At 65.3% G+C, this 57,671-nt stretch carries 47 protein-coding genes and 1 riboswitch (2 of these 48 running past the window's edge); of the genes, 17 read left to right on the plus strand and 30 right to left on the minus strand.

What is annotated here, in order from left to right; translation table 11 throughout:
• The 4 genes from KQ910_RS04665 to thiC all read right to left on the minus strand — a co-directional run.
• Positions 1-326, minus strand: the 5' end (the start) of a protein-coding gene (locus KQ910_RS04665) for an efflux RND transporter permease subunit (protein ID WP_216957308.1). The gene continues 2,977 nt to the left of window position 1, outside the view; the window shows 326 of its 3,303 coding nt (coding positions 1-326); it begins with the start codon at positions 324-326; its stop codon lies beyond the left edge, outside the window.
• Entirely contained in the window at positions 323-3,487 is a 3,165-nt protein-coding gene (locus KQ910_RS04670; RefSeq protein WP_216957309.1) for an MdtB/MuxB family multidrug efflux RND transporter permease subunit, read from the minus strand. The genes KQ910_RS04665 and KQ910_RS04670 overlap by 4 nt, the downstream gene beginning before the upstream one ends.
• A 12-nt stretch (positions 3,488-3,499) precedes the next feature.
• Complete coding sequence (locus KQ910_RS04675; RefSeq protein WP_216957310.1) at positions 3,500-4,813, minus strand: efflux RND transporter periplasmic adaptor subunit; 1,314 nt, start codon at positions 4,811-4,813, stop codon at positions 3,500-3,502.
• Positions 4,814-4,971: 158 nt separating this feature from the next.
• Positions 4,972-6,789 carry a phosphomethylpyrimidine synthase ThiC gene (gene thiC, locus KQ910_RS04680; protein ID WP_216957311.1) on the minus strand — a complete coding sequence of 606 codons (1,818 nt, stop codon included), beginning with the start codon at positions 6,787-6,789 and terminating at the stop codon, positions 4,972-4,974.
• 49 nt (positions 6,790-6,838) lie between these two features.
• Positions 6,839-6,965: riboswitch (TPP riboswitch) on the minus strand.
• Between the two features lie 88 nt (positions 6,966-7,053).
• Between thiC and KQ910_RS04685 the strand changes: the two genes are divergently transcribed.
• Together KQ910_RS04685 and KQ910_RS04690 are read left to right on the plus strand one after the other, a co-directional pair.
• Positions 7,054-8,319: an OprD family outer membrane porin gene (locus KQ910_RS04685; RefSeq protein WP_216957312.1), complete on the plus strand. Its 1,266-nt coding sequence runs from the start codon at positions 7,054-7,056 to the stop codon at positions 8,317-8,319.
• Positions 8,320-8,425: 106 nt separating this feature from the next.
• Positions 8,426-9,103: a nitroreductase gene (locus tag KQ910_RS04690; protein ID WP_216957313.1), complete on the plus strand. Its 678-nt coding sequence runs from the start codon at positions 8,426-8,428 to the stop codon at positions 9,101-9,103.
• A gap of 22 nt (positions 9,104-9,125) precedes the next feature.
• Here KQ910_RS04690 and KQ910_RS04695 read toward each other — a convergent pair whose 3' ends face one another.
• On the minus strand, positions 9,126-10,319 hold the full coding sequence (locus KQ910_RS04695) for a CaiB/BaiF CoA transferase family protein (protein ID WP_216957314.1): 1,194 nt from the start codon (positions 10,317-10,319) through the stop codon (positions 9,126-9,128).
• Between the two features lie 7 nt (positions 10,320-10,326).
• The gene (locus KQ910_RS04700) at positions 10,327-11,253 is read right to left on the minus strand and encodes a glycine/sarcosine/betaine reductase selenoprotein B family protein (RefSeq protein ID WP_216957315.1); all 927 of its coding nucleotides are present in this window, start codon (positions 11,251-11,253) and stop codon (positions 10,327-10,329) included.
• A 207-nt stretch (positions 11,254-11,460) separates the two neighbouring features.
• On the opposite strand from KQ910_RS04700, the gene KQ910_RS04705 reads away from it, so the two are divergent.
• The 6 genes from KQ910_RS04705 to KQ910_RS04730 all read left to right on the plus strand — a co-directional run bounded on the left by KQ910_RS04705 (position 11,461) and on the right by KQ910_RS04730 (position 19,092).
• The gene (locus KQ910_RS04705; RefSeq protein ID WP_216957316.1) at positions 11,461-13,320 is read left to right on the plus strand and encodes an extracellular solute-binding protein; all 1,860 of its coding nucleotides are present in this window, start codon (positions 11,461-11,463) and stop codon (positions 13,318-13,320) included.
• 15 nt (positions 13,321-13,335) lie between these two features.
• Complete coding sequence (locus KQ910_RS04710) at positions 13,336-14,436, plus strand: microcin C ABC transporter permease YejB (protein WP_216957317.1); 1,101 nt, start codon at positions 13,336-13,338, stop codon at positions 14,434-14,436.
• Entirely contained in the window at positions 14,436-15,455 is a 1,020-nt protein-coding gene (locus KQ910_RS04715) for an ABC transporter permease (RefSeq protein ID WP_216957318.1), read from the plus strand. Before KQ910_RS04710 ends, KQ910_RS04715 begins: the two co-directional genes overlap by 1 nt.
• Positions 15,452-17,086: an ABC transporter ATP-binding protein gene (locus tag KQ910_RS04720; RefSeq protein WP_216957319.1), complete on the plus strand. Its 1,635-nt coding sequence runs from the start codon at positions 15,452-15,454 to the stop codon at positions 17,084-17,086. The genes KQ910_RS04715 and KQ910_RS04720 overlap by 4 nt, the downstream gene beginning before the upstream one ends.
• 84 nt (positions 17,087-17,170) lie before the next feature.
• Positions 17,171-18,148 carry a TAXI family TRAP transporter solute-binding subunit gene (locus tag KQ910_RS04725; RefSeq protein ID WP_216957320.1) on the plus strand — a complete coding sequence of 326 codons (978 nt, stop codon included), beginning with the start codon at positions 17,171-17,173 and terminating at the stop codon, positions 18,146-18,148.
• Positions 18,149-18,156: 8 nt separating this feature from the next.
• Positions 18,157-19,092: a 2-hydroxyacid dehydrogenase gene (locus KQ910_RS04730; protein WP_216957321.1), complete on the plus strand. Its 936-nt coding sequence runs from the start codon at positions 18,157-18,159 to the stop codon at positions 19,090-19,092.
• Positions 19,093-19,276: 184 nt separating this feature from the next.
• Here KQ910_RS04730 and KQ910_RS04735 read toward each other — a convergent pair whose 3' ends face one another.
• A complete protein-coding gene (locus KQ910_RS04735; protein ID WP_216957322.1) occupies positions 19,277-20,656 on the minus strand; it encodes a leucyl aminopeptidase family protein in 1,380 nt (459 codons plus the stop codon).
• A gap of 72 nt (positions 20,657-20,728) precedes the next feature.
• Between KQ910_RS04735 and KQ910_RS04740 the strand changes: the two genes are divergently transcribed.
• On the plus strand, positions 20,729-21,397 hold the full coding sequence (locus KQ910_RS04740; RefSeq protein WP_216957323.1) for a glutathione S-transferase family protein: 669 nt from the start codon (positions 20,729-20,731) through the stop codon (positions 21,395-21,397).
• 19 nt (positions 21,398-21,416) lie between these two features.
• Here the strand turns inward: KQ910_RS04740 and KQ910_RS04745 are convergent, their stop codons facing one another.
• The 3 genes from KQ910_RS04745 to KQ910_RS04755 are packed head-to-tail and all read right to left on the minus strand — an operon-like array spanning position 21,417 to position 25,024.
• Complete coding sequence (locus tag KQ910_RS04745) at positions 21,417-21,668, minus strand: DUF6496 domain-containing protein (protein ID WP_216957324.1); 252 nt, start codon at positions 21,666-21,668, stop codon at positions 21,417-21,419.
• A gap of 27 nt (positions 21,669-21,695) precedes the next feature.
• Positions 21,696-23,534 (minus strand): glucans biosynthesis glucosyltransferase MdoH, encoded by a 1,839-nt coding sequence (gene mdoH, locus KQ910_RS04750; RefSeq protein ID WP_216957325.1) that lies wholly within the window; start codon positions 23,532-23,534, stop codon positions 21,696-21,698.
• A 14-nt stretch (positions 23,535-23,548) separates the two neighbouring features.
• On the minus strand, positions 23,549-25,024 hold the full coding sequence (locus tag KQ910_RS04755) for an OpgD/OpgG family glucan biosynthesis protein (protein ID WP_216957326.1): 1,476 nt from the start codon (positions 25,022-25,024) through the stop codon (positions 23,549-23,551).
• Between the two features lie 227 nt (positions 25,025-25,251).
• Between KQ910_RS04755 and KQ910_RS04760 the strand changes: the two genes are divergently transcribed.
• From KQ910_RS04760 to KQ910_RS04775, 4 genes are read left to right on the plus strand one after another with little or no spacing between them, the layout of a single operon-like run.
• Positions 25,252-25,701 (plus strand): hypothetical protein, encoded by a 450-nt coding sequence (locus KQ910_RS04760; RefSeq protein WP_216957327.1) that lies wholly within the window; start codon positions 25,252-25,254, stop codon positions 25,699-25,701.
• Between the two features lie 9 nt (positions 25,702-25,710).
• On the plus strand, positions 25,711-26,115 hold the full coding sequence (locus KQ910_RS04765; RefSeq protein ID WP_216957328.1) for a phage holin family protein: 405 nt from the start codon (positions 25,711-25,713) through the stop codon (positions 26,113-26,115).
• Positions 26,112-26,987, plus strand: coding sequence for a hypothetical protein (locus tag KQ910_RS04770; RefSeq protein WP_216957329.1), 876 nt, complete (start codon positions 26,112-26,114; stop codon positions 26,985-26,987). Before KQ910_RS04765 ends, KQ910_RS04770 begins: the two co-directional genes overlap by 4 nt.
• A gap of 21 nt (positions 26,988-27,008) precedes the next feature.
• The gene (locus tag KQ910_RS04775) at positions 27,009-27,545 is read left to right on the plus strand and encodes a hemerythrin domain-containing protein (protein WP_216957330.1); all 537 of its coding nucleotides are present in this window, start codon (positions 27,009-27,011) and stop codon (positions 27,543-27,545) included.
• 90 nt (positions 27,546-27,635) lie between these two features.
• Here KQ910_RS04775 and KQ910_RS04780 read toward each other — a convergent pair whose 3' ends face one another.
• From KQ910_RS04780 to KQ910_RS04795, 4 genes are read right to left on the minus strand one after another with little or no spacing between them, the layout of a single operon-like run.
• Positions 27,636-27,815, minus strand: a complete 180-nt coding sequence (locus KQ910_RS04780) for a hypothetical protein (protein ID WP_216957331.1) — start codon at positions 27,813-27,815, stop codon at positions 27,636-27,638.
• A gap of 52 nt (positions 27,816-27,867) precedes the next feature.
• Positions 27,868-28,683 carry a universal stress protein gene (locus tag KQ910_RS27135; protein ID WP_216957332.1) on the minus strand — a complete coding sequence of 272 codons (816 nt, stop codon included), beginning with the start codon at positions 28,681-28,683 and terminating at the stop codon, positions 27,868-27,870.
• A 50-nt stretch (positions 28,684-28,733) separates the two neighbouring features.
• Positions 28,734-29,927 (minus strand): SGNH/GDSL hydrolase family protein, encoded by a 1,194-nt coding sequence (locus KQ910_RS04790; protein WP_216957333.1) that lies wholly within the window; start codon positions 29,925-29,927, stop codon positions 28,734-28,736.
• Between the two features lie 53 nt (positions 29,928-29,980).
• Positions 29,981-30,979 carry a Bug family tripartite tricarboxylate transporter substrate binding protein gene (locus KQ910_RS04795; protein ID WP_216957334.1) on the minus strand — a complete coding sequence of 333 codons (999 nt, stop codon included), beginning with the start codon at positions 30,977-30,979 and terminating at the stop codon, positions 29,981-29,983.
• A 435-nt stretch (positions 30,980-31,414) separates the two neighbouring features.
• Here KQ910_RS04795 and KQ910_RS04800 point away from each other — a divergent pair, with 435 nt between their 5' ends.
• Together KQ910_RS04800 and KQ910_RS04805 are read left to right on the plus strand one after the other, a co-directional pair.
• On the plus strand, positions 31,415-34,591 hold the full coding sequence (locus tag KQ910_RS04800) for a hypothetical protein (protein ID WP_216957335.1): 3,177 nt from the start codon (positions 31,415-31,417) through the stop codon (positions 34,589-34,591).
• Entirely contained in the window at positions 34,584-35,975 is a 1,392-nt protein-coding gene (locus KQ910_RS04805; RefSeq protein ID WP_216957336.1) for a phosphoribosyltransferase-like protein, read from the plus strand. The genes KQ910_RS04800 and KQ910_RS04805 overlap by 8 nt, the downstream gene beginning before the upstream one ends.
• A gap of 162 nt (positions 35,976-36,137) precedes the next feature.
• On the opposite strand, the gene KQ910_RS04810 is transcribed toward KQ910_RS04805, so the two are convergent.
• From KQ910_RS04810 to KQ910_RS04820, 3 genes are all read right to left on the minus strand, one after another.
• Positions 36,138-37,517 carry an adenylate/guanylate cyclase domain-containing protein gene (locus KQ910_RS04810; protein ID WP_216957337.1) on the minus strand — a complete coding sequence of 460 codons (1,380 nt, stop codon included), beginning with the start codon at positions 37,515-37,517 and terminating at the stop codon, positions 36,138-36,140.
• Between the two features lie 160 nt (positions 37,518-37,677).
• A complete protein-coding gene (locus KQ910_RS04815) occupies positions 37,678-38,685 on the minus strand; it encodes a glutathione S-transferase N-terminal domain-containing protein (RefSeq protein WP_216957338.1) in 1,008 nt (335 codons plus the stop codon).
• A gap of 14 nt (positions 38,686-38,699) precedes the next feature.
• Entirely contained in the window at positions 38,700-40,265 is a 1,566-nt protein-coding gene (locus KQ910_RS04820) for an alkaline phosphatase family protein (RefSeq protein WP_216957339.1), read from the minus strand.
• A 47-nt stretch (positions 40,266-40,312) separates the two neighbouring features.
• Here KQ910_RS04820 and KQ910_RS04825 point away from each other — a divergent pair, with 47 nt between their 5' ends.
• Complete coding sequence (locus KQ910_RS04825) at positions 40,313-40,888, plus strand: DUF924 family protein (RefSeq protein ID WP_216957340.1); 576 nt, start codon at positions 40,313-40,315, stop codon at positions 40,886-40,888.
• A gap of 155 nt (positions 40,889-41,043) precedes the next feature.
• On the opposite strand, the gene KQ910_RS04830 is transcribed toward KQ910_RS04825, so the two are convergent.
• The 13 genes from KQ910_RS04830 to KQ910_RS04890 all read right to left on the minus strand — a co-directional run bounded on the left by KQ910_RS04830 (position 41,044) and on the right by KQ910_RS04890 (position 57,336).
• Positions 41,044-41,538, minus strand: coding sequence for an O-acetyl-ADP-ribose deacetylase (locus tag KQ910_RS04830; RefSeq protein ID WP_216957341.1), 495 nt, complete (start codon positions 41,536-41,538; stop codon positions 41,044-41,046).
• 4 nt (positions 41,539-41,542) lie between these two features.
• The gene (locus KQ910_RS04835; RefSeq protein WP_216957342.1) at positions 41,543-42,289 is read right to left on the minus strand and encodes a peptidoglycan L,D-endopeptidase MepK; all 747 of its coding nucleotides are present in this window, start codon (positions 42,287-42,289) and stop codon (positions 41,543-41,545) included.
• Between the two features lie 42 nt (positions 42,290-42,331).
• Entirely contained in the window at positions 42,332-43,741 is a 1,410-nt protein-coding gene (cysG, locus tag KQ910_RS04840; RefSeq protein WP_216957343.1) for a siroheme synthase CysG, read from the minus strand.
• A complete protein-coding gene (locus KQ910_RS04845) occupies positions 43,738-46,344 on the minus strand; it encodes a nitrate reductase (protein WP_216957344.1) in 2,607 nt (868 codons plus the stop codon). The genes cysG and KQ910_RS04845 overlap by 4 nt, the downstream gene beginning before the upstream one ends.
• Positions 46,345-46,500: 156 nt before the next feature.
• Positions 46,501-48,072, minus strand: a complete 1,572-nt coding sequence (locus KQ910_RS04850) for a sulfite reductase subunit alpha (RefSeq protein WP_216957345.1) — start codon at positions 48,070-48,072, stop codon at positions 46,501-46,503.
• The gene (locus KQ910_RS04855; RefSeq protein ID WP_216957346.1) at positions 48,069-49,856 is read right to left on the minus strand and encodes a NirA family protein; all 1,788 of its coding nucleotides are present in this window, start codon (positions 49,854-49,856) and stop codon (positions 48,069-48,071) included. The genes KQ910_RS04850 and KQ910_RS04855 overlap by 4 nt, the downstream gene beginning before the upstream one ends.
• A 132-nt stretch (positions 49,857-49,988) precedes the next feature.
• Entirely contained in the window at positions 49,989-50,795 is an 807-nt protein-coding gene (locus tag KQ910_RS04860) for an ABC transporter ATP-binding protein (RefSeq protein ID WP_216957347.1), read from the minus strand.
• A gap of 12 nt (positions 50,796-50,807) precedes the next feature.
• Positions 50,808-51,710 carry a nitrate ABC transporter permease gene (gene ntrB, locus KQ910_RS04865; protein ID WP_216957348.1) on the minus strand — a complete coding sequence of 301 codons (903 nt, stop codon included), beginning with the start codon at positions 51,708-51,710 and terminating at the stop codon, positions 50,808-50,810.
• Positions 51,710-53,023, minus strand: coding sequence for a CmpA/NrtA family ABC transporter substrate-binding protein (locus KQ910_RS04870; RefSeq protein WP_216957349.1), 1,314 nt, complete (start codon positions 53,021-53,023; stop codon positions 51,710-51,712). Before KQ910_RS04870 ends, ntrB begins: the two co-directional genes overlap by 1 nt.
• Positions 53,013-54,236: a CmpA/NrtA family ABC transporter substrate-binding protein gene (locus KQ910_RS04875; RefSeq protein WP_216957350.1), complete on the minus strand. Its 1,224-nt coding sequence runs from the start codon at positions 54,234-54,236 to the stop codon at positions 53,013-53,015. The genes KQ910_RS04870 and KQ910_RS04875 overlap by 11 nt, the downstream gene beginning before the upstream one ends.
• Positions 54,237-54,540: 304 nt before the next feature.
• Entirely contained in the window at positions 54,541-55,128 is a 588-nt protein-coding gene (locus KQ910_RS27140; RefSeq protein WP_216957351.1) for an ANTAR domain-containing response regulator, read from the minus strand.
• A 65-nt stretch (positions 55,129-55,193) separates the two neighbouring features.
• A complete protein-coding gene (locus KQ910_RS04885; RefSeq protein ID WP_216957352.1) occupies positions 55,194-57,098 on the minus strand; it encodes a protein kinase domain-containing protein in 1,905 nt (634 codons plus the stop codon).
• A gap of 67 nt (positions 57,099-57,165) precedes the next feature.
• A complete protein-coding gene (locus KQ910_RS04890; RefSeq protein ID WP_216957353.1) occupies positions 57,166-57,336 on the minus strand; it encodes a hypothetical protein in 171 nt (56 codons plus the stop codon).
• A gap of 234 nt (positions 57,337-57,570) precedes the next feature.
• Here KQ910_RS04890 and KQ910_RS04895 point away from each other — a divergent pair, with 234 nt between their 5' ends.
• Positions 57,571-57,671, plus strand: partial view of an SDR family NAD(P)-dependent oxidoreductase gene (locus KQ910_RS04895; protein ID WP_439653316.1) — the start only. The gene runs 655 nt beyond the window's last position; only the first 101 of its 756 coding nucleotides appear in the window; it begins with the start codon at positions 57,571-57,573; its stop codon lies off the right edge, out of view.

A 57,671-nucleotide genomic window follows, 5' to 3' on the forward strand; every position in this document is an offset into this window, starting at 1 on the left:
TGCACGTCGCGCGCCGCGCCGTCGATGTCGCGCGACAGGTCGAACTGCAGCGTGATCCGCGAATTGCCGACCGTGCTCGACGAGGTGATCTCGGTGACGCCGGCGATGGCGCCCAGTCGCCGCTCGAGCGGCGTCGTCACGCTGGTCGCCACCGTCTCGGGCGAGGCGCCGGGCAGGTTCGCGGTGACCTGTATGGTCGGGAAATCGATCTTGGGTAGCGGCGAAACCGGCAGGCCGAAAAACGCCACCATGCCGGCGAGCGCCAGGCCGATGGTGAGCAGCGTCGTGGCGACCGGGCGCGCAATGAAGGGCGCCGAGAGGTTCACGAGGTCCTCTCACCCGCCTCGGCGCGCACAGGATGCAGCGGCGTGTCGAGCGGCATGCCGCGCAGGCGGCGGCCCAGCCGGTCGAAGGCGAGATAGATTACCGGCGTGGTGAAGAGCGTCAGCAACTGGCTGACGATCAGGCCGCCGACGATGGTGAGGCCGAGCGGCTGGCGCAGCTCGGAGCCGGTGCCGGAGCCCAGCATCAGCGGCAGGGCGCCGACCAGCGCCGCCACCGTGGTCATCAGGATCGGCCGGAAGCGCAGCAGGCAGGCCTGGTGGATGGCCTCCTGCGGTGCCTTGCCTTCGTTGCGTTCGGCGTCGAGGGCGAAGTCGATCATCATGATCGCGTTCTTCTTCACGATGCCGATCAGCAGCACGATGCCGATGATGGCTACGATGCTGAGGTCCTTGCCGGCGAGCATGAGCGCCAGCAGCGCGCCGATGCCGGCCGACGGCAGGGTCGACAGGATCGTGATCGGGTGGATGTAGCTTTCGTAGAGCACGCCCAGCACGATGTAGACGGTCACGATAGCCGCCAGGATCAGCAGGAGCTGGCTGTCGAGCGACTTCTGGAAGGCGAGCGCCGCTCCCTGGAAGTGTGTCGTGATCGAGCGCGGCATGCCGATCTCGCGCTGGGCCGCGACGATGGCGTCGACGGCCTGACCGAGCGCATAGCCCTGCGCGAGGTTGAAGGAGATGGTCGTCGCCGGGAACTGGCCGAACCGGTCCAGGCGCAGCGGCGCGGTCCGCTCCTCGAAGGTCGCGATGGCGGAAAGCGGCACCTGCTTGCCGCTCGCCGAACTGGGCAGGTACAGACTGTCGAGCGACTTCAGCGACCGCGCCATCTCAGGCTCGACCTCATAGATCACCCGGTACTGGTTCGACTGGGTATAGACGGTCGACACGATCCGCTGCCCGAACACGTCATAGAGCACGTTGTCGACGGTGGCGGCGGTGATGCCGAAGCGGGCCGCGGCGTCGCGGTCGATGCGGATGAACATCGACAGGCCCTTGTTCTGCAGGTCGCTCGTCACGTCGACCAGTTCGGGCAGCTTCTCCAGCCGGTCCATCAGGCGCGGCACCCAGGCGTCGAACTCGGCGGCGTTGGCCGTTTCCAGGACGAACTGGTACTGCGTGCGGCTCACGGTCGAATCGATCGTGAGATCCTGCGACGGCTGCATGTAGAGCGAGATCCCGGGTACCGAGGCCGTCTCCCGCTGCAGCCGCCGAATCACCTGCGCGGCCGACAACGACCGCTCGCTGCGCGGCTTGAGGTTGATCAGCATGCGCCCCGAGTTCAGCGTCGGGTTGGTGCCGTCCACGCCCACGAACGAGGTGAGACTCTCGACGGCGGGATCCTTGAGGATCGCTTCGGCGAGCACGCGCTGGCGCTCGCTCATCGACGCGAAGGAGACGCTCTGCGGCCCCTCGGTCACGGCCTGGATCAAGCCGGTGTCCTGCACCGGGAAGAAACCCTTGGGAATGACGACATAGAGCAGGACCGTGAGCACGACCGTGCCGACGGCGACCAGCAGGGTGAGCACCTGGTGCCGAAACACCACGATCAGGCAGCGATCGTAGAAGCGGATCACGCCGGCGAACCAGCCGGTTCCGATATCCTCGGCATGGGCGACGGCCGGACTCTTCTCAGGCGCGGGCGCGGGCGTCGCGGCCGTGTGCGGCCGCTGGCGCAGGAACTGCGCGCACAGCATGGGCACGAGGGTGAGCGACACCACGGCGGAGATCAGGATGGTGACCGACAGCGTCACTGCGAATTCGCTGAACAGGCGGCCGACCACGTCGCTCATGAAGAGCAGCGGGATCAGCACCGCGATCAGCGAGACGGTGAGCGACACGACCGTGAAGGCGATCTGCTTCGAGCCTTTCAGTGCCGCCTTCTTCGGATCCTCTCCGCGCTCGATGTAGCGGGCGATGTTCTCGATCATGACGATGGCGTCGTCGACCACGAAGCCGGTCGCGATGGTGAGCGCCATGATCGACAGGTTGTTGAGGCTGAAATCGGCGAGGTACATCACCGCCAGCGTGCCGACGAGCGACAGCGGCACCGACAGGCTGGGGATCAGCGTGGCACGGGCATCGCCCAGGAAGGCGAAGATCACGGCCACGACCAGGACGACGGCGAAGCCGAGTTCGATCTGCACGTCGCGCACGGAGGCCCGGATGGTCAGCGTGCGGTCGGTGAGCACGGCGATGTCGAGCGAATTGGGCAAGGTCTCGCGCAATGTCGGCAGCAGGGTCTTGATGCGGTCGACCACCTCGATGACGTTGGCGCCGGGCTGGCGCTGCACGTTCACGATCACCGCCTGGGTATTGTCCATCCAGGCGGCGATGCGGTTGTTCTCCTGCCCCTCCTCGACCGTAGCCACGTCGCGGATGCGTACCGGCGCGCCGTTGCGATAGGCGACGATGATGTCGCGGAACGTGTCGGGATCGGTGATCTGGTCGTTGGCGTTGATGGTCAGCGCACGCGCCGGCCCGTCGAAATTGCCTTTCGGCGTATTGACGTTGGCGTTTGAAATGGTGGTGCGCAGGTCGTCGATGTTGATGCCGTAGGCGGCGAGCGCCGTCGGGTTGGCACGGATGCGCACGCCGGGCTTCTGGCCTCCTTCCAGCTTCACCAGACCGACGCCGGGAATCTGGGAAATCTTCTGCGCGAGGCGAGTGTCGACGAGATCGTGGACCCTGGTGAGCGGCTCGGTCTTCGACGTGACGGCCAGCGTCAGCACCGGCGCGTCGGCCGGATTGAACTTGGCGTAGATGGGCGGCGACGGCAGGTCTCCCGGCAGGAGATTGCCCGCGGCGTTGATGGCGGCCTGGACCTGCTGCTCGGCGATGTCGAGCCCGAGCTTCAGGTCGAACTGCAGCGTGATCGACGAGGCGCCGGCCGAACTGGTCGACGTCATCTGATTGAGACCCGGCATCTGGCCGAACTGCCGCTCCAGCGGCGCCGTGATGGACGTCGTCATCACCTCCGGGCTGGCGCCCGGATAGAGGGTCAGCACGCGGATGGTCGGATAGTCGACCTGCGGCAGCGCCGACAGGGGCAGAAAGCGATACGCGATGATGCCGACCAGCATGATCGCGACCATGAAGAGCGAGGTGGCGACCGGCCGCTCGATGAAGATCCGCGACGGATTCATGTCGCAGCCGCGTTACTGGTTGGTCTGGGTCGCCGGCTGGCCGGGATTGGGCCCGCCCGTGCCGCCGCCGGCGCCATTGGCCTGCTGCCGACGACGCTGCCCCTCGGCGGGCGCGCCCTGAGGCTGGCCGTCCGGGCCTGCCTTGGGTGACGGGGCGTTGGCGACCGGCGGGCCCGCCGACGCGCGCGGCGTGGCCGTGGGGCGGCGGATCTTGGCGCCATCGCGGAGGCGGTCGACACCGTCGATCACCACCTGGTCGCCGACCTGCAGGCCCTTGAGGATCGCCACCCTCTCGCCGTCGGTTTCACCGAGCTGAACGACGCGGATCTCCACCGAATCGTCGGGCCGGGCGAGATAGACGAATGTGCCGGGCTGGCCGCGCTGGATGGCGGCAACCGGCACGACGACCGCGTCCTTCACCGTGTCGGCCAGCAGGCGGACGTTCACGAACTGGTTGGGGAACAGGGATTCATCGGCATTGTCGAAGATCGCCCGCAGCTTCACCGTGCCGGTCGTGAGGTCGATCACGTTGTCGGTCGTGTCGAGCCGGCCGACGCCGAGTTCGACCTTCTGCGACCGGTCGAGCGCGCGCACATCCATGGTCTCGCCAGTCTTCAGGCGCCTGCGCACCAGCGGCAGGGAGTCTTCCGGGATCGTGAAAAGGACCGAGATCGGCTGCACCTGGATGATCACGCAGATGCTGCTGGAGTCTCCCATGGTGACGTAGTTGCCCTTGTCGACCATGCGCAGGCCGATCTTGCCGGTCAGCGGCGCCACGATCCGCGTATAGGCGACATTGAGCTTGGCCGCATCGACCAGCGCCTGGTCGACCACCAGCGCCGCCTCGTACTGGCGGACCAGCGACACCTGCGTGTCGTACTGCTGTCGGGCGATCGAATCCTGCTGCACCAGCTTGCGATAGCGCTCAAGGTCGGCCTGGGCGTTCTTGAGCAGGGCTTCGTCGCGCTGCTGCTGGCCCAACACCTGCTGCAGGGCGACGTCGTAGGGGCGCGAATCGACCAGGGCCAGCAGGTCGCCCTGCTTCACCATCTGGCCTTCCTTGAAAAAGACGTCGACCAGCTGGCCGGTGATCTGGGTCTTCACATTCACGGTCTGGAGCGGCGTGACCGTGCCCAGCGCCCGCAGGACGATGGGAATGTCCCCTTTGGCAGCCGTGGCAAGCCCGACCGGCACGGCGGCGCCGGCGGCGAAGCGACCGGCGGAACGCGGCGGCGGCGCAGTGCTCGACTGCGTGATGTACCAGCCCGCGCCAGCGACGATCGCCAGCCCGAGACCGATCCCAAGAAGGGTTCGCAGCCGCTTCATTTTCTCGATTCACCCCAGAAATACAGCTCGTAACACATACGCACTGAAGCCGCGGAGTCTCCCCCACCGAAATGGCGGGCGCAAGGCAGGCGCTCGCCGAACCGGGGTCTCAACGTCCGAGGGGCACAAAAGACCCCTCGGACGCCCGAGAAATTGCTTCAGTCGGCGGCTTTACCCTCCACATAGAGGCTGCCCCCGCCCGCCCGGAATTTGGCGCTCATCTCGTCCATCCCCTTCTTGGCATAGTCCCGGATGTCCTGGGTGATGCGCATGGAGCAGAACTTCGGACCGCACATCGAGCAGAAGTGCGCGGTCTTGTGCGCCTCCTTGGGCATGGTCTCGTCGTGGAACTTCTCGGCCGTGGCCGGGTCGAGCGACAGGTTGAACTGGTCGCGCCAGCGGAAGTCGAAGCGCGCCCGCGACAGCGCATCGTCGCGCAGCCGGGCGGCCGGATGGCCCTTCGCCAGATCGGCGGCATGGGCCGCGATCTTGTAGGTAATGACGCCCACCTTTACATCGTCCCGATCCGGCAGGCCGAGATGTTCCTTGGGCGTAACGTAACAAAGCATCGCCGTGCCGAACCAGCCGATCATGGCGGCGCCGATGCCCGAGGTGATGTGGTCGTAGCCCGGCGCGATGTCGGTCACGAGCGGTCCCAGCGTGTAGAACGGCGCCTCGCCGCATTCGCGCAGCTGCTTGTCCATGTTGGCCTTGATCTTGTGCATCGGCACATGGCCGGGCCCCTCGATCATGACCTGGCAGCCTCTGTCCCAGGCAACCCTGGTGAGCTCGCCCAGCGTCTCCAGCTCGGCGAACTGCGCCGCGTCGTTGGCGTCGGCATTGCAGCCCGGCCGCAACCCATCCCCCAGCGAGAAGGAGACGTCGTACTTGCGCATGATGTCGCAGATGTCGCCGAAATGCTCGTAGAGGAAGCTCTCTCGATGCTCGGTGAGGCACCACTGCGCCATCATCGAGCCGCCGCGGCTCACGATACCGGTGACCCTGCTGGCCGTGAGGGGCACATGCGCCAGGCGCACGCCGGCATGGATGGTGAAGTAGTCGACGCCCTGCTCGGCCTGCTCGATCAGCGTGTCGCGGAACACTTCCCACGATAGCCTGGTCGGATCGCCGCCGACCTTCTCAAGCGCCTGGTAGATCGGCACCGTGCCGATCGGCACCGGCGCGTTGCGCACGATCCATTCGCGCGTGTCGTGGATGTTGCGGCCGGTCGACAGATCCATGACGGTGTCGGCGCCCCAGCGGATCGACCACACCATCTTCTCGACCTCTTCTTCCATAGAGGAAGAAACCGCGGAGTTGCCGATGTTGGCGTTGATCTTCACCAGGAAGTTCCGGCCGATGATCATCGGCTCCAGTTCGGTGTGATTGATGTTCGCGGGAATGATGGCGCGGCCCGCGGCGATCTCCTGGCGCACGAACTCAGGCGTGATGAACGCCGGAAGGGCGGCGCCGAAGCTCTCGCCGTCGGCCAGCCGCGCCGCGGCCTCGTCGAGCACCGTCTTGCGGCCGAGATTCTCGCGGGCCGCGACGTAGATCATCTCCCTGGTGATCACGCCGGCGCGCGCCCATTCGAACTGGGTGATCAGCTGGCCGTCGAGCCCGCGCAGCGGGCGCGACGTGTTGGGAAACGGCCGCAGCACCGATTCCTTCAGGTTTCCGTTGTCGATCGGCTGGATCGCACGGCCGGCATATTCCTCGACGCCGCCGCGTTCGAGCACCCAGGCGCGACGCGTCGGGGCAAGGCCCTTGCGCACGTCGATCGCGACCTCGCTGTCGGTGTAGGGCCCGGTCGTGTCGTAGACGCGTACCGGTGGCTCCAGCGGCGACGACAGTTCGATCTCGCGCAGGGGAACGCGCAGGTCGGGCGCGGCTTCAGGCGTCGCATAGACCTTGCGTGAGGCAGGCAGAGGCCCCGTCGTGACGGTCGGGGCAGTGGTGGTGACGATGGTGTCCATGATGGATCTCCCGTGGCTGGTTGGCGGACGGAGATCCGGTGTTGTGTCGTGCAAAGGATGTATCCAGTCCCTTCGCCGGCATGACCCGGATCAGGTTCAAAGGGTCACCGCGCCGACGCCATTTCTGGCGACCATCGGTATCTCAGCCCCTTGTCGGGACCCCCCTTGGACACACGAACACTAGGGCGCGCGGCCCTGAAGAGAAAGTGAAGATGGTGGCCGGGTCAGCAAATCGGTCATGTTGGGATGATATCGCTCCCGACAATGCTCATCCGTTCGTTGGCCTTTGCGATTCTGTTGTCGGCCTGGGCTGCCCTGCCCGCGAAGGCGCAGGCTCTGGGGGAAGCGCTCGCCCGCTTCCTGTACGACGACGCCGTCGCCACGCTGCATCTTCGCAGCTTCTACTTCGACAAGACCAATCCGCAGTGGCCCAACAATGTCGCGTGGGCGGGTGGCGGATGGGTCGGCTACGAATCGGGCTGGCTGTACGACACGCTGCAGGCCGGCGCGGTCGCCTACACCACGCAGCCTTTGTGGGCGCCAGCGGATACCAGCGGCTCGCAGATCCTGAAGACCGGGCAGTATGGCTTCTTCGTCCTCGGCCAGGCCTATGCCTCGGTGCGTGCGCAGGGCCAGACCTTCACCGTCTTCCGCCAGTTCATCGACGAGCTGGAGGTCAATCCCAACGACGATCGCATGGTCCCGATCACCTTCGAGGCCTATGCGCTGCGCGGCAGGATCGCGGCGATCGACTACTTCGCGGGCTATGTCGCGGCGATCAAGCCGAAGGACTATTGGACCTTCATCAACATGGGCGAGCGGGCCGGCGCGCCCAACCACGATGCCGGCATGGGCCTGGTGAGTCTGAAGTACGGCTCTCTGGACGATCTCCGCCTGCGCGGCTCTGTCTACTACGTGCCGGACATTCTTACGTCGAGCTATGGCGACGTCGGCAAAACGTTCGGCATCAACGCCCGTCTGAAAGCGCGCCTCGAAAGCAACGCGATGGTCCAGGGCAGCAACGGCCTGAACCTGCTGACCGGCCAGCCCTTCAGCACCTGGTCGGCGGGCCTCCGTGCGACGCTCCTGCTCGACGGCTTCACCCTCTGGGGAGCCTACACCCAGGTCGGAAGCGCCGCCGCCTATCGCACGCCCTACGGGCAATGGATCGGCTACACCAAGCAGATCACGCTGGACTTCGATCGCGCCAACGAACGCGCCTGGCAAGTCGGGCTCACCTACGACTTTGCCGGCATCGGACTTCCGGGCCTTGCGTTCCTGTTCTCGGCGACGTTCGGCAACGGCGCGATCAACAGCACGACGGGTGCGCCGCTGTCGAACAACACCGAGTACGATTTCGACCTGATGTACCGGGTGGCATCCAAAGAGGCCCCCGACTGGCTGCAGCCGCTGCAACTGCGCGGCCGCATGGGCCTCGTCGATCAGACCCTGAACGGCGTCACGACGACGATCAACGACTACCGGCTGATCCTGAACTACGAAGTGAAGTTCGGCGGTAACCGCCGCTGATGGACCGAGAGCACGTCATCGTGGTGGCGAAGCTGTCAGCCTTGCGCGCGGGCGGGGAACCGCGAAAACTCCGCCGGCTACCAAACATCCGGGGAATCCCAGAAAAATGCAGTTCGACGACGTCATCCGTGGCCGCCGCAGCATCCGCGGCTACAAACCCGATCCCGTCCCCAAGGCGCTGATCGAGGAGATCATCGGCCTGGCGATGCGCGCGCCGTCGTCGATGAACACCCAGCCGTGGAATTTCTACATTGTCACCGGCGAGCCGCTGAACCGGATCCGCGCAGGCAACACGGAGCGCATGGTGGCCGGCATCCCTCAGTCGCGCGAATTCCGTACCGGCAAGAGCTTTGAAGGTGCGCACCGCGACCGACAGGTCGGCGTCGCCAAGCAACTGTTCTCCGCCATGGGGATCGCGCGGGACGACAAGAACGGGCGCCAGGACTGGGTCCTGCGCGGCTTCCGTCAGTTTGACGCCCCGGTCTGCGTGATCGTGACCTACGATCGCGTGCTGGACGGCAGCGACGACACGCCGTTCGATTGTGGCGCCGTGGCGACGGCGCTGGTGAACGCGGCCTGGTCGCGCGGCCTGGGCGCCGTGATCAACAGCCAGGGCATCATGCAGTCGCCGGTGGTGCGCGAGCACGCGGGGATTGCCGACGATCAGGTCATCATGAAAAGCATCGCCCTGGGCTGGCCGGATGACAGCTTCCCGGCGAATGCGGTCGTGTCGGAACGAAAGTCCGTCGCCGAAGCCACCGTCTTCGTCGGTTTCGACGATTAGAGCCGCCAGTCGAGATGCGCCCTCAGACGACCTCTGCCGCGCGCATCTCGGCGATTTCAGCATCGGAATAGCCGGCTTCCTTCAGCACCTCGTCGGTGTGCTGGCCGAGCGTCGCCGGCGGGCGGTCGATCGAGCCGCCGCCGTGTTCGAGGCGGAAGCCAGAGCCCACGACCTTGATCGGCCCGTGCTCGGTCTCGACGGTCTGCAGCACCGTGCGATGCTTGAACAGGTCGAGCTGCGCGGTCTCCGGGATGCTGTGAACGCGGCCGGCCGGTACGTCGGCCTTGGCGAAGCGCTCGATCCAGGTGCCGGACTCCTCGGTCTTCATCGCGCCTTCGACGATCTCGTGCAGGGCGGTGTTGTTGGCGATGCGCGTGGCCCAGTCGACGAAGCGCGGATCGTCCAGCACCTCCTCGCGGCCCAGCACCTTCATCAGGCGTTTGAACTGCGGATCGGTCATGACGGCCAGCACGATCCAGCCGTCCTTCGTCTTGAACAGATTGCCCGTGGGCTTGCGCGTCACCGACAGGTTGGCGGCCTGGCCGTGGACGCGGCCGGTCATCAAGTGCTCGGTGAACTGCTGGGCGAGATAGCCCATCACCGAGTCGATCATGGCGACATCGACGAGCTGGCCCTTGCCGGTGTGCGTGCGCTGGTACAGCGCCGAGGCCATGCCCAGAGCGGCCGTGGCACCCGACATCACATCGGCGCCGGCAAAGCCCACGCGCGTCGGGCCGTTGTTCTCGAAGCCGGTGATCGACATCAGGCCCGACATCGCCTGGATCATGCCGTCGAAGGCCGCGGTCTTGGACTCAGGGCCGACCTGGCCGAAGCCCGACACGGCGCAGTAGATCAGCCTGGGATTGATCTTGTTCAGCGTCTCGTAGCCGATGCCAAGCTTGTCCATCACGCCCGGCCGGAAATTCTCGACGACGATGTCGGCCGTCTCGACGAGGCGCTTGACGATCTCGATCGCCTTGGGCTGCTTGAGATCGAGCGTGATCGACCGCTTGTTGCCGTTCACCGCGACCCAGGGGGCCGCCAGGCCGCGCTTTTCCCAATCGTTGGCGCGGGTGCCGAAACGCATGTCGTCGCCTTCGCGCGATTCGATCTTCACCACATCCGCGCCGAGCAGGGCGAGCTGATAGGAGCTGTAGGGCCCCGCCAGCACGCGCGTGAAATCGACGACCTTTACGCCCGTAAACGGCTTGCTCATGTCACTCCTACGCCACGCCCGCCTGCTTGCGCTGGCTGAGCGCCACCTGTTTCACCTTGTCGAATTCGGCACGCCGCTTGGCGACCTCGGCAGGGTCCATGCGCTCGAGATTGTTGTAGTCGTTCTTCCAGTCCCCATCCTCGGTCCAGCGCAACGGCGACTGGACCGTCGTGCGCGGACCGATGGCGCTTTCCAGAACCTTCAACGCGAGATCCAGCGTGAAGCGCTGGGTGTCGGGCTCATGCGGCTTGCCGCAGGAATTGCCGAGCGGGAAATCGCTGAACAGGAAGCGCGGCACGCCCGCCCATTCGACAATGTCCTTCGCCGCCCCCATCACCACGGTGGGGATCCCGTTCCGTTCGAGATATCGTGCGACCAGACTCACGGTCTGGTGACAGACGGGTCATGTAGGGACGAGCAGCGCCGCGTCGACCTGGTCCTGGCGGCAGCGCGCGAGGATTTCCGGCGCATCCGTTTCCAGCGTCACCCGCTGGCTGCGATTGGTCGGCGCGCCGTGGAACCGCGGGGCCAGCTTGAAGCGGCCTTCGCGGGCGAACTCGCGCATCAGCGGCAGCGGGAACCAGGTGTTGCTGTCCTTCGCCGTCGTGTGCTTGCGGTCGTAGCCGATGTGGGAGATGCGGGTGTCGTGGTCCTTGTCCGTATCGCCGGAATAGACCGAATAGAACTTGGCGCTGGCATTGTAGAGCGCACCGGGTCCTTGGTCGCCCTTGTCGGGCTGGTAGGGTGCCGCGGTCGAGATCAGCGCCAGCGTGCTATCCTTCAGAGGCTTCTTCAGCGGCTGGAAGGGCGCATCGACGTAGTGCGCCCAGCGATAGGGATTGTCGTAGCCCAGGGCGAGGTAATACTCGCGCGTCCGGCGCATGTAATCGAGCGGCGCGTCGAAATCCGGCGCGAAATCCATCGTATCGGTCATGACGGAAAGTTGAGCGCTGGGGCGCACGAAGTCAAACAAGCAGCTACAGGCGTTCGCATGACGATATGTCGGGCAGGATCCTTCAAGGCGCGGGCGGCGCACCGGCAGGTCGCAAAGGTGACCCCGATGTAACCCCCCGGCCATAGTGCGGCCCAACTCCACCGCGCTATATATGAAGCGAAGTCAGCAGGCTGGGGAGCGCATCGCATGGCGATCAGACGGCGCAGCGTATTGGCGGGCGGCGCGGCCCTTTGGGTCGGCGCGCCGGCGATTCTGCGGGCCCAGACCCCGGCCCCGGCCGCCGCGGGCACGATCCATGTCAGCCATGGCTTCGCCATGCACGGCGAGCCCAAGTACAAGGCCGATTCCGGCCCGCCCGACTACCTCAATCCCAACGCCCCCAAGGGGGGCAGCGTCCGGCTGGGTGCCCGCGGCACCTTCGATTCCCTGCATCCCTACATCGTGAAAAGCGTCCCGGCGGCCGGCATCAGCCAGCTCTGGGACACGCTCTGCTGGAACTCCCGCGACGAGGCCTCGACCGAATACGGCCTGATCGCCGAGACGATCGAATGGCCGGAGGACCGCTCCTGGGTGGCGTTCACGCTGCGGCCGCAGGCGCGCTGGCACGACGGCAGCCCGATCACGGTCGAGGACGTGATCTTCTCGCTCGACATCCTGAAGTCCAAGGGACTGCCGAACTACGCCTTCTATTACGCCGACGTGCTGAAGGCCGAGAAGGTCGGCGATCGCAAGGTCAAGTTCACCTTCCGCGACAATACCAACAAGGAGCTGCCGCTGATCATCGGACAGCTTCCCATCCTGCCGTCCAAGTGGTGGGCCAGCCGCGACTTCGAGAAGGTCTCGCTGGAGCCCGCGCTCGCCAGCGGCCCCTACAAGGTCGATTCCTTCGATGTCGGGCGCTCGATCACCTACCGCCGCGTCCCGGACTGGTGGGCGAAGGACCTCTGGATGAACCGGGGGCGCAGCAACTTCGACGTGATCCGCTACGAGTACTATCGCGACGTCACCGTGCAGTTCGAGGCGTTCAAGGCCGGCGACCTCGACGTCCGGCAGGAGAACATCGCGCGCAACTGGGCGACGGCCTACGACATTCCCGCGGTGCGCGACGGTCGCATCCAGCGCGCCGAGATCCCGCACGAATTGCCGACCGGCATGCAGTGCTTCGCCTTCAACACGCGCCGCGACTATTTCAAGGACAAGCGCGTGCGCGAGGCGATCGCCACGATGTTCGACTTCGCCTGGGCGAACAAGAACCTGTTCTACGGGATGTACAAGCGCAACGTCTCGTTCTTCGGCAACTCCGAGCTGGCTTCGTCCGGCCTGCCGACCGCGGCCGAGCTGAAGTACCTCGAGCCGCTGCGCGGCAAGATCCCGGAGGAGGTCTTCACCAAGGAATACATGCTTCCCGAGACCGACGGCACCGGCAACGTCCGCGAGCTGGCGCGCAAGGCGCTGGCGCTCCTCAAGGAGGCCGGCTGGGAGGTCAAGGACGGCAAGATGACGGAGACGAAGACGGGCAAGAAGCTCGCCTTCGAGATGCTCCTGAACGACGCCAGCTTCGAGAGGGTCGTGCTGCCCTACAAGCAGAACCTGGAACGCATCGGCATCGACATGACGGTGCGCACGGTCGACACCGCGCAGTTCAAGCGCCGCGAGGACGAGTTCGACTACGACATGATGGTCGAGGGCTTCGGCCAGTCGCTGTCGCCGGGCAACGAGCAGCGCGACTTCTGGGGCTCGAAGGCCGCCGACACGCCGGGCAGCCGCAATTCGCTGGGCGTCAAGGATGCCGCCATCGACTCGCTGGTCGACACGCTGATCGCCGCGCCCGATCGCGAAAGCCTGATCGCCGTGACCCGGGCGCTGGACCGCGTGCTGCTGTGGAGCAACTTCGTGGTGCCCAACTGGCACAACAACAAGGTCTTCGTCGCCTACTGGAACCGCTTTGCGCGCCCCGAGAAGAGCGCCCGCTACGCGCCCTTCGCCTTCGATACCTGGTGGATCGACGAGGCCAAGGACCGCGCCCTTCAGCGCGAGAGGAAGTAGGCGTCCGGCCGCTCCATGCTTGCCTACATCCTGCGACGCCTCGTGCTGGTGGTGCCGACCCTGTTCGGCATCATGGTCATCAACTTCTTCATCGTTCAGGCCGCGCCCGGCGGCCCGGTCGAGCAGACGCTGGCCCAGATCCAGGGCACCTCGGTCGACGCCACGGAGCGCTTCTCCGGCAGCTCCAGCGGCGGCGAGACGCTGCGCAAATCGGCTACTGATTCCTCGGGCGGCGGCACCTATCGCGGCGCCCGCGGCCTGCCGCGCGAGCTGATCGAGCGCATCGAGAAGATGTACGGCTTCGACAAGCCGATCGGCGAGCGCTTCCTGCTGATGATGAAGAACTACCTGGTCTTCGATTTCGGCGAGAGCTTCTTCCGCAACAAGCGCGTGGTCGACCTCATCATCGAGAAGATGCCGGTGTCGATCTCGCTCGGCCTGTGGACCACGCTGCTGATCTACTTCGTGTCGATACCGCTCGGCATCGCCAAGGCCGTGCGCGACGGCTCGCGCTTCGATGTGTCGACCTCGACGACGCTGATCGTGCTCAACGCCATCCCCGGCTTCCTCTTCGCGCTGCTGCTGGTCGTGCTGTTCGCCGGCGGCTCCTACTTCAAGTGGTTCCCGCTGCGTGGCCTCGTCTCCGACGACTGGAGCTCGCTCGGCCTCATCGACAAGGTGCTCGACTATTTCTGGCACATGGCCCTGCCGATCGGCGCCATGGTGATCGGCGGCTTCGCGACGCTGACGTTCCTCACCAAGAACTCGTTCCTCGAGGAGATCCACAAGCAGTATGTGCTGACCGCCCGCGCCAAGGGGCTGGTCGAGCGCCGCGTGCTCTACGGCCACGTCTTCCGCAACGCCATGCTGATCGTGATCGCCGGTTTCCCCGCCGCCTTCATCGGCGTGCTGTTCACCGGCTCGCTGCTGATCGAGGTGATCTTCTCCCTCGACGGGATCGGCCTGCTGGGCTTCGAGGCGGCGCTGAACCGCGACTATCCGGTGATGTTCGGCACGCTCTACTTCTTCGGCCTGATCGGCCTCGTCATGGGGATCCTGGGCGACCTCATGTACACGGTGGTCGATCCGCGGATCGACTTCGAGGCGCGCGCCTGATGAACCCGATGAACCGCCGCCGCATCGCGGCGTTCCGCTCCAGCAAGCGCGGCATGATCTCGCTCGCGATCTTCGGAACGCTGTTCTTCCTGTCGCTGTTCGCCGAGCTGCTGGCCAACAGCAAGCCGATCCTCATCCGCTACGACGGCGGCTTCTACTCGCCGCTCCTGAAGGACTATCCCGAGACCACCTTCGGCGGCGACTTCCCGACCAACACCGTCTATTCCGACCCGGAAGTGAAGAAGCTGATCGAGGACAAGGGCTGGATCCTGTGGCCGCCGATCCCCTACAGCTACGACACGGTGCTGAAGGGTGAGGGCCGCACGACCCTGCAGCCCCCGTCCCGCCAGCACTGGCTGGGGACCGACGACAGCGGCCGCGACGTGCTGGCCCGCCTGATCTACGGTTTCCGCATCTCCGTCCTGTTCGGGCTCGCGCTCACGATCGCCAGCACCGTGATCGGCATCGCCGCCGGCGCGGTGCAGGGCTATTTCGGCGGCGTGGTCGACCTGCTGATGCAGCGCTTCCTCGAAATCTGGTCGAGCATGCCGACGCTCTACCTGCTGATCATCCTGGCGAGCTTCATCCAGCCGGGCTTCTGGGTGCTGCTGGGCATCATGCTGCTGTTCAGCTGGATGTCGCTGGTCGGGCTGGTGCGCGCCGAGTTCCTGCGGGGCCGCAACTTCGACTATGTCCGGGCGGCCCGCGCGCTGGGTATGATGGATGCGCGCATCATGTTCCGGCACATCCTTCCCAATGCGATGACAGCCAGCCTGACCTTCCTGCCCTTCATCCTGGCAGGCTCGGTCACGACGCTGACCTCGCTCGACTTCCTGGGCTTCGGATTGCCGGTGGGCTCGCCGTCGCTCGGCGAACTCCTGTTGCAGGGCAAGAACAACCTCACCGCCCCGTGGCTCGCCTTCACCGGCTTCTTCGTGATCGCGCTGATGCTGTCGCTGCTGGTCTTCATCGGCGAGGCGGTGCGCGACGCCTTCAACCCGCGCAAGGTGCTGGCGTGAACGACTCCCTCCTGCTCGAGGTCAAGGACCTCTCCGTCGACTTCGGCACCGGCGAGAAGGCCGTGCACGCGGTGCGCGGCGTCAGCTTCGACATCAAGCGCGGCGAGACCGTCGCGCTGGTCGGCGAATCGGGCTCCGGCAAGTCCGTGACGGCCCTGTCGGTGCTGCAGCTCTTGCCCTATCCGTCGGCCAGCCATCCCACGGGGAGCATCCGCTTCCAGGGCCAGGAGCTGGTCGGCGCCTCGACGCGCGAGTTGCTGTCGGTGCGCGGCAACCGCATCTCGATGATCTTCCAGGAGCCGATGACCTCGCTCAATCCGCTGCACACGATCGAGCGGCAGGTGAACGAGGTGCTGATCCTGCACAAGGGCCTGTCGCGCGAGGCGGCGCGCAAGCGCACGCTGGAACTGCTCGAACAGGTGGGAATCCCGGAAGCCGCCAAGCGCCTCGACGCCTACCCGCACCAGCTCTCGGGCGGCCAGCGCCAGAGGGTGATGATCGCCATGGCGCTCGCCAACGAGCCCGACCTGCTGATCGCCGACGAGCCCACGACGGCGCTCGACGTCACCATCCAGGCGCAGATCCTGAAGCTGCTGAAGTCGCTGCAGGCGCGCTACGGCATGGCGCTGCTGTTCATCACCCACGACCTCGGCATCGTGCGCAAGATGGCGGACCGGGTGTGCGTAATGACCCAGGGCCGCATCGTCGAGCAGGGCCCGGTGGCCGAAGTCTTCGACCGGCCGCAGCACAGCTACACCCAGCATCTCCTGTCGGCCGAGCCCAAGGGCCGGCCGGCGGCGGCCGATCCGTCGGCGCCCGAGATCCTGCGCCTCGACGAGCTCAAGGTTCATTTCCCGATCCGCCGCGGCCTGATGCGGCGCACGGTCGGCCATGTGAAGGCGGTCGACGGCGTGAGCATCGCGCTGCGCGAGGGCCATACGATCGGCCTGGTCGGCGAATCGGGATCGGGCAAGACGACGCTCGGACTCGCGCTGCTGAAGCTGGAGCGCAGCCAGGGCGGCATCCGGTTCGACGGCCGCGACCTGCAGGGGATGAGCCAGCGCGAGCTACGGCCGTTGCGCCGCGAGATGCAGATCGTCTTCCAGGATCCGTTCAGCTCGCTGAGCCCCCGCATGTCGGTCGGCGAGATCATTGGCGAGGGGCTGGAGGTCCACAGGATCGGCACGCCGGCCGAACGCGCCACGATGATCGAGCAGGTGTTGCGCGAGGTCGGCCTCGACCCCGCAAGCCGCGACCGCTACCCGCACGAATTCTCGGGCGGCCAGCGCCAGCGCATCTCGATCGCCCGTGCGCTGGTCCTGAAACCGCGCCTGATCGTGCTCGACGAGCCGACCTCGGCGCTCGACATGAGCGTCCAGGCCCAGATCGTCGACCTGCTGCGCGACCTTCAGCAGAAGTACAAACTTGCATATCTCTTCATCAGCCACGACCTCAAGGTCGTGCGCGCGCTGGCCGACGAGGTCGTCGTCCTGCGTCATGGCAAGGTGGTCGAGCGCGGATCGGCGAGCCAGATTTTCGAGGCGCCGCAAACCCCTTACACCCAGGCGCTCATCGCCGCGGCCTTCAACCTCGAGGCGATCGGCGCTGACAATCGGGTCGTCGCGACCTGATTGTTTCAATTGCACGGAAGTTTGTGACGGCTTGCAGGCCTCGCGCGACAAATTTATGAGAAGAGCCTGAAAGGGAGGAACGTCATGATCGGCTTCCGCCGCGCCCTGCTTGTCGCCGCTCTCGTCGTCATGTCTCCCCTTGCCGCCCCAGCGGTCGCGATCGCCCAGTCGCAGAGCCTGACGCTCGGCACCGCCTCGGTCGGCGGCACCTATCACGTCTATGGCGGTGTCGTGGCCGCCCTGCTGACCGACAAGGCCGGCATGCAGGTGACGACGCAGCAGACCCAGGGACCGAACCAGAACGTCATCATGATCGACGACGGCAAGATCGGACTCGGCATGACGACCATGGGTGTCGCGCTGCAGGCGCTGCAGGGTTCCGCCCCGTGGACCAAGGGCAAGAAATACGACAGCATCCGCGCGCTGTTCCCGATGTACGACACGCCGATGCAATGCGTTGCGCTGAAGAAGTCGGGCATCACCAGCTTCAGGCAGCTCGAGGGCAAGACCGTCGGCACCGGCCCCAAGGCCGGCACACCCGGCACCTACTTCCCGCTGATCTTCGAAGCTCTCGGCATGAAGGTGACGGCGCGCAACGGCCAGGGCAGCGAGGTCGGCAACCAGCTCAACGACGGCTTGATCGACGCCTTCTGCTTCGGCGCCGGCGTGCCGGTGCCGATCTTCACGCAGCTCGATGCCGAGCAGGCGATCAACTTCTTCACGTGGACGCCGGAGGAGATCGCGACCATCCGCGCCAGGATACCGGAGTTCACCGAATCGAAGGTACTGAAAGGCCTGTACAGGCAGCAGACGGAGGACCAGAAGACGATCGGCCTCTACAATTTCGCGATCGCCAGCAAGGACATGTCCGACGCGGTGGCCTACAGGATCACCAAGACCATCCTCGAAAACAATTCGGCGATGGTCCGCGCCCACGCGGCGGCCAAGGAGACGGTCGCGGCCAACGCGGCCCGAAACACGGTCCTCACATTCCACCCCGGCGCCGTGCGTTATTACAAAGAAAAGGGAATCAAGCTCGACCCGGCGACGCTCCCTAAGTAAAAGGCTGCATGGCCGGAGCTATTGCCTACATCAGCCGCGATACCGACGGCGTCCTCTGGAACAAGGTCCTCGAAGCAGGTCTTGGTCCGATCGATTTCCGCACCCGGGACAATCTCGGGAACAAGGACGACATCGAGGTCGCCCTCGCCTGGAAGCCGGACCGCGGCCTGATCGCCTCCTTCCCGAATGTAAAACTGATCGTGTCGCTGGGCATGGGAGTCGACCACCTGCTGGCCGACGACAAGCTGCCACCGGGCGTGCCGATCACCCGCATCATGGACGACGGGCTGGTCGGGCAGATGAGCGAATACGCCATCTACTTTGCCCTGCGTCACCACCGCGACATCGACAAGTATGCCGAGAGTCAGCGGGCGAAGGCGTGGAAACCCGAGGATTTCGTCGACACCATCCATCGCCGAATCGGCATCACCGGCCTCGGCACGATCGGCCAGGACACGGCGAAGAAGTTCGCGGCCCTGGGATTCCCGACCGCCGGCTGGAGCCGCACGCAGAAGACCGTGCCGGGCGTCGAGACCTTCCACGGCCCGGACGGCCTGGCGGCATTCCTCGCCCGGACCGACATCCTCATCAACGTGCTGCCGCTCACGCGCGACACCAGGGGCCTGCTCGACGCCAGGCTGTTCGCCGCCCTGCCGAAAGGCGCCTACCTGATCAACATGGGTCGCGGCGGACACGTGGTCGACGACGACCTGCTCGCCGCCCTCGATTCGGGCCATCTCTCCGGCGCCGCGCTCGACGTGTTCAACACCGAGCCGTTGCCCGCGGATCATCCCTACTGGACGCACTCCAAGGTGAAGGTCACGCCGCACATCGCCGGCGCCACCAACCCGCGCACCGCCTCACCCGGCGTGATCGAGAACATCAAGCGCATCCGGTCCGGCCAACCGCTGATCAACACGGTCGACCCGGTGACTGGGTACTGAGCATCACCAAGTCGAATCCGATCAGACCGGCCGCTCAATACACACAAACCTCATCCTGAGGAGGCTGCAAAGCAGCCGTCTCGAAGGATGGGTAACAACGTGGTGCGCGTGCCCACCCTTCGAGACGCGGTCCTTGCGGACCGCTCCTCAGGGTGAGGTCTTTGTCTGAAGCGGAAGTTTTCGATCACTTCCCGAATCTGTCGGCGATCGTGCAGTAGATCGCGCGCGCAACCTGGGCTTCGCCGCCTTCGGGGCGACCGGGTCGGCTCGAGTTGTTCCAGGCCATCATGTCGAAATGCGCCCACGGCACGTCGTTGGGCACGAATTCCTTCAGGTAGAGCGCAGCGGTGATCGCGCCGCCGAAGGCGCCGGCCGAGACGTTGTTGATGTCGGCCACCTTGCTGGCCAGCATCTGGCGATAGGGCGCGAACAGCGGCATCCGCCACATCGGATCGGTGATCTGCTCGCCCGCCGCAATCAGAGCATTGGCCAGCTTGTCGTCGTTGCAGAACAAGGCCGGCAGGTCAGGCCCCAGCGCCACGCGGGCCGCACCCGTGAGGGTCGCGCAATCGATCATCATGGCAGGCTTCTCCGAAGCGCCCTCGTCCAGCGCGTCGCACAGGATCAGGCGTCCCTCGGCATCCGTGTTGCCGATCTCGACCGTGATGCCCTTGCGCGTCCTGATCACGTCCATCGGCCGGAACGCGTTGCCAGAGACAGAGTTCTCGACCGCCGGCACCAGCACGCGCAGCCGCACCCGCAGGCCCGTCGCCATGATCATCGACGCCACCGCCAGCACCGTGGCCGCACCGCCCATGTCCTTCTTCATCATCAGCATGCCGGCCGCCGGCTTGAGGTCGAGGCCGCCGGTGTCGAAACACACGCCCTTGCCGACCAGCGTCACCTTGGGATCGCTCGCCTTGCCCCAGGTGAGGTCGATCAGGCGCGGCGCGCGCACCGAGGCGCGGCCGACCGCGTGGATCGTCGGATAATTCTGCTTCAGGAGATCGTCGCCCACGATCACCTTGATTTTCGCCTTGTGCGCCCTGGCGAGCTTCTGGGCCGCCGCAGCCAATTCGGCCGGCCCCATGTCCGACGAGGGCGTGGTGATGAGGTCGCGCGCCATCGAGATCGCCTCGATCGTCGCCGTCGACAGCTTCTTGTCGGCGCCCGCGGGCCACACGAAGCGCGGGCCTTCCTTGCCCTTGGTGGCGCGATAGCGCTCGAACTTCCAGGCGCCGAGGCCGATCGCCACGGCCACATCGGTCATCGACACCGGCGCGGTCTTGCCTTCCAGCCGCCACGTCGCCACCGGCAGCTTCGCAGTCAGTGCGCCGAAATCCCACAGGGTCGGCGCGTCCGGAATCACAAGCACTGCACCGGACGCCTTGCCGTCGCGTCCTGGCAGAACCGCGACATCGGCCGGCGATCCGGCGAGTCCGAGCGATTCGACCCAGCCGCGTGTGGCGCCGGACTGGGCTTTCAACCAGGCGCCCCACTTCGATCGAGCAACAAACTGCAGGGGGAGAGAGGAAGAAGAACGGTCGACGAACGGCAGCGACATGGCCATGCTCACAAACATCAAGAGAGCGATTACATTGCCGGTCAAACTCCATGGCTGGCAAGGAGGGCGTAGATGGCCGAATTCACTGTCGTGATCGGCAACAAGAACTATTCGTCGTGGTCGCTGCGCGGCTGGCTGATGGCCAGGATCGCGAATATCGACTTCGATGAGATCGTGATACCGCTCGACCGGCCGGAGACGCAGGCGGCGATCCGCAAGCACTCGCCCTCGGGCCGTCTCCCGGTGCTCCTGCATCGCGGCCTCGCGGTATGGGATTCGCTCGCCATCGCCGAGTATCTCAACGACATGAAGCCCGAAGCCGGTCTGTGGCCGCCCTCGGCCGCGGCTCGCGCTCACGCCCGGTCGATCTCGGCGGAAATGCACTCAAGCTTCCCCGACCTGCGCAACAGCATGCCGATGAACATCCGTGCTTCCTATCCCGGCATGGGCATGACGACAGGCACCCGCGCCGATATCGAGAGAATCACCTCGCTCTGGCGGGATTGCCGCAAGCGTTTTGCCGGCGCCTTCCAGAAGGACGATGGCTTCCTCTTCGGCGCGTTCGGCGCGGCCGATGCAATGTTTGCGCCCGTGGTGACGCGCTTCAAGACCTACGGCGTCACGCTCGACACCGACGCCGACGCCTACTGCACGGCGGTGCTGGGGCATCCGGCGATGAAGGAATGGATCGACGCGGCCCAGCACGAACCATGGCTGATCGACAGCTATGAGCTGAAATAGCCCGTCGGCCGAACGCGAGTCAGGTGCTCTTGCGGCGCGCGGTCTTGCGCGTTGCCGTTTTCTCCGCTGCCGTCTTGCGCTTGGCGGTTTTGCGATTGGCCGGCACTTTCTTGCCCTTGGCGCGTGCCTCGGAAAGGCCGATCGCGATGGCCTGCTTTCGACTGGTCACGGTGCCGCCCTTGCCGCCGGGACCGCTCTTGAGCGTGCGCTTCCTGCGGCGGTGAAGCGCGCTCTTCACCTCCTTGCTGGCGCTGCTTGAATATTTCGCCATCGGGGGTCCTCCTGCCTTTGGCGGTGGTTATGCCTGCGTGTTGCCGTGCAGCGCGGAGTCCTTGGTCGAAATGGCTACGGAAGCCCTGCCGGCCACCGGGTCCCCGGCCCCTTCCTCGGGCGTCAGGAACAGCCGCCAGCGGCGAGCGGCGACGCCGAACTCACGGCGGCTGGAATAGACGGCGAGCGACGGCGCCAGCAGTAGACCGGCCACCACCGGCAGCAGCCAAGGGAGGAAGGCCGGCGCCCAGCTTCCGATGACCAGCACGGCAACGGCGCCCAGCACCACCTGGCCGAGATGCCGCTCCAGCGCCGTGTCCCATTCCATGCCCCGATCACCACGGGCCTGCGGTGGCCAGCCGACGGCGCGCCCGGCCAGAATTCCCAGCACGAACACCGAGTGAAACAGCATCATCACCGGCGCCAGCAGCATGGAGAAGAGCGTCTCGAGCAGCACGCTGACCGTCATAGCCAGCCGGCCGCCCTGGACCCGCGAGGACCCGCCGAGACGCAGCACGAGCGCCAGCAGTTTGGGCAGGAACAACAGGGCCGCCGTCAGGACGAGGAGCCCGTGGACGTGGCCGGTATTGTATTGCGGCCAGTTGGGGAACAGCGACGGCACGCGGCCGAAGTAGCTCGGGCCGACGATCTCGTGCTCCAGCACGATGGCCGCGCTCAGCAGCAGGGACCCCAGCCACAAAGGCGAAGCCAGATAGCCCATGATGCCCATCACTAGGTGCAGGCGGCTCATCCAGTGCAGGCCACGCGCGCCCACCAGCCGCGCATGCTGGAGATTGCCCTGGATCCAGCGCCGGTCGCGCACGGCATAGTCCACGACGTTCGAGGGCAGTTCCTCGTAGCTGCCATGGAGGGTCGGCAGGCTCCACACGAACCAGCCGGCCCGCCGCATGAAGGCTGCTTCGACGAAGTCGTGACTGAGGATCTCGCCGCCGAGGGGCGCCTGGCCGGTAAGCACAGGCAGCCGGCAATGATCGGAGAAGGCCGCCACGCGGATGATGGCGTTGTGACCGAAATAGTTCGCCTCGCCCTTCTGCCAGAAGGCATGGCCCGTCGCGAGCATGCCGCCATAGACACGCGCGGAGAACTGCAGGACGCGGGCGAACAGGGTTTCGCGCCCCATGGGCTCGGCATGGGTCTGCACCATGCCGGTGCGCGGGCTGGCCTCCATCAACGCCGCCAGCCGCACCATCGTATCGCCGGACATGAGACTGTCGGCATCGAACACGATCATATGGTCGAAGCGGCTGCCGTGACTGTCGAGCCACTCGGCGATGTTGCCGGCCTTGCGTCCGGTGTTGGCGGTCCGGCGCCGCCAGTGCAGCCGCTCACCAATGCCGAGGCGCTGACGCAGCACCTCGATGCCCTTTTCTTCTTCAGCGGCGATCGCATCGACCGTGGTGTCGCTCAGGACGAACAGCGCAAAGGCACCCGCCTGGCCGGTGGCTTCCAGCGACCGCCATGTGGTCTCCAGTCGTGCAAAGACTTCATCCGGCTGCTCGTTGTAAACGGGAACGAGAATGGCCGTGTGGCCGCGCAGTTCCGGCACCGCGCCATCGCCCGGGCCGACGCGCGACAGCGAGAGCGGATGCAGGCCGAGCGCGTTCAGCAGGAAGCCCAGGATGGCCGCCCAGAAAGAGAGCGCGATCCAGGCAAAACTCAGCGCAAAGAACGCGAGCAACGCGATCACGAGGCCCAGAGGCACCTGTGGACCGAGGGCCATCGCCAGCAGGTGAACGCCGGCGGTCGCCGTCATCAAGACCGCCCCGATCAGCACGAGCCGCCGCCAGCCGGCGCCCGTGGCATGGCGATCGAGATTCCAGTGCGGGTCGCGGGATCTGTCAGACATTGGAGGCGCCCTCCTCACGGGCGAAGCACGATGGTGAAGGTCTCGCTCAGCCGTTCGCCGCCGACGGTGAGATGCGCCCTGATGTCGGCCGGGCGGCGACCGTCCAGTTCGACATCGAGGAACAGCCGGCGGTTGGTCGAGCCGGGCGGCCGATCGATGTCGGCCCGCAGGAATCGACCGGACGATACGGTGACGTTGGACTCGACGAGCCGTTCCGCGTCGAGGGTGGACAAAGCGTCGCCCTCGAACTCCACGACCAGCCGCCGCGCCTTCGAGTTGCCCTCGATCGGCCCCTGCCGGGTGGCGATCACGCGCGCCAGAGGCGAGAGGGCCGCGTCGTCGGCAAGAGCGGAGATGCGATACCGGTATTCCAGCGCGTGCCCCTTGGAGACGGGCCAGCGCGAGACCCAGAACGCCACGATATTGTCGTGGTACTCCGAGGGCGTGGGGATCTCGACGAGCCGGACCTCGCCCTCGCCCCAGTCGCCTTTCGGCTCGATCCAGAGGCTGGGCCGAGACTGATACTGGGCCACACCGTCCTGATACCGTTCAAAACGGCGCTCCCGCTGCAGGAGCCCGAAACCGCGCGGATTGTTGTCGACAAAGGTGGAGACCTGGAGCGTTCCCGGATTGCCGAGGGGGCGCCAGATCGGTTCGCCCCCGCCCGTCAGCACCGCCAGTCCGTCGGAATCGTGCACTTCGGGCCGGAAGTCGTCGCGCCACGGTCCGGACTTGCCCGAGAGGAACATGCTCGTGAGCGGGGCGATGCCCAGCATCGACACGCCATGACGCAGGAACAGTCTGGCATCGACATCGACCGTCGTCCGCGGCCCCGGCGTCACCACGAACGCATAGGCGCCGCTGGCCCCGGGGGATTCGAGGAGCGCGTAGATCGTCACCGACGCGTCGCCCGGCGCCGGCTCGACCAGCCAGAACTCGCGGAACTCGGGAAACTCCTCGGACCGCGGCTGGGCGGTGTCGATCGCCAGGCCGCGCGCCGACGCACCATAGGTCTGGCCCTTGCCGATCGGCCGGAAGTAGCTGGCCCCGAGGAAGGAAACGATCTCGTCGAAGCGCTCGCCGTTCAGCGGATAGGTGATCTTGAAGCCGGCAAATCCGACGCTGGCCGGCGTCCGACCGCCGCCGAAGTCGAAGAGCGACGGCGACGGCGCCAGCGTCGACACGTGCCCGCCGGTCCGCGCGATAACGTTCAGCTTCACGGGCGTCTGGTAGAGAAAGCCCGTCGGGAAGAACTCGACCCGGAAGTCGCTCCCGCCCTCGCGCCACAGCGTCGATCCAGGCCTGAATCGGATGCCCCGATAGGCGTCGTAGCCGAGGCTCACCGTCCCGGGGATGGGGGCTTCCTTGCGGTAGGGCTGGGACGCCGACGCCTGCGCGCGATTGACCAGCGTACCGAAGAAGTCCTGCGCATCGGCCGGCGATGCGCCCATACCGACATAGACGATAAGAAGTGCGAACAGTCTGAGCACGGCAACCCTTGAGGATCGAAGGCGCGCGTCCGTCGCGTCGCGCGCTGCCGCAACGCAACGACCGGAATCGCGGTTGCGCACAGGAGTGGAGGCACGCCATCGGTACGACACGGTACGCGAACGCCTCCTGAGAAATAATGAAGGAACAGAAAACGACGGGCGCACGTTGGCGGCCTGCAACCACCCCAGCGTCTCGCCGGGGAAGAGATTGCCGAGGGAGTCTACGAATGTCCGACACGCCAAACGCCAACGCGCCGAGGGAGAACAAGCCGGATCTCGGCGCCGCCGTTTCCGAGATCAAGAATGCGCTTACGGGAAAGGCCGAGGAGCTGGCCGGGCGCTCCGCCGAGACCGGGGCGGATGCCGTTTCCGCGCTCGGCAAGACGGCCGCCACGCTCGCCGGGAGCTTGCAGGACCAGTCCCCGGCGGTCGCCGACTATGTCCGCTCGACCGGTCAACGGATCGACCGCCTGGCTGACGACCTGCGCGACAAGTCGGCGGGAGAGCTTCTGACCATGGCCACCGACTTCGGCAAGCGGCAGCCGCTCGCCTTGCTGGCCGGCTCGGTCATCGTGGGCTTCGCCCTGTCGCGCATCGTCAAGGCCGGCATGGGCGCCTCGACCGAAGCAGCCGGACCCCGGGCAAACGAGCCCAACGTCGGCCGCATCGACGTCTAGGAGGGCTGCATGAACACCACCGAAAGGCCGGGCGTCGTTGCCCTGGTGACGGACGCGCTGGGACGAAGCGCCGACCTCATTCAGACCGAGATCCGTCTCGCCCGGGTCGAACTGGGGGAGAAGGCCGAGGCGCTGCGAACCAGCCTCGTCAGCGGCATCGTCATGATGCTCGTGGGCACCGTCTTCATGATCGGCGCCCTCATCCTGGTACTCCAGGCGCTCGTCGCCGCCCTGATCGAAAGCGGAGTCACCCCCGCCGTGGCGATCCTGGTCGTCGCCGGCGGATCGGCAGTGGGCGGCATCGTCATCCTGATGGCCGGCAAAAAGACGCTCGGCGCCGTCGATCCCACACCGACCCGCACCATCACATCCCTGAAGAACGACGCCCGCATGGCGAAGGAGAACCTGACATGAGAGAGAGCGCCCAACTCCAACGCGAAGCCGAGGCCCAGCGCGCCGGTCTGTCCAACACCCTCGGCCAGCTGCGCGAAGGCATGACCACCTCCGCCCTCTCGACCGAGCTGGTCGGCGTTCTGCGCGACAGCAGCCTCTCGGTGGTGAAAAGCCTGGCCGAATCGGCCCGCACCAATCCCGGCGCGGCCCTGCTGATCGGCGCCGGCCTGACCATGATGCTGACGCGCACCACCGGGGCCGACGTGATGGCGACGGCGACTTCCGCGCTCAAGACCGCGACGACCGTCGGCACCGACGCCGCCACGGCGGCGGCCGGAAAGGTGAAGAGCGCCGCCAGCACGGCGGCCGACACCGCCAAGTCCCTCGCCGGGCAGGCAACCGACAAAGTCGCGGGAATGGCCACGAAAGCCGAAAAGCTGGCGCTCGATACGGCGGCTTCCCTGACCGATCAGGCCAAGGGAGCGGCCGACGCCGTCCGCGGCGCAGCGGGCGAGCAGGTCGACCATGCCAAGCGGCTGGTCGAAGAGGGCAAGGAGACGGCCGAGCATCTCAACCAGGATGCATCGAAGCTCGCCGCCGATACCCGGCAGGCCGTCACGAAGCTCTTCGAGGAGCAGCCCATCCTCGTCGCCGCCATCGGGACGGCGCTGGGTGCCCTGTTCGGCGCGGCGCTCCCGGTGTCGCAGGCCGAGCGTCAGGTGCTGGGCAAGGTTGGCGCCGAGGCGATCGACAAGGGTCGCGACGTCCTCGAGACCGCAAAGACCGCCGTCGGCGAGCAGATCGCCGACGCCCATCTCGGCGAGAAGGTCGGCGACATGGCCGGCAAGCTCGTCGATTCGATGGTGCCCACTTCGTCTTCCCGTTCCGCCTGATCCGATACCGAAGGAGTTCCCATGCCCGCCAAACAGGATGCCGTCGCCCTGCTGAAGGCCGATCACCGCAAGGTCGAAGATTTGTTCGCGAAGTTCGAGAAGGCCAAGGGTCCGGAGCGCAAGCAGAGCCTGGCGACACAGATCTGCACCGAGCTCACCGTTCACGCGATCATCGAGGAGGAGATCCTCTATCCCGCCAGCAAGGGCGAAGTGGAGGACGATCTGCTCGATGAGGCCTATGTCGAGCACGACGGCGCCAAGGTGCTGATCGCCGAAATCTCGGCCGGCTCGCCCGACGACGAGTTCTACGACGCCAAGGTCAAGGTCCTGTCCGAGATGATCAAGCATCACGTGAAGGAAGAAGAGCGCCCCGGCGAGGGCCTGTTCGCGCAACTGCGCAAGGCCGGCGCCGACCTCATGGGCCTCGGGGAGCACCTGAAGGCACGCAAGCAGCAGCTCATGGCCGAGTTCAAGAATGCGGAGCTGCCGCCGCCCGAGACACGCAGCTTCACGGGCCATGAGCTGGTCCAGAGCAAGCCGCTCGAGGCGACCACCTGATCGGGAAGCCCCCCGTTCGTCTCCGCACAAAAAAGCCCGGCGAAGCGATTCGCCGGGCTTGTTGCAGGGAGACTGACTAGCGTCTCACGCTCAGGAATTCGGCTTGGGCAGCGATGTGGGGCTGATCCGAAGGATCTTGTAGCCCACCTGCTCCAGTTTGACGGCCTCGGCCTGGGCTTCCACCAGGCTCGAATAGCCGATGCCGATTTCAGATTGGGTGCGCGGGTCCACCGTCCACACCATGTGTTTGCCGAATGCTTCGTTGCTCATTAAGCCTTGTACAGGTCTTTGGGCCGCGAGTCCGAAGCTTGTTGTGTCGCACTCAGTGCGCGAGCAGAAGCGGCATGGGACATGAAGCGATCACCTTCGCCGTCGCGCCGCCGAGGCCCAGGAAGTTCGACAGGCCGCCATGCCCGTAGGCGCCCATGACCAACAGACCCGCACCCCTTTCCTTGGTGTATTCCAGCAGCGCGCGGCCCCGGGCGCGGCCCGACACCTCGCCGGAATCCATCGTTTCGACGGCCGCGGCGATGCCGTGGCGGCCGAGCGTGCGCACCAGGAACGGCGTGCCGACAGCATCGGGCGCCGCGCCGGCCACCAGAACCGTCACCTTCTGCGCCTTGGCGAGAAACGGCATTGCATAGCCGACGGCCCGCGCCGCCTGCGCGCTGCCGTTCCAGGCGACGACGACCGAAGAGATCGGCCGGTGATCGGCATGCGGCGGCGCGATCATCACGGGTCGCGCGCATTCGTACAGCGCGGCGTGAACGGTCTCGGGGGCGATGTTCTCGGGATCGCCGCCGGGACGCCCCAGCAGCAGCAGGCTCGACTCGCGGCCCATGGCGACCAGCCGCGCGCGCTTCAGGCCGGGGCCGCTGAACGTCGCGCCGGCGAGCGGCGCGATCAGCTCGCGGTAGGCGCGCTCGGACTCGCGGGCGCGTGCCTCGACGCGAGTGTCGGAATCGGTCTTCAGGAAGGGCATCGACTGAAGCGCGATGTCGGCGTCGCCGCGGCGGGCCTCCGAGAAATGCACCGCGTCCACCGTGGCGTCGAACAGCACCGCAACGCGCGCAGCGAGGCGGAACGACAGGACCGCATCGGGGCCGCCCTCGGATATCGCCAGAATGGATTTGTACACGCGCCGTCTCCCCCGCCCTCACCGACAAGGGAATTAGCACAGACCGGGCATCACCGGGCACACCGAAGGCTGCCGCGATCCACCGTGCCGCGCCTGAAATCCTCGACCAGCGCCGCGGCGATGGTCCGGTTGAGAAGCGCTGTCGGATGGCCATCGTCGGCGATGTAGAACCGATCGACCGGCTGCGGCGGCCGCGGCAGCAGCGCGTTGACGTCGAGGACCTGGACGTCGGCCTTGCAGAGCAAAGGCACCATCATGTCGCGCCAGCCTGCAAGATCGCCGTGCCAGGTCTCGCCGGAATAATAGAGCACCACGAGTCTGGCGCCGTAGTCGGCGGCGAGCTTCGCCTTGATCTCCTGCAGGATGCGGACGAACAGGCGCTGCTCGCCGGGTTCGTCGACCTCGAAGGCCTTCCAGGCGAGCGCGAAGAGGCGCGAGCCGACAATCAGCGATTCGACGAAGTCCGACGGATGCACCCAGGTGCCCCGCGCCACCAGCCGACCGTCCCGTTCGACGACGTAGCGCGGGCTGTCGTGCAGCCACTGGACCCGGCCGGCCACACGCAGCACATGGTCGTCGACGATCGACAGCACCGCCCAGGGAAAGCGCTGATGACCCGATCGCAGCGGTTCGCCGATCTCGAGCTGCCGCAGCACCTGATGAATGCCGTAGCCCTTCACCGCGAGGTTCACCGGCTGCAGCTCCGCGCCCGACTCCTCGCGCAGATACCAGGCCAGCGTCTCGTCGTCGGGCAGGCCGCTGCCGAAGGCAAAAGAATCGCCCAGGATCAGCACCGGTGTATCTCCGGCGGGTTTCCTATCCGGCGGCAGGGCGCGGAAGCCGTGGACGTCGGTCGTGTAGGTGACATCGTAGATCGTGCGCCCGTTCTTGACCGCGGTCGCGCGCGCCTTGCGGTCCGGCGACAGGCGATAGGCCAGGGCCGGATCGGGCACGATCAGCGGCTCCAGCGTCGTCTCCAGTCCGCGCCGGAACTCGGAGAGGTCGCGATCCTCGACGTAGCGGTTCATCAGATCGCTGCGCAGCAGCAGCTCGCCGGCGAGGAGGCCGACCGAAACCGTGAACAGGAGGAGCGAGAGGCTTCGAAGCCGCGGCGCAGCCACCAGCATCAGCAGGAACCAGACGATGAGGAGCGCCATTGCGCCCAGCACCGACGAGGCCCATGTCACCGCCCCCCAGAAGCCGAGGGCGGGAACGACCATCAGAAAGAAAAGCGCAGCGACCACCGCCCTCCACAGAGGAGGGCGGCTCGCGGGTTCGAGGTCCGGTCGGCGCGGCCTCAGCCGTCCACCTTGGCGCCGCTCGCCTTGACAATGGGCGCCCACACCGCGATCTCGCTCACGATGCGGTCCTGCAGGCCCTTGGGCGACATTGGCCACGGGTCGGTGCCGAGGGCGGCGAACTTGGCCTTCACGCCGGCATCCTCGAGCGCCTTGATGCCGGCGGCCGAAAGCTTGTCGACGATAGGTTGCGGCACGCCCGCCGGGCCGCCGAAGCCCATCCAGACTTCCACGACGTAGTTCGGCACGAATTCGATGATCGCTGGCACGTCGGGCGCGGCCTTGTTGCGCTCGCGGCTGGTGACGCCCAGCGCCCGCAGCTTGCCGGCCTGCACATGCGGGAAGCAGCTCGGCATGTTGTCGAACATGATGTGGACGTTGCCCGCGATCAGGTCCTGTACCGCGCCGGCGCTGCCCTTGTAGGGGACATGCAGCATGTCGGTTCCGGTGAGCTGCTTGAACATCTCGCCGGCGAGATGAATCGTGGTGCCCGAACCTGACGAGGCCATGTTGTACTTGCCCGGGTTGGCCTTCAGCAGCGCGATCAGTTCCGGCACGGTCTTGGCCGGCACGCTGGGATGGACCACCAGCATGTTCGGCCACACCGACATGCCGGCCATCGGCGAGAAATCCTTGGCCGAATCGTAGGGCAGCTTGGCGTAGAGCGCCGGCGCCATGCAGAACATGGAGATGGTGACGAGGCCGATCGTGTAGCCGTCGGGGGCTGCCTTGGCGATCGCGTCGGTGCCGATGGTGCCGCCGCCACCCGCCTTGTTGTCGATCAGAACCTGCTGGCCGAGGATCTCGGACACCTTGGCCATTACGATGCGCGAGATGTTGTCGGTCGCGCCGGCCGGCGTATAGGGCACGATGAACTTGATCGGCTTGCTGGGGAACGCGTCCTGCGCACGCGCGAGGCCGGGCGCGACGAGGGGCGCGGCAAGGGTCGCGGCGGCGCCGGCCAGCACGGCACGACGGGTAGGCTTGAACTCGAACATTGCTCCTCCACGCTACTCTTCTTGATCTATGGCGCGGACGCTAACAGCCCCTCCGGCAGGCGTCACGCGACGCCGCATCCTCCCCTCGCGCTGCGGCCTTCGAGGTCGCTCAGCGGGCCGCAACCTCAAAGCAGGCCCGATAGACGCCCCTATTGATTCGACGCCGCCCAGCAGATGGATCGCGCCGACGGGGTGGAAGCGTTTGCTGTCGCCAGCACAAATTCGCCAAGATCGCGTTCGAGATAGTCTCTAGCGCAGGTCAGCAGCAGGACCGGCAGCATTCAATCGACCATCTCAACGTCGATGCCCGGGGTGGCAACCGTTAGTAGCATTGTAATGTGAACCATTTCGAATAGACTTCAGCGGCACAATCAGGTCGAAGATATGCCGTCAGATAATGATATGTCTTTTCAAGACTACTTGAGTAGGCGCCGATTGGCCGCTTGGCTCGCAGCTGATTGCGAAGACAGCACAATTATTCGCGTCTTGAGATTGCCCTGGCTAGCCATTTGGAGCGAAGTTGAGAATGATAGACTATCGAAGATTTTGGCATCGCTTGACGATATCCCTGCAGTAGTGGTTCACGCCCTATCTGATGTTCCACCGACGACAAGAGGGCGCGGGATTACCTATATTTTCGATACCTCCATTAGTACCGGAGCGGCCCACTCGGCGATTCTACGAAAGAGACGTCATGCCGAAGAGCTGGAAAATAAAGTAGAGGGCTACGAGGGAGTAGTCATCGCAGTTGGCAGTGGCGAACGCCTTCAAAGATGGCATGAAATTCTCAGTGCTCTAGCGCCTGAAGCGAAATTAATCGTCGCACCACCAACAGGCAGTGGTCCAGGACCTTCGCTCGAGGGCGCTACGCCGTGGGACGACTCGGCGAATCAATTGCTGGATGCGATTTCGTCTTATTATGTGGAGCTCGGAAAAGAAGACGTCCTAGATCTCAAAGATGCTTCAGGTATCTCTCCCGACGGCATACGAGTTGAGGCGATTGCGGACAGCTGGGAGTTGATGACGCGTGGCTATGTGCAAGCACCCGCTCAAGTCCTACAGGCAGATTTCGACGCATTTCTCTCCGGTGACGCTGTATGGCCAGCGCTGCGCGCCGGTGCCGCGTGTAGTCGAGGCAGCGTATGCTCTGTTTTCGGCAACGGCCGACGCCACAAAGAGCAACTTGTTGACCCAATAGACTTTGTTCGCGATCGAATTAGAAACCTCGATCAAAGTGATATAGATCCGCTCGATTCGATCGAGCACATTCTCTTGTTTGCAGAAGCCGGTAGCGGCTGCACAACTACCTTGCGTCAAATTGCGCTCGCGGTAGCCCGAGATGGCTATCCAACGATGATTACCCGGCCTGATCCTAAAGAACTCTCAATCGAATCCTTGCAGCACTTGATTATTGACATTCAGGAAAAATGGGCAGCGGCACGGACGGGTAGAGGGTCAGGTTCGGGGTCATTACCCTTTTGCCTAATTCTCGATTCCGATGCTGAATTGCCGGCAAGATTCTCCAGGTTACTGCGGGGGCAGCTCGCAGACATCAACCGCAAGGTGCTCGTTGTTAGAGCGCTTAGAAGATCTGAAAGTGAACTCGATAATTCCGCAGGTGTTCTTAGGCTAAGGGCAGATACAGATGAAGCAGAAGTACTCAAGATAGGGGCACATCTAAGAGATTTCTGTGCTTCTAATGGTTTGCAAGCGATTCCAACAGACGATGAATGGAAGGCCTACTACGAGGGCTTTGGACGACTTCGTAGGCATTCGTCAGATCACAAATCGGCAGGTGTTGTTACACCACCACTTTTCTTGGTTGGCCTCTATCCCTTCGTAAAGGATCGGGTGCGTGACGAGCGTAGCCTTGAACGATATTTATTCCGGCGATGGTCAGAAATTTCAACGGAAAGTGGTCGCCTGTTGGTCCGAATTCTGGCAACCGCTGGCGCATATGGCCTATCTGTACCGCTCGAATCGCTATTGCGAGAGCAGTCTCTGGAAGAGCCACTATTTGGGCGAGTATCGATAGCGGATCAACGGCTCCTTGACTCCTTCTTTCGGTGGAATCGCCTCGGTTGGGAAAGGGTCAACTGGGGAGTTCATATTCGTCATCAGGCCATCGGCCTTTTGCTAATGCGCATTATAGATCCGTTAGAAGGGGAAGCCCCATTCGCAGGCCTATTACCGACTTTAAGTCGGCTGGCAGGAAGCGAGGCAGATCGCTGGTTTGCCGAGCAGATCGCTTACGTAATCGGCCGCCGCTTTCAAAGCGGCTCCCGCTCATTTTCGCTAGATGTGGACACCCAGATCCAACGGGCCGCTCGCGAAATTTTCAGCGCCATCCCAAGAGAAATCGAAGAGAATAGTCGGACCATCTGTCATCATCGAGCACGCTTTTACGTGCATGTGTTACATGCGTGCGTAGAAGCTATAGAGAATCCAGAACAAACGCGTGTACCGATCGAAGCATGCTTCGAACTAGCAGATAGTTCAATTTCTGAAGCGTCTCGACTTCTTGTTGCCGCTGCGAAAATCCCCGATCAGCACGAAAAACTAAGTCATGTATTCAATACACTCTCGGCAGGTTTAGCACAGTTCGCCCAAGCATGTTCTTTGCGCGGAAAGGTGGACCGAGCCGGTATCCTATTTAAGGAGTCGTTAGATAGAGCAAGCGAAGCAATAGAGCGTGACCCCGCTAATGGCCACGCTCTCTTCAACTATGTCGGGACGGCGCTACGAGTCCTGGAGAAGGGCATTCTTGAGGATCTTGGTGACGCAATTGCAACCTTCGAGCGTGCGGAGGACAGACTCGAAGATTTGATCAATTTGAATAGCGAGCGTCGCTGGAACAACACCGACGAAGAAAGTGCCGATTTCCAAATCGCGCAGCTTGCGGCGCGGCTAATTGAAGTAGCCAAGAAGCTAAGTACAGGCAATCGCGTACTACTCGATCAACACACCATGATCGTTGTGTCAGCGCTCTTGAAGATCCGAATGACTTGCCGTACTTCGCCACTAAAAGAGGCCTTCCTAGATCCACAAAAAGCGAAGGCCTTGCGTGAGGTTCGCAAGATGCTCGAAGGAATTGCGAATCCATCTTCTGCAACTTCACTCTGTATTTATAAGCTTATGCTTGGCGACCCAATCGGTCGCATAGAGTTCGAGCGACGATTGGAAGTGTTAGACTCTATTCGAACTCAGAACTCTGCTCAGTATGAACCATACAGACATGACCATGCTGCCTTGTTGTGTCAGTTAGGGCATTTTGAAGCCGCAGCCAGTATTTTCCGCGCGATCTCCAACTCGAGAATCGCGGACCCGGATAGCTGGTTCTGGATTAACGAACGCGTCTTGCTAGATGTATCGGGCGTCCCTACACCCAAGTCATTCGTAGTACGGGTTACAGACGAGCACGAAGGCTGGTCAGTGATCAAGAACACAGGCATCCGGGTTAAATTCCAACCACGACAATTTGGAGACATCAAGAACGGCCAATATCTTCCTGTGTATCTGCGCATTCGTTTGCTGGGATTGCAGGGCGTGACGAGGCGCTTCGCCGATCACGACTTACAAACAATGGGACTAGGCTCGCCTCAAAATGGCTAGAGCCCTTACATATATTGAAGGAAAGCGAATTTTCTTTCGCTTCCTAGCAGAAGAGCTACTGGTTGAAATTCAGCGAGATTCCGCCATTCAGCTTATCTTGCCGCCCGGATCAACTCCGCCCACCGATGATTGTTACGACTTGGCGACGGCGATCGCGACGCGGATAGACGCTAGTGAACGCGCCGCTCAAATCATTAAAGTCAACAACGTAACGGCTCAATCTGTTTTAGAAGGGCCGTGGATTGTGGAATGCCGAGGCGTCGCTGCAGACGCAGCCTTTCTCAATATGCCGGCCTATCTTTCAAGAAGACCGGACATTGTCTTTCTGGTCGACGAACCTGTTGCTACTCTTGATTGCCGACGACTCGTCTTTGACGTGAATTTGAAATCAGTTCTCACCGCTGCAACAAACTCATTCACGGAGCTAGCGCGTCTTGCGGACTATCATGGACCTGGCATTGATATGGTCGCGCGATTCCTTGTTCGCGGCCTATCAGGTGTGCAAGCTGACTTCTCCTTGCTACAAGATCAGCAACAGACTCGTGCGCTAACCAATAGTGAAATAGAGCGATTCTGCAAAAGCATTAGCCAACTCTGGACCTATGTTGATGAACCGGTTCGACCGGAAAGGATTGAAAAGTGGGTCTCCCAATTCAAGAAGTATGGCGTCGAACGCGAAGCGCTTCTGGTACTCCAGTATCTGAACCGAATTGGATACATCACGAAAGGAGAGATATCGAATTACATCTCCCATACTTTGGAAGCTCTTAGAGCAAGGAATAAAAGCAAGACGGTAAGGGTAACCACGATTCAAGCTGGCGGGAAAAGTGAAGGAGCACTTCTTTACGAGATCCGCAATTTGAAGCCGACGCCTGTCCCCCTGAACGATGTAACGTTCGGAAAAGTGACTGCAGATGTTGTATTATGCGTTGATGATGTCATTGGCAGCGGTGGCACGATTGTGAAGTCCCTGTTTGAAAATAAAGGGACAGTTGATTCTCATCGTTTCTTGGAATGGTTGAAGTCACCAGCAAATTCTCTTGTCGTTGTTTCAGCGCTAGCTAGCAAGAGTGGAATAGACCGGATAGTTGGCGATCCGCGAGGCATAGGTAAAATTTCCGTAGAAGCAACGCGCGTGCTCGGACCCACCGAAAGTATTTTTGGCGACAACAGTTCAATAATTTCCGACCCAGTTCGTCGCGAACTGTTTCAAGCTGTTTGCACGATCATTGGGAAGAAACTTTATCCCAAACACCCACTTGGGTGGAATGATTGCCAATGGTGCATCGCAACCAACTACAATGTGCCAAATTGCTCATTGCCCATCATTTGGGCTTCGGGAAGTGAGATCAATCCGTGGGAACCTTTACTTCCTCGTCGCTAGTTTACTCGCCGCTATAACAAAGGCATTCCGAGCTGACGTTCCTGGCTTTGTTACCGCAGCCAACATGGATACTTCGGTTGCCAGCGATAGGTAGAATGCAATTCACCGGTTGAGATATTGAGCAAACTCGGACACAGCTCGCGCTGCGGCCTTCGAGGTCGCTCAGCGGGTGGCCCTCCCGGAAACCGGTACGACGAACACCTCGACCGGCTCGCCCCGGCCGGGGACCTGCACGGCCCCCACCGGGCGAAAGTGCTTGCTGTCGCCTGCCGTGAAACCTCCCGAATTGACGGCGGCGGCCAGCGTCTCGGCGCTGGCGACGATCGAGGCGTCGTGGGCACGCGCCAGATGTTCCAGGCGGCTCGCCACGTTCACCGTATCGCCGACGGCGCTGTACTCGAGTCGGTTGCGGCTGCCGATGGCACCCATCAGCACGGGGCCCACATGGACACCGACGGCAATGCGCACGGCAGGCAGGCCGCGCGTGCGGCGGCCGCGGTTCCAGTCCTCGACCGACCGCACCATGTCGAGCGCACAGCGCAGCGCGCGGGTCTCGTCGTCGGGCTGCGCGTCGGGCGTCCCGAAGGTCGCCATCACGCCGTCGCCGATGAATTTGTCGAGCGTGCCGCCGTGGCCGAAGATGCACTCCGCCATGCGCTCGTGGAAGACGCGCAGGAAGTCGATCGTCTGCTGCGGCGGCTGGCCTTCCATCAGGCGCGTGAATCCCACGACATCGACGAAGAGGACCGTGGCCTTGCTCTCGCGCGCGACCTCGAAGTCGTGCCGGCCGCCGGCGAGGCGATCGACCAGGTTCGGCGAGAAAAAGCGCGCGAGGTTGTTGCGCTCGCCCTCGGCCATCAGCGTGCGCCCGAGATGCGCGCGCGCGCGCCAGACGGCGACGGCGATGAAGCCGGTGCACAGCGTCATGAAGATGAGCTGCTGGACGAGGAAGGCCTCGGGCGTAACGAACCCGGGACCGATCAACCGCGCGAAGATGGACCGCGCCACGGGCCAGAGCTCCGATACGCCGGGGAGGTCGATGCCAGACATCCGCGCCTGGTCGAGCGCGGTCCAGGCAAAGCTGCTCGCCAGGGCCACGAGCGACGCGGCGCCGGTCAGGATCACGGTGCGCACCGAGTAGCTGAGGGCGCTCGCGGTCAGGTAGATCACGAGATAAAGGAACAGCGAGCGCCGACCGAATACCTGTTCGAGCCACAGCCCGTTCTCCGCGCCGGGAATCGGCACGATGGTGCCGATGGTGATGACCGTCACGTCGATGACAGTGACGGCGAGCTGCAGCGCCCGAGCGTGCGGCGAGGCACGGAAGGCATAGACCAGCCAGGCCGTCGCCATCATCGTCACGCAGGCGCCGACACCGACGCCGACGCGCGCCGGCCCGGCGGCGAAAAGCAGCCATACGGCCACGGTACCGAGCGCGATCAGGCGGAAGCGGAAGGCAAAGGCCAAGCCTGCATGTTCTTCTTCCTCGAGACGAACACGCAGGCGCGCAGACGCGCCGTCTTGGGCAAGGGCTGATGACATGTCTCGTCCGCTTCGTGGGGGGCTGAACGGCTTACGCGCTCCGCGTGTGCGCGTGAACGAAGTTTCGTTCAAACAACCGTGAAAGCGGACCGAGAAATTCTCAGGCCTTGCCCGAGAACGACCACAATGACCTGTGCCGGATTACCGAGGGAGAGCCGAACTACTGGAGCCAGCGCAGGCAGCCCGCGGCATCGAGAACCGGATCGAGCCGCCGACGTACATCGGCGGGCAGCGCCGCCAGCTTCTTGCGCAACGCGTCGTAGCACTTGGCCTGGTAACGGAAGGGCGCCTGGCTCCACCGGCGGCCCAGTATGTCGAGATCGACCGACGACGCGCCCGCTTCGAGCGCGGCACGGTTGGCGGCCAGGAACGGCAGGTAGGTCTCGCCGCAATGCCGGAGCAGCGCGATCACACCATCCGGCAAGGGCGCATCGGCCGCCAGCCACTCGCCCTCGACGCCCGAGGCGTCGTCGAGACGCAGCAGCCAGCAATAGACGTCGGGCGCCCGGCGCCGCATCTCCTCCATCGGCGTGGGATCGACCGACAGGATCTGGAGCTGGCCGAACAGGCCGAAATCCGCCAGCGACGGCCGCGAGCCGAACAGGAACTCCATCTTGCCGACATGCCCTTCGAGCGTATCGAGGATGAAGCGGTAGCTGTCCTCGATGACGGGCCGGTTGGCGTCGGTGCAACCGACCATCGCCATGCGACCGACCTGGCGGTCGTTGAAGGACTGCATCGCCTCGCGCCGCCTGTCCTGCGGCATCTGCGGATCGCGCGAGGTGATCACCCAGACTTGCGCGAACACGCGATCGGCTTCGTAGAACCAGCGATAGTGGAACATCGCCTTGGTGACCCACTCGTCGCCGAAATCCTCGAGGAGGTCGCTGAGAAAGGCGTGCGCCGGATCGTCCGGCACGATCGAACGCTGGCCGGGATGGGCGCGCTCCAGCGCATGGGCGAGCGGCGTCGAATCGTTCATCACCGTACCGTCGGGAAACGTCAGCGCCGGGATCACGGGCGGCAGGCCGGCTCCGACCGCAACATCGCGCGCCGAGCCGTCGGCCTTCCACACGAAGGGCAACCGGCGATAACGCAGGATGGCGCGCATCTTCACCGAGTAGGGCGACGGGCCGATGCCGTGGAGGATGTAGGGGTTCGCTTTCATGTCACCACTCATTTTTACCACTGGCCGAAGAAGATGCCGTGCTGACGGTGTTTGGCCGTGCGCGCCTCGACATAGGCGTCGTCGACGGTGACGCGGCTCTTGCGTGCCTTCGCCCAAGCGTTCAGCCGCTCCTCCATCTCACGGAAGATTGGCGCGTAGGTCAGGTCGTTGCCCAGATCGCGGCGTTCCTTCGGGTCGTTGGCGAGATCGAAGAGCATCGGCCGGTAGCCTTGCCACCAGACGTACTTCCAGCGGTCGGTGCGGACCATGATGGCGCGGCACTCGTTGGGCTTGCGGCCCAGGATCTTGCGCGCCTCACGGAAGGAATAGTCGAGTTCGGAGAAGACCGCGTCGCGCCAGGAGTCGAGGTGGATCTTGCGCAGCAGCGGCAACAGCGAGCGGCCCTCGAGCAGGTGATCCTGCGTTGGCAGGCCCAGCGTCTCGAGGATGGTCGGGACGACGTCGATCGCCTCCACGAAGCGCTCGTCCACGGTGCCGCGCGTCAGGTCGGCCTCGGGATCGGGGTCGACCACGATGAAGGGAACGCGCTGCGCCTCCTCGTAGAACATCTCCTTCTCGCCCAGCCAGTGGTCGCCCAGGAAGTCTCCGTGATCGGCGGTGAAGACGATCAGCGTGTCGTCGAGACGACCGGCGCGCTCCATGTGGGCGAACAGGCGGCCGAGCCAGTCGTCGAGCTGGGTGATGAGACCCATATAGGCCGGCCGCACGATGCCCGGCGCCTCGGGTCGGCTGAAGGAGACCGATTCCTCCATCTCGCGATAGGCGGCCAGCACGGGATGCTCGTTCGCGCGTTCCTGCTCGTCGCGGTTCAGAGGGAGCATGTCGGCAGCGCCGTACATGTTGTGATAGGGCGCCGGCGCCATGTAGGGCCAGTGCGGCTTCACGTAGCTGAGATGCAGGCACCACGGCGTCTCGCCCATCTCGTCGATGAAGCGCATCGCCTCGCGGGTCATGTAGGCGGTCTCGGAATGCTCCTCCTTCACACGCGCGGGCAGGTGGACGTTGCGCATGTGCCAGCCCGAGGCCTTCTCGCCGTTTGGCCCGTCGGCCGCGATCACGAAGTCGCTCCAGGGATCGTCGGACACATAGCCGTGCCGGCGCAGATAATCGGCGTAGCCGCTTTCCCCGCCCGGCGGCGAGTGACCGTCGTAGCGATCGAGCTCCTCGAAGCGACCGGCGCGCATCAGCGCGTCCAGCGCCGAACCGCCTTCGATGCCGAACCGTTCCAGCGCCTCAAGGTCGGGCAGGACGTGGGTCTTGCCGGCGAGGGCTACCTTGATCCCGGCCGCCGACAGGAAGTCGCCGATGGTCTTTTCGCGCAAGGAGAGCGGCACGCGATTCCAGGTTGCGCCGTGGCTCGACACGTAGCGGCCGGTATAGAAGCTCATGCGGCTCGGGCCGCAGACGCCCGACTGCACGTAGGCACGCGGGAAGCGCACGCCGCGCGCCGCCAGCGCATCGATCGCCGGGGTCTTCAGGTGGGGATGGCCGGCGCAGGACAGATGGTCCGCGCGCAGCTGGTCGCACATGATGAACAGAACGTTTTTGACCTTGCCCAAGGTTTCCTCTCTCGACGGCTTCTTTGCGGCCTGCCTAACTAAGCCGCATGAAAGACGCCCCGTCCATCCGCGACATCATCGATTTCTGGTTCCTGCCGCTCGGCCATCCCGACCATGGCAAGCCGCGCGACATCTGGTGGAAGAGCACGCCCGAGTTCGACGCCGAGACGATCGGCCGCTTCGGCGCCGCGATCGAGCGCGCCATCGCCGGAGACCTCGACGCCTGGAAGGATTCGCCCGAGGGCGCGCTGGCACTCATCCTTCTCTGCGACCAGTTCACCCGGAACTGCTTCCGCAAGACGGCGCGCGCCTTCGCCGGCGACGCCAGGGCCATCGAGATCGCGCGTTATGCGGTGGCGCGCTTCTATCCATCGGTCTTCCCGGTCGACATGCGTCTGTTCTTCTACATGCCGTTCGGCCACAGCGAACAACTCGCCGACCAGCAGTTCGCCTGCGCCCTGTTCGAGACGATCGGCGGCGAGAACAACATCAAATCGGCGATCGACCACCGCGACGTCGTCGCCCGCTTCGGCCGCTTCCCCCACCGCAACGAGGTGCTGGGCAGGAGCACGACGCCGGAGGAGATCGAGTACCTGAAGAACGCGAACAGGTACGGGCAGTAAAGAAGGTTCCGCGATTGATAGGCGGTGCGCAGCCCCCTCACCCAGCCTCTCCCCCTAGCGGTGGAGAGGAGTTTGAATTTCATGTTCCTCTCCCCCGCTAGGGGGAGAGGTTAGGTGAGGGGGTGACGCATGTTTCGGTCGGGACGACGCAGATTCTAAACGCCCACGATCTCGCGGTAGAGGTCGGCGGTTTCCGTGTCGAAACAGCAGAAGACGACCTGCTCGATCAGCGGGATCATGTTGACCTCGTGGACGGCGATCTCGGCGGCTTCGCGCTTCGGATAGCCGTAGATGCCGGTCGAGATGGCGGGGAAGGCGATGCTGTGCAGGCCGTGCACGATCGCGAGCGCCAGGCTGTTGCGATAGCAGCGCGCCAGAAGTTCGGGCTCGCCCTGCTTGCCGCCATGCCAGACCGGGCCAACGGTATGGATGACGTGACGCGCCTTGAGGCGATAGCCGGCCGTGATCTTCGCTTCGCCCGTCGGGCAGCCGCCCAGGGTGCGGCATTCGGCGAGAAGTTCGGGGCCCGCGGCGCGGTGGATGGCGCCGTCGACGCCTCCGCCGCCCAACAGGCTCTCGTTGGCGGCGTTCACGATGGCATCGACGTCGAGGCGCGTGATGTCGCCCTCGACGATCTCGATGCGGCTCATGGCCTTACCAGTAGCGGACGGGACCCGTGTCGAGATGCACGAAGCCGGAGCGCGGGTAGAAGCCGACGCCGCCCATGTTGAGCGAGCGCGCCGCCTGGCGGATGCGGAACACCGGGACGCCCGGGAAGCGGATGTCCATCGCATTGCCGTTCATGTGCTGGCTGTCGCGCGCGACGCCGCGGCTGACACTGGCCAGCCAGGCATTGCTCTCGGGCGAGCGGAAGGCCGACAGGACCTCTATCTGGCCGCCGTAGCCCGCGATACGGGCGGTGTGCCACAGCACGTCGAACAGCAGCGGGTCCATCTCGGTCACGCCGCTGTCGCGGCTGTCGCGCAGGAACTGGTTGAGCTGGTCGAGCGCACTGCGATGATAGGCGCCGTTCGACCAGTAGGTGACCGTCACCTCTTCCTTGGTGTTGAAGTTCATCAGGCTGAGACTGCGCGGGCTCGACAGGTCGAGGTCGGGAGCCGGCAGCGGCGCGGCCAAGGCTGCTGCGGCCGGCGCAAAACCGGCATAGCGGCCGGCGCGGAGCTGCTGCGGGGTGGCGGCCGGCGCTTTCTTCTGCTGAGCCGCGGCCTTCTGGACGTTTGCCGACTTGGCCGGTGCCGCCGTCTGCTTCTTCGTGGTAGTGGTCTGGGCGGTCGCGGCGGTCTTCACTTTTGGAGCGCTCGAGGCGCCGGTATTGGTCTGGGCGAAGCTGGTGCCGGCAAATGCCAACAGTGTCGCCAGGCTCAGTACAAAGCTACGCATCCCTGCCCCGGTGTTGTTGCATTTTTGTCACAGACACCCTTATCAGAGACCCATTCTCGACTCAAAGCTAAATTCCTGGTCGCGGCTGAGCGCCAGCCCCACCACTTCACCCACCATGCAGAGAGTCGGGCCCGTCAGATGCGCCCGCTGGGCCTGCCCCTCGATGGTGGCGAGGGTGCCGACGACCCGCCGCTCCCGCTCAGTGGTGCCATGCTCGATGAGGGCCACCGGGGTCGACGCGGGGAGTCCGTGGGCGATGAGCTGCGAGGCGATCTGCTGCAGCGCCCCCATCCCCATATAGATGACGACGGTCTGGCGCGGCCGCGACAGCATCTGCCAGTCGAGGTCGACGGAACCGTCCTTAAGATGGCCGGTGACGAGCACACAGGCCTGCGCATGGTCGCGATGGGTGAGCGGGATGCCGGCGCTCGAGGCGCAGCCCAGGGCCGCCGTCACACCGGGCACAACCTCGACGGCGATGCCCGCCTTCACGAGTGCCTCCACCTCCTCGCCGCCGCGACCGAACACGAAGGGATCGCCACCCTTGAGCCGCACGACGCTCTTGCCGGCGCGGGCCAGGGCCACGAGCCGGTCGTTGATCTCCTGTTGGGGCACGCAATGGTTCGCCCGGCGCTTGCCGACATAGACGCGCTCCGCGTCGCGCCGCGCCATCGACAGGACCTCGTCCGAAACCAGCCGGTCGTAGACCACGACATCGGCGCGCTGCAGCAGACGGTGCGCCTTCAGGGTCAACAGGTCGGGATCGCCGGGACCGGCCCCCACCAGGTGAACCATGCCGGTCGACGTCGTCTCGTTTCGCACGCCGTCGAGCAGGCGGATGAGTTCGCGGCGCGCGCCGATTTCGTCGCCGGCCAGGGCCAGTTCGCCGACCGGGCCCTCGAAGACGCGATCCCAGAAGCGGCGCCGCGCGCGAGGTACCACCAGCGTTCGCCGCACCTGCTCGCGGAAGACGTCAGCGAAGCGCGCCAGCCGGCCCAGCGCAGCCGGGAGAGTGCGTTCGATCTCGGCACGGATGCGGCGTGCGAGAGCGGGCGCCGTGCCGGCTGTCGAGATGGCGATGGTCACGGGTGCCCGGTCGACGATCGCCGGCATGATGAAACTGGAGAGCGCGGGCCGGTCGACGACGTTGACGGGCACGCACCGTTTCTGCGCCGAGGTCGAGACACGCGCCTGCTCGGCTTCGTCTTCGGTCGCCACGATGACCAGGGAAACCCCGTCCAGTTCGCCATCGTGGAAGGTGCGGCCGGCCCAGGAGATGTGGCCCTCGGAAATGAGCTGGGCGATCTCGCCGCCCACCGTCCCGGCAACGAGGGAGACCTGGGCGCCGGCCTTGAGCAGCAACTCGGCCTTGCGGGCGGCCGCGTCGCCACCGCCGACGACCAGCGCCCGGCGGCCCTGCAGGGAGAGAAAGAGGGGAAAGGTCTGCATCATGCGGCCTTTGCGAGACGGGCCTTGCGCAACAGCGCGCGAATTTCGGGACGGCAGGAACCGCAACTGGTGCCCGCATGCGTCTTGGCGCCGACGGCGGCCAGCGAGGCCGCACCGTCGGCAATCGCCGCCTCGACCGCGCCGCAGGAGACGCCGAAGCAGGCGCAGATCTCGCCGCCGCGATGCATGTCGGTGCCGCCATGCAGCAGCTCGTCGCGCTGGGCATCCGTCAGGCGCTCCAGCGCCATGAACGGCGCGAAGCGGTCGCGCGCCCCGGCATCATGCGTCTCCGCCAGAGACATGATTGCCTCAACCTTGCCGTCACCGATGACGGCGGTGACATTTTTCTCGCCGACGAGCCATGGGCCCGGATTGGTCGTGCGCACCGAAGCGGCCAGCGCGCGTTGTGCAACTGCGAAGGACTGCTCGCCTGCAAAGACGTAGGCGTGATAGCCGGCGCCCTGCATCCGCGCCCAGTAGGAAATTTCCGGCAGCATGACTGCGCGACGAGCGAGAATCGTGCCATGCCAGCGCATATCCAGACGACGAATCTCGACAGGCGTGTGCTTCAGCTCGGGTTGGCCCGAGATGGGATCGACGGCGGGATTCACTGCAGCGTTGATGCGACCCGCGCGACTCACCTGCGCGGTCCAATGCATGGGCGCGAACGCCTCTCCGCACCGCAAGGAGTCCGTCACATGCACACGCAGCACGCCACGGCCCCATGCACTCGTCACTTCGGCGATGTCGCCGTCGGACAGACCACGCGCCGCAGCGTCACGCGGATGCAGTTCGATCGCGGGCTCGGGACGATGGCCGGCAAGACGCACCGACTTTCCGGTGCGAGTCATGGTGTGCCACTGGTCGCGCACGCGGCCGGTGTTGAGGATCAGTGGCCGCGCCCCGTCCGGTGCGTTCACGGGGAAGCGTGCCTTCGTCGCGACGAAACGCGCGCGGCGGTCGGCATGGAAGAAGCCACCGTCGCCGAAGAAACGCTTGTCGCTCCCGCCGCCCCACACGAAGGGCTTCAGCGCTTCGTAGGCCGCGTCGTCCAGCGTGGCGCAGGCACCGATGTCAAAATCGCGCCTGCCCTCGTTCTCGAAACCGGAAAGCGCGGCATGCTCGCGAAAGATGTCGGCAACGCCGCGCCACGCGAAGGCCTCGCCATGGCCGAGGCGCCGCGCGACCTCCGAGAGGATCCACCAGTCCTGCCTCGCTTCGCCGGGCGGCGGCAGGAACGGCCGCTGGCGCGAGATGCCTCGCTCCGAGTTGGTCACCGTGCCGTCCTTCTCCGCCCAGGCAAGCGCCGGCAGGCGGATGCGGCAGGCGTCGACGGTGTCGGTCGCACGGATCGCCTCGGAGACGATCGAGAGTTCACAAGCCCGCAACGCCTCGCGAACCGCGTCGGCGTCCGGAAGGCTGTCGACGGGATTGGTCGCCATGATCCACACCGCCTTGATGCGGCCGGCGCGCACGGCTTCGAACAACTCGACCGCCTTGAGGCCGGGCTTGGTCGCCATGCGCGCGGCGCGCCAGAAGCGCCCGACGCGATCGACGTCCGCCGCACCGAAATCCATGTGGGCCGCCAGGGTGTTGGACAGCGCGCCGACCTCGCGGCCGCCCATCGCATTGGGCTGGCCGGTGATCGAGAAGGGCCCCATGCCGGGCCGGCCGATGCGGCCGGTCAGCAGGTGGCAGTTGATCAACGCGTTCACCTTATCGACACCGGCGCTCGACTGGTTCACGCCCTGGGAATAGAGCGTCACCACCTTGTCGGTGCGGGCAAACCAGTCGAGGAAGGTCGCGATCTCGGCCGATGGCAAACCGCAGGCGGTGGCATCGGTGGTCCGGGCGACGGCGAGCGCCTCGTCGAGGCCCGACGTGTGCTGCTCGACGAAGCGCCGGTCGATCGCGCCGCGCTCCGCGAGACCGGCCAGCAGGACGTTGAACAGCGCCACGTCGCTGCCCGGCTTCAACGCCAGGTGGAGATCGGCGATGTCGCAGGTCTCGGTGCGGCGCGGATCGACGACGACCACCTTCATCGAGGGCCGCGCGCGCTTGGCCGCCTCGAGCCGCTGGAACAGCACGGGATGGCACCAGGCGAGATTGCTGCCGACCAGCACCACGAGATCGGCCAGCTCGAAATCCTCATAGAGTCCCGGCACCGTGTCGCTGCCGAAGGCGCGCTTGTGGCCCGCCACGGACGACGCCATGCAGAGGCGCGAGTTGGTGTCGATGTTGGCGGTGCCGAGGAAGCCTTTGATCAGCTTGTTGGCGGCGTAATAGTCCTCGGTCAGCAACTGGCCAGAGACATAGAAGGCGACGGCACCGGGTCCATGCTCTTCGATCGTCTTGCGGAAGCCCTCCGCCACCGTGTCGAGCGCGACCTCCCATGAGACCCGCTGGCCGTCGATCTCGGGATGCAGCAGGCGATCCCCGAGCGACAGCGTCTCGCCCAGCGCCGCGCCTTTCGAACACAGCCGCCCCTGGTTGGCCGGATGGTCGTGATCAGCCGCGATGGCGGCTCCCCCCTTGCCGTCAGGCGTGGCGACGATCCCGCATCCCACGCCGCAATAGGGGCAGGTCGTATGGACGCCGGCCGTCATGACGACAACAACGACCTCACCCTGAGGAGCGCTCCGCAGGAGCGCGTCTCGAAGGGTGGGCACGAGCACCGCGTGCGTTGCCCATCCTTCGAGACGCCGCGCTGCGCACGGCTCTTCACGATGAGGTAGGGTCGGTCAACGCGAAGCGGAAGAACACTAGTAGACATCGCGCTGATACCGGCCGGCCTTGGCGAGGCCGTCGAGCCAGGCCTTCGCTTCGGCGGCGCTCTTGCGACCAGGTCCCATCGCGACGTCGAGCAGTGTCGTCTCGACGTCCCTGGCCATGCGCTTGGCGTCGCCGCAGACGTAGAAGTGAGCCCCCTGCTCGAACCACGCCCAGAGTTCGGCCGCGTTCTCGCGCATGCGCGTCTGGACATAAACCTTCTCGGCCTGGTCGCGCGAGAAAGCGAGATCGAGGCGGGACAGCACGCCGCGCCGCTGCCAGTCGACAATCTGGTCCTCATAGAGAAAGTCCGTCGAGCGCTTCTGGTCGCCGAAGAACAGCCAGTTCCTGCCTTTCGCATCCCGTGCATCACGCTCCTCGAGGAAGGCCCGGAACGGCGCGATGCCCGTGCCGGGTCCGACCATGATGGCCGGCATCGTATCATCGGCCGGCGGCGCGAAGCCGTGACTCTTCTGCACGAACACCGGGATGACGTCCCCCGGCTTGGCAAAGTCGGCGAGATAGCAGGAGCCGATCCCGGTCCGGGTCCTGTCCTTGGTATCCCAACGCACCGCCGATACGGTCAGATGGACCTCGCGCGGGTGGGCCTTGGGCGACGAGGCGATCGAGTAGAGCCTGGGCTGCAGCCGGTCGAGCGACTTCAGCAAGCCGGGCAGCGACGGCGAGACCGACGGGAAGGCGTGCAGCAGATCGAGCAGGTCGGCCTCGGCCAGCTCCGGCGGCCCCTCGCCCGCGGCCAGCGCCTGCAGCTTCAACGCCTCCTCGCCGTCGAAAGCCCGGTTCGCCAGGAACAGCATGCACTCGTCGCTCGGCCGGGCGATGTCGACCTTGCTCAGCAGGGCCTGTCGAAGCGGCAGCGCCTCGTGATCGACGCCTACCATCTCCTCGCCCGTGGCGCCCAGCCGGTCGAGCACCGCCTGCACGAGCTGCGGGTTCTTGCGAGCGAAGACGCCCAGGCTGTCGCCGGCCTCGTAAGTGACGTCGCTCGCCGAGAGATCGAGCACGACGTGCCGCACGTCCTTTTCCGATCCGTTGCGGTTCAGCGGATGGGCATCCACCAGGGTCGCAAGCGCCGGCCGGTCACGCGAGAAGCCGACCTGGCTGGTGGACTTCACCGCTGGCGCCACGACGGTCGAACCGTTGCGCAGCGGCTCGAACGCGGCGACGAGTTCCTTCACCTTGCGCTGCGTTTCCTTGCCGCCCGGCACGCAGCGGCCCATGTCGGCCTCGGCGCCGAACCACACGGCTTCGGCATAGGTCTGGCAGAGATAGCCGCACTGGCCGCAATCAAGCTGGGCCATCGCAGCCATGAGCTGGCGTTCGGGCTTTTTGTCCTTTGCGAGTTCAAGCCGTTCGCCAAGCGACAGCGCCGCATCGTGCCAGGGGAAATCCTCCGGCTCGGCGCCTTCCGCGGGAGCGCTTTCCGGACCGCCGCCGTTGACGCCGAGATAGGCGGCGAAGAAGCCGTTCAGCCAGGCGCGCTGCTCCGTCGAGAAGGGCGCGTTCTCGGGAACGATCTTCGGAATGGGCGCGAGGGCGTTCATGCAGCGAGCGCCGGCACCGGGGCGCGCTCGGCCAGATCGCGCAGGGCGGCGATCTCGTGGCGACGGCAGAATTCGAAGAGCGATTCGGTGGCGGACTGACGGTGCGCCAGGTACGTCGCCAGCAACCTCTCGAGGAGCGGCGGCAGATCGTCGAAGGCGATCGAGGTCGCGTACTCTCGCGCCATCGCCTGCTCCGCGGTCGAGGCCGCACCGCCACCGATGAAGACGTGATAGCCCTCGACACTGTCCTCGCCGCGCTCGACCCTGGCGGCGATCAGGCCGATGTCGCCGACATAGTGCTGGGCGCAGGAATGGTGGCAGCCCGTCAGATGGATGTTGATCGGCGTGTCGATGGCCAGCCGCATCTCGAGATAGTCCACGAGCTTCAGCGCATGGCCCTTGGTGTTCGCGGCCGCGAACTTGCAGCCGGCATTGCCGGTGCAGGCCACCAGGCCGCGCCGCAGCGCGCTCGCCTCGACGCGGAGACCGAGGGCGGCAATGGCTGCGATGCAGACGCCGACGTCACGGTCGGCCACGTCGGAGATCAGCAGGTTCTGCCAGACCGTGAGCCGGATCGTGCCGCTGCCGAAGCGGTCCGCGATCCCGGCGATGCCGCGCATCTGCTCCGAGGTCATGCGGCCGACCGGGAGGACGAGGCCGAGATAGTTGCGGCCGGCCTGCTTCTGGCGATGCACGCCGATATGGCCTTGCTTGTCGGCCAGCATGCGCGGCGCCACCTGCGCACCGGCCGCGCGCCGCAGCTTGCCGCCATGTTCCTTCTCGACCTCGGCCACGAAGGCCTCGCGGCCCATGCGGTCGATCACGTATTTCAGGCGCGCCTTCTGGCGGTTGGTGCGGTCGCCGTGGATCGCGAAGGCGCGCACCACGGCGCCTGCCACCGCCACGCATTCCTCCGGCTTCAGCAGTATCCCGGTCTCGAACGCGAAATCGAGATGACCCGTGATGCCGCCCAGCTGTAGGCGGAAATAGATGCCAGGCTCGAAGCCCGCGCCGCCCGTCACCTCGGTCGCGACGAAGCCGATGTCGTTGGTGTCCTCCAGCACCGGCACGCGCCCGCCGCCGTCGAAGGCGATGTTGAACTTGCGCGGCAGGCCGTACATCTCGCGATGATTGAGGATGTAGTGATGCATGGCGCGGCACAGCGGCCGCGTATCGTAGAGCTCCTGCGGGTCGATGCCGGCCGTCGCGCTGCCGGTGATGTTGCGGATATTGTCGGCGCCCGAGCCGCGCGCCGTCAGCCCGAGATCCTGCACGGCGAGCAGCAGGTCGACGGCATGCCGCGCGGGGATCTCGCGGATCTGCAGGTTGGCGCGCGTCGTCACGTCGGCATAGCCGCCGCCGAAGGCATCCGCGGCTTCGGCCAGACCACGCATCTGCCAGGCGTTCAGGATGCCGTTGGGCATGCGCAGCCGGCACATGAAGGAATTCTCCGCCGGCGCGACGAAGAAGAGTCCGTGATACTTGGTGAGGAAGACGTCGATGCCCTTGGGAAACTGCCCCGCCTCGGCGCGGCCCACCACCTCGTCCCAGCGATCGAGCGGATTGCGTGCGCGCTTGGCGGTCTCCTCGGCGACCAGCTTGCCGCCCGACGCCACGATACGGTCCTGCGCGGCATGCTGCAGGGCGTCGGGACCGATCGGCTGGCCTTCGGAGGACGATCCCGCCGTGCGCGAGGCGAGCTTGTCCGCCGCCTTGCGGGCTTCGATCCCGCTGACGAAACCCTGCAGCCACTGCTTCTGGGCGTCGTCGAGTTCTTCTTTCATGCACCTCCCCACTCAAATGGGGAGGTGTCGGCCTCACAGGCCGACGGAGGGGTCATCGCCAACTCAAGATGCATGACCCTACCGTCGCCGTATGACGGCGACACCTCCCCCGCTGACGGGGGAGGAACGCTGCTAGGCCGCGACACGCGCCGGCACCCTGTGACGCGCGTAGAGGAATTCGAGCACAGCGGCGCGGCAGCGCGCGTACTCGGGGTCGGTGGCGAGTTCGAGACGGCGGCGCGGCCGGGCAAGGTCGATCGGCAGGATCTCGCCGATCGTCGCAGCGGGACCGTTGGTCATCATCACCACGCGGTCGGACAACAGCACCGCCTCGTCGACATCGTGGGTGATCATCATCACCGTGTTGCCGAGACGCGCATGGATTTCCATGACGCTGTCCTGCAGGTGCGCGCGGGTCAGCGCGTCGAGCGCGCCGAACGGCTCGTCCATCAGCAGCACTTTGGGCTGCATGGCGAGCGCGCGGGCGATGCCGACCCTCTGCTTCATGCCGCCCGACACTTCGTGCGGCCGCTTGTCCTTGGCCTGGGCCATCTGCACCAGTTCGAGATTGTGCATCACCCAGTCATGGCGCTCGGCCTTGCTCTTCGAGCTGCCGAACACCTTGTCCACCGCGATAGCGATGTTGCCGTAGACGGTCAGCCACGGCAGCAGCGAATGGTTCTGGAACACGATGGCGCGGTCGGGGCCCGGGTCGTCGACCACCTTGCCTTCGAGGAAGACCTCGCCGCTGGTCGACTTCAACAGGCCGCCCAGGATGTTGAGCAAGGTCGACTTGCCGCATCCCGAATGGCCGATCAGCGAGACGAACTCGCCCTGCTCGATGCGCAGGTTCACGTCGCGCAGCACTTCCGTCGCCATCTGGCCGCGGCGGAAGCTCATGCCGACCTGTTCGAACTTGAGATAGGGTTGAGTGGTCATGGCCGGTTGCTCCTACTGCGCCGAGGCGCCATGCGACACGAAGTGACCGACCACGGCGATCAGCTTGTCGAGCAGGAAGCCGACGATGCCGATGTACACGAGCGCCACGATGATGTCGGAGATGCGCGAGCTGTTCCACGCGTCCCAGATGAAGAAGCCGATGCCGACACCGCCGATCAGCATCTCCGCCGCCACGATGGCGAGCCAGCTCAGGCCGACGCCGATGCGCAGGCCGGTGAAGATGTAGGGCACGGTGGCGGGCAGCGTGATCTTGTAGAAGACCTCCCACCAGGAGAGCCGGATCACCGCCGCGACGTTTCGATAGTCCTGCGGGATGTTCCGCACGCCCACCGACGTGTTGATGATGATCGGCCAGATCGAGGTGATGAAGATCACGAACAGGGCCGATGGATCGGCATGGCGGAAGCCCGCCAGCGACAGCGGCAGCCAGGCGAGCGGCGGCACGGTGCGCAGGACCTGGAAGATCGGATCGAGGCCGCGCATTGCCCAGGTGCTCTGGCCGACCAGCACGCCGAGCGCGATGCCGACGACGGCGGCGAAGCTGAAGCCGATCGCAACGCGCCCGAGGCTCTTGGAGATCTGCCAGAAGGCGCCCTTGTCTATGCCGCCATTGTCGTAGAACGGATCGGCGATGAAGTCCCAGGCATCCGACACCACCTTGGTCGGCGGCGGCAGCCTCGCGCCGGGCTCCGAGCACAGGAGCTGCCAGACGAACAGCGTGATCGAGAGCACGATGAGCGGTGGCAGCACGACGCTCGCGACATGGCGCGCCATTTCCAGAGTACGTTCCAGCGCCGGCCGCACGGGCGGCCGGAACGTCACGATTTCCGCCGAGCTCTCCGGAACGGGCGTGGCGACGGCCACCGAGGCGGCGGCCCTTGCAGCAGCAGGCATCACGCCACCTTCTTGATCTGGAGTGCAGCGAGGTAGGCCTTCGGGTCGGCCGGGTCGAAGACCTTGCCGTCGAAGAACGTCTCCTTGCCGCGCGACGTCCCGGCCGGCATGTCGGCCGCGGCGACGCCGATGGCCTTGGCGGCCTCGCGCCACAGATCCTCGCGATTGACCTTGCCGATGATCGCCTTGGTGTCGAGATCGGCGGCCATCATGCCCCAGCGCTGGTTCTCGGTGAGGAACCACAGCTCGTGGCTCTGGTAGGGATAGGAGGCGTGGTCGCGCCAGAACTTCATCGACAGGTCGCGGTTGTCGATCTTGCGGCCGTCGCCGTAGTTCACCTTGCCTTCGATGCGGTTGATGATGTCGGAGGGGGGACAGTTGAACCACTGGCGCTTGCCGACGATGTCGGCCAGTTCCTTGGCGTTCTCGCGCTTGTCGCACCACTGCGCCGCCTCGAGCACCGCCTGCAGGACGGCCAGCGCCGCCTTCGGATTCTTGTCGACCCACTCGGCGCGCATGGCGAGGCTCTTCTCCGGATGGTTCTTCCAGAGGTCACCTGTGGTGCAGGCGGTGTAGCCGATGCCCTGGTTGACGAGCTGCTCGTTCCACGGTTCGCCGACGCAGAAGGCCTCCATGCTGCCGACCTTCATGTTGGCCACCATCTGGGGCGGCGGCACGACGATGGTCGAGACGTCCTTGTCGGGATCGATGCCGCCTGCGGCCAGCCAGTAGCGGATCCACAGGTCGTGGGTGCCGCCGCGGAAGGTCATCGCGCACTTCGGATCCTTGCCGGCGGCCTTCATCTTGGCAAAGGCCTCCTTGAGCGGCGCCGCATTGACGGTGGCGCCGGTGCTCATCAGGTCCTTGGCGACCGAGATCGCCTGGCCGTTCGTGTTGAGGCGCGACAGGATGTACATCGGCACCGGCTTGTTCTCCGGCGTCGTGAGCCCCAGCGACATCTGGTAGGGCTTGGGCGTCAGGATATGGGCGCCGTCGACGCCGCCTGAAGACGAACCCAGCACGGTATTGTCGCGCGTCGTGCCCCAGGACGCCTGCTTGGCGACGTTGGCGTCGGTAATGCCGTACTTGTCGAACAGCTTCTTTTCCTTGGCGATGATCAGCGGCGAGGAATCGGTGAGCGCGATGAAGCCCAGCGTGACCTTGTTGGTCTCCGGTCCGCTCGTCTGCGCGAAGGCGCCGCCCGGGAAGGAGGCACGCACGGCGCTCATCAGGGCGGCCGTCGCCGCGACGCCCGAGGCGCTCTTGAAAAGGTCGCGCCGTCCCAGGCCCTTGCGGCCGTTCCTAGTCGCCATGATTGCTCTCCTGCTGTTTGAAGGTCGTTGAGGTTTCGTTGTTGGGGTCGAACACCGACCCATCGAGGAAACTGTCGGGACCCATCGCCACCGGTGCGCCGTTGGTCGGCAGGATCCAGGGATCGGAATGCGCACCCTCGACCTTGCGGTCTCCCAGCGGGCACGGCAGGCCAAGCTCGCTGGCGGCGGCGCGGTAGATGTCGCTGCGGAACACGCGATCGGCCACGGCGCGCATGTCGGGGCGCGACTCGACCTGGCCCCACCGCACCATCTGCGACAGGTACCAGTCGGCATGGCTGCGCCACGGGAAGTTGGCGAGCTGGCGATGGAAGATGTGGAAGTCCGGAAGACTCAACGAGCGGCCGATCACATCCGCCGGCACGTTGAGGAAGCGGGGCATCGCCAGGATGCGCGCCGCCTCGGGCCGGTTGGCCGGTTCGTCGAGCCAGGCGCAGGCCTCGATGATGGCCTTCACGAGCGCGATGAGAGTCTTGGGATTGCGTTGCGCCCAGGCCTCGGTCGTACCCAGCACCTTCTCGGGCATCGAGTCCCAGATCTGCCGGCTGGACGCGGCGATGCGGCCGATGCCGAGGGTCGCGGATTGCTGGTTCCACGGCTCGCCGACGCAGTAGCCGTCGATCGTGCCGCCCGAGAGATGCGCCACCATGTGAGGCGGCGGCACGACCGTGAGGCGCACGTCGCGATCCGGATCGATGCCGCCCGAAGCGAGCCACAGGCGCAGCAGGTGATTGTGCGAGGAGTAGGTGAAGACCGACGCCAGCGTGATGGGCGGGCGGCCCTCGCACGCGCGGCGAGCAACGACGGCGGCCAGGGCGCGGGCATCGAGCGGCGCGCCGGCCGGGCGATGGTCGCCGACATGCTCGGGCGCAGCGTCCTCGATCTCCCGCCACAGCGCGTTCGACAGCGTGATCGAGTTGCCGTTCAGATGCAGCGTCATCGCCGCGATCATCGGGACGTTGACGCTGTCGATGCCCAGCGTGGTCGCGAGCGGCATCGGCGAGAGCATGTGGGCCGCGTCGAGCAGGCCGACCGCGAGCTTGTCGCGGATGTTGGACCAGGAGACTTCGCGGAGCAGTTCGACGTCGAGACCGTGACGCTCGTAGAGGCCGAGCACCTCCGCGAACAGCACGGGCGCGCAGTCGATCAGGGGAATGAACCCCACCCTCACCTTCGGTCGCTCGACTTGTCCCACCAGACTCGACTCCAAAAAAAAAGACGCCCCAAGCGGCCGCGATGAAGCGACCGTGTGGGACGTCATTGTCCGGGAGGGCAGACCGCCATTGGCCTGCCCGAAATTCAGGAGCCGCCCGTCATTGGGCGCCTCGCCTGTAGTTCAGCAGGAAACATGCCAACCGCCGAAGGCGCCGCCGCGATCGGCCAAGTGGCTGATCCATCGATGAAAGTGTCGACGACCTCGAAAATCACCCCTTTGGGGTCGTGTTATCGAGTGCTCGCAAATGCAGCATGGCCGCCAAAGAGGCAGGCATCTCGCCTGCCTAGAACTTCAGCGCCTTCGCATAGGTGAGAAGGTCCTGCGCCACTTCGCCAATGCGCTTGTTCTGATCCATGGCGAGCTTGCGCAGCAGTTTGTAGGCGGCCTCTTCGCCGATCCCCTTCTGCTCCATCAGGAAGCCCTTGGCGCGATCGACGGTCTTGCGTTCCACGAGCGACAGGCGCGCGCGGTCGAGTTCCTCGCGCATCGCGTGATAACGATTGAAGTGCGCGACCGCGACGTCGACGACCGGTTGCACGCGGTCCTGCGTCAGTCCCTTCACGACATAGGCGGACACGCCCGCCTCCATGCCTGCCGCGATGATCGCGGGATCGGACCGATCGGCGAACAGGGCGATGGGACGCGGCTGCTGTTCCGTCGTGCGCCGCAGGTCCTCGATCGCGTCACGACTGGGACTGTCGATGCTGACCACGATAACGTCGGGTTGCAGGACATTGACGCGCGTCGCGAGGTCGTGGGTGCCGTCGAGCCGCGCCAGGAGAACATAGCCGGCATCGCGCAGTCCCAACTCCACGATCTCGGCGCGGGTGGGATTGTCGTCGATCAGCACTACGGACAGTGGCTTTGACACGGATGGCAGATGCTCTCTTGAACCCCGCAGGGCGCAACATCCGTGCCATCAATCCTGGAACGCGACTAAGGCACTGATTCGACGAGCTTTCCATCGGCCCAGCGACCCGGACGCGTCTTGCCCTCGGCGTCGGTGTACTGACCGAAGCCGTTGCGCTGGCCGTTGCGGAAGCCGCCCTCGTAGCGCTCGCGTTCGCCGATGCGTTCGACTCCCGGCCCATCGAGAAGGTCGGCATGGAACTCTCCGGCCCGCACGACATTCGGTTCGGCGAGCGTGCGCTGCAGCCCGAAGCCTTCGAGCCGGCCGCCGACGAAGTTGCCCTCCGACCGCTCGACGCCCGGTTTCTCGCGGATGCCGAGGCCGGTCGACTGGCCGTCCTTCCACTGACCTGCATAGCGCGTGTCGTCGGCAAGCCGGACCGTGCCGAGACCGTTCATGCGGTCGGCACTCCAGTCGCCGGCCTGGCGTTCGCCGTTGCCCAGTTCGGCAACCCCGAGACCTTGCCGCTGGCCGTCGACGACCTGGCCGACATAGCTCGAGCCGCCGCCATAGGTGAGACGTTCGCCGTTCTCGAGATCGGGCCGCCCGGCACGCGCCGCCACGATGCGCGCTTCGCCCGCCATGGCACGGGCGGCCCGGGCCGCTTCGTCCGCGCGTTCGGCCAGAGCCCGGGCCTCGCCCGCGGCACGCTGCGCCTGGTCGACGAGTGCCTTCTGCGCGGGGGTTTCGGACGCGGCCGGTGCCGGCACCGGTGTCGGGGTCGAGGGCGCAGGAGCGGGAGGGGAAGCCGCCGGCGGCGCTTCCTTCGGCGCCGGGACCGGCACGGCAGCGGGCAACGCAGCCTGGGTCTCGACCGCAGGCGTCCCGAGAAGACGCTCGCGAATCTGCGGCTGGTACTTCCAGAGCGCGACGGCCCCCAGCACGAGAAGTATGTACGGCCACCGCCGGCGGGAACGCGCCCTGCCGGAAGATGGCGGTGCCGGCGGCGTCGCCGTATCGCCTGCCTCCTCTACCGAACGGTTCACCCCGCCGAGCCGTGGCGATGCGGAGATGGGACCGGGCATGCGCTGCGTCGGCGCGTCCTCGGCCCGTGGCAGCGAGGCGCCGAACAGGGTGCGCCATTCGGAGATCGTCTGCGGCCGCTGCTCGGGCGCGAAGGCGAGTCCGCGGTCGATCGCCGCGAGCATCGAACCGTCGAAACGGTCGGCATGGGTCACCGCGAGCGGACGATAGGGATCGCTGCCGACGCGGCTCACCGCCTCGGGCGGGGGCGCGCCCGCGATGGCGTGATGCAGGACGGCGGCGGTCGAATAGATGTCGGTCCACGGACCCTGCTTGCCGTCCATCGCATACTGCTCGATCGGCGCGTATTGCGGCGTCAGGATGCTGGTGAGCGTGCGCGTGCGGCCACCCATCGCCTGCCGCGCGGCGCCGAAGTCGATCAGAATCGGCACGCCGTCGCGGCGCACGATGACGTTCGACGGCTTGATGTCGCGGTGCAGGAAGCCCTGGGCATGCACGGCGCCGAGGCCGCTCAGCATGCCCTCCGTGAGGCTGCGCACCTCCTCCGGCTGCAGGCGCCGGCCGGGCTGGCGCAGGATCTGCGCGACGCTGTGGCCGTCCTCGAACTCCATGACGGTGTAGGCCGTGCCGTTGGCTTCGAAGTAGCGCAGCACCGGCACGATGTGGACGTGTCGGAAGCGCGCCAGGGCGCGCGCCTCGTCGAGGAAGCGCTCGCGGCCCCAGGCGAAATCGTCGCCGTAGCGCGCGCTGCGCGGTGCGACCGTGCCGTCCGGCCGGCGCATCGCGAACTCGACCGGCATGTATTCCTTGATGGCGACGAACTTGGCGAGCTGGGTATCGAAGGCCCGATAGGTGATGCCGAAGCCGCCATGGCCGATCAGCGCATCGAGGCGATAGTCGCCGAGCTGCGTGCCCACCGGCAGGGCCTGATCGTGTTCTGCTGTCATGGGTACGCGCAACCTCGGCCCCTAGATGCGCGCTCTTGCTCAGCCGCACAAGCGGCCGGACGCCCGCTCAGCGGCTGGTGTTCGAGGCGGTGATCACAGCTTGCGGCCCGGCGTCGCGAATTTCCGGCATCATCTGCATAATCATGAGGAGGAGGCAAAGGCCGATCCCCGTGAGCATCGTGGCAGGCCCCGTGCGCAGATAGGGTGTGGGCATCGAGGCCCGTCGTTCGTCCGCCATGTCGGACAACTCCAAAAATAAGCTTCGTCAAAATAACTACGGCCAAGCGACCCTGAAATTGGGCCAAGCCTGAAGGAAGCTTAACTCAACTCGCCTTAAAAATCCAACAAACCCATGGAATCACAATGGGTTAATAGATGATGTGAAGAACAAAAGCGAACCCACAACTCCTTGCATCGCCCGTCGCGCGAATCGGACGCGAAGTCGGTCCACAGGCAGGGTAGGATGAGCGTCATGGATACAGCCCTTCCTCGCGACAATGTCCGCACCTTGGTTCTGACTGGTGCAAGCCGAGGCATCGGCCATGCGACCGTGAAGAAGTTCAGCGCCAACGG

The organism is Reyranella humidisoli (assembly GCF_019039055.1).
GTDB lineage: Bacteria > Pseudomonadota > Alphaproteobacteria > Reyranellales > Reyranellaceae > Reyranella > Reyranella humidisoli.

Excerpts from the sequence above, each read along its gene's own strand:
- KQ910_RS04670 (WP_216957309.1), bottom strand. The coding sequence starts at position 3,487 with ATGAATCCGTCGCGGATCTTCATCGAGCGGCCGGTCGCCACCTCGCTC.
- KQ910_RS04675 (WP_216957310.1), bottom strand. The coding sequence starts at position 4,813 with ATGAAGCGGCTGCGAACCCTTCTTGGGATCGGTCTCGGGCTGGCGATC.
- thiC (WP_216957311.1), bottom strand. The coding sequence starts at position 6,789 with ATGGACACCATCGTCACCACCACTGCCCCGACCGTCACGACGGGGCCT.
- KQ910_RS04685 (WP_216957312.1), top strand. The coding sequence starts at position 7,054 with ATGCTCATCCGTTCGTTGGCCTTTGCGATTCTGTTGTCGGCCTGGGCT.
- KQ910_RS04690 (WP_216957313.1), top strand. The coding sequence starts at position 8,426 with ATGCAGTTCGACGACGTCATCCGTGGCCGCCGCAGCATCCGCGGCTAC.
- KQ910_RS04695 (WP_216957314.1), bottom strand. The coding sequence starts at position 10,319 with ATGAGCAAGCCGTTTACGGGCGTAAAGGTCGTCGATTTCACGCGCGTG.
- KQ910_RS04705 (WP_216957316.1), top strand. The coding sequence starts at position 11,461 with ATGGCGATCAGACGGCGCAGCGTATTGGCGGGCGGCGCGGCCCTTTGG.
- KQ910_RS04710 (WP_216957317.1), top strand. The coding sequence starts at position 13,336 with ATGCTTGCCTACATCCTGCGACGCCTCGTGCTGGTGGTGCCGACCCTG.
- KQ910_RS04715 (WP_216957318.1), top strand. The coding sequence starts at position 14,436 with ATGAACCCGATGAACCGCCGCCGCATCGCGGCGTTCCGCTCCAGCAAG.
- KQ910_RS04725 (WP_216957320.1), top strand. The coding sequence starts at position 17,171 with ATGATCGGCTTCCGCCGCGCCCTGCTTGTCGCCGCTCTCGTCGTCATG.
- KQ910_RS04730 (WP_216957321.1), top strand. The coding sequence starts at position 18,157 with ATGGCCGGAGCTATTGCCTACATCAGCCGCGATACCGACGGCGTCCTC.
- KQ910_RS04735 (WP_216957322.1), bottom strand. The coding sequence starts at position 20,656 with ATGTCGCTGCCGTTCGTCGACCGTTCTTCTTCCTCTCTCCCCCTGCAG.
- KQ910_RS04740 (WP_216957323.1), top strand. The coding sequence starts at position 20,729 with ATGGCCGAATTCACTGTCGTGATCGGCAACAAGAACTATTCGTCGTGG.
- KQ910_RS04745 (WP_216957324.1), bottom strand. The coding sequence starts at position 21,668 with ATGGCGAAATATTCAAGCAGCGCCAGCAAGGAGGTGAAGAGCGCGCTT.
- mdoH (WP_216957325.1), bottom strand. The coding sequence starts at position 23,534 with ATGTCTGACAGATCCCGCGACCCGCACTGGAATCTCGATCGCCATGCC.
- KQ910_RS04760 (WP_216957327.1), top strand. The coding sequence starts at position 25,252 with ATGTCCGACACGCCAAACGCCAACGCGCCGAGGGAGAACAAGCCGGAT.
- KQ910_RS04765 (WP_216957328.1), top strand. The coding sequence starts at position 25,711 with ATGAACACCACCGAAAGGCCGGGCGTCGTTGCCCTGGTGACGGACGCG.
- KQ910_RS04770 (WP_216957329.1), top strand. The coding sequence starts at position 26,112 with ATGAGAGAGAGCGCCCAACTCCAACGCGAAGCCGAGGCCCAGCGCGCC.
- KQ910_RS04775 (WP_216957330.1), top strand. The coding sequence starts at position 27,009 with ATGCCCGCCAAACAGGATGCCGTCGCCCTGCTGAAGGCCGATCACCGC.
- KQ910_RS04780 (WP_216957331.1), bottom strand. The coding sequence starts at position 27,815 with ATGAGCAACGAAGCATTCGGCAAACACATGGTGTGGACGGTGGACCCG.
- KQ910_RS04795 (WP_216957334.1), bottom strand. The coding sequence starts at position 30,979 with ATGTTCGAGTTCAAGCCTACCCGTCGTGCCGTGCTGGCCGGCGCCGCC.
- KQ910_RS04805 (WP_216957336.1), top strand. The coding sequence starts at position 34,584 with ATGGCTAGAGCCCTTACATATATTGAAGGAAAGCGAATTTTCTTTCGC.
- KQ910_RS04810 (WP_216957337.1), bottom strand. The coding sequence starts at position 37,517 with ATGTCATCAGCCCTTGCCCAAGACGGCGCGTCTGCGCGCCTGCGTGTT.
- KQ910_RS04815 (WP_216957338.1), bottom strand. The coding sequence starts at position 38,685 with ATGAAAGCGAACCCCTACATCCTCCACGGCATCGGCCCGTCGCCCTAC.
- KQ910_RS04825 (WP_216957340.1), top strand. The coding sequence starts at position 40,313 with ATGAAAGACGCCCCGTCCATCCGCGACATCATCGATTTCTGGTTCCTG.
- KQ910_RS04830 (WP_216957341.1), bottom strand. The coding sequence starts at position 41,538 with ATGAGCCGCATCGAGATCGTCGAGGGCGACATCACGCGCCTCGACGTC.
- KQ910_RS04835 (WP_216957342.1), bottom strand. The coding sequence starts at position 42,289 with ATGCGTAGCTTTGTACTGAGCCTGGCGACACTGTTGGCATTTGCCGGC.
- cysG (WP_216957343.1), bottom strand. The coding sequence starts at position 43,741 with ATGATGCAGACCTTTCCCCTCTTTCTCTCCCTGCAGGGCCGCCGGGCG.
- KQ910_RS04845 (WP_216957344.1), bottom strand. The coding sequence starts at position 46,344 with ATGACGGCCGGCGTCCATACGACCTGCCCCTATTGCGGCGTGGGATGC.
- KQ910_RS04850 (WP_216957345.1), bottom strand. The coding sequence starts at position 48,072 with ATGAACGCCCTCGCGCCCATTCCGAAGATCGTTCCCGAGAACGCGCCC.
- KQ910_RS04855 (WP_216957346.1), bottom strand. The coding sequence starts at position 49,856 with ATGAAAGAAGAACTCGACGACGCCCAGAAGCAGTGGCTGCAGGGTTTC.
- KQ910_RS04860 (WP_216957347.1), bottom strand. The coding sequence starts at position 50,795 with ATGACCACTCAACCCTATCTCAAGTTCGAACAGGTCGGCATGAGCTTC.
- ntrB (WP_216957348.1), bottom strand. The coding sequence starts at position 51,710 with ATGCCTGCTGCTGCAAGGGCCGCCGCCTCGGTGGCCGTCGCCACGCCC.
- KQ910_RS04870 (WP_216957349.1), bottom strand. The coding sequence starts at position 53,023 with ATGGCGACTAGGAACGGCCGCAAGGGCCTGGGACGGCGCGACCTTTTC.
- KQ910_RS04885 (WP_216957352.1), bottom strand. The coding sequence starts at position 57,098 with ATGACAGCAGAACACGATCAGGCCCTGCCGGTGGGCACGCAGCTCGGC.
- KQ910_RS04890 (WP_216957353.1), bottom strand. The coding sequence starts at position 57,336 with ATGGCGGACGAACGACGGGCCTCGATGCCCACACCCTATCTGCGCACG.